This is a genomic window from Microbacterium sp. UBA3394 (assembly GCF_002358725.1).
In the GTDB taxonomy this organism is placed as follows: domain Bacteria; phylum Actinomycetota; class Actinomycetes; order Actinomycetales; family Microbacteriaceae; genus Microbacterium; species Microbacterium luteum.
Genome location: NZ_DEPK01000055.1, coordinates 1 through 50051, shown reverse-complemented (window position 1 = coordinate 50051; position 50051 = coordinate 1). Strand labels below are relative to the sequence as shown.

General features: G+C 67.0%; 45 protein-coding genes and 1 pseudogene. 29 read left to right on the top strand and 17 right to left on the bottom strand.

Annotated features, from left to right (window positions below):
• Nucleotides 1-131 precede the first annotated feature (131 nt).
• A complete protein-coding gene (locus B4E30_RS03020) occupies nucleotides 132-620 on the bottom strand; it encodes a LysR substrate-binding domain-containing protein (protein WP_286793431.1) in 489 nt (162 codons plus the stop codon).
• A 454-nt stretch (nucleotides 621-1074) separates the two neighbouring features.
• Here B4E30_RS03020 and B4E30_RS03015 point away from each other — a divergent pair, with 454 nt between their 5' ends.
• From B4E30_RS03015 to B4E30_RS02995, 5 genes are all read left to right on the top strand, one after another.
• Nucleotides 1075-1242, top strand: coding sequence for a hypothetical protein (locus B4E30_RS03015; protein WP_286793427.1), 168 nt, complete (start codon nucleotides 1075-1077; stop codon nucleotides 1240-1242).
• 46 nt (nucleotides 1243-1288) lie between these two features.
• Complete coding sequence (locus B4E30_RS03010; protein WP_286793430.1) at nucleotides 1289-1483, top strand: ATP-binding protein; 195 nt, start codon at nucleotides 1289-1291, stop codon at nucleotides 1481-1483.
• Nucleotides 1484-1668: 185 nt separating this feature from the next.
• Nucleotides 1669-2127 carry an RpiB/LacA/LacB family sugar-phosphate isomerase gene (locus tag B4E30_RS03005; RefSeq protein WP_286793426.1) on the top strand — a complete coding sequence of 153 codons (459 nt, stop codon included), beginning with the start codon at nucleotides 1669-1671 and terminating at the stop codon, nucleotides 2125-2127.
• Nucleotides 2124-2993: a transketolase gene (locus B4E30_RS03000; RefSeq protein WP_349676942.1), complete on the top strand. Its 870-nt coding sequence runs from the start codon at nucleotides 2124-2126 to the stop codon at nucleotides 2991-2993. The genes B4E30_RS03005 and B4E30_RS03000 overlap by 4 nt, the downstream gene beginning before the upstream one ends.
• Nucleotides 2990-3949, top strand: coding sequence for a transketolase family protein (locus B4E30_RS02995; RefSeq protein WP_286793425.1), 960 nt, complete (start codon nucleotides 2990-2992; stop codon nucleotides 3947-3949). The genes B4E30_RS03000 and B4E30_RS02995 overlap by 4 nt, the downstream gene beginning before the upstream one ends.
• On the opposite strand, the gene B4E30_RS02990 is transcribed toward B4E30_RS02995, so the two are convergent.
• The 6 genes from B4E30_RS02990 to B4E30_RS02965 all read right to left on the bottom strand — a co-directional run bounded on the left by B4E30_RS02990 (nucleotide 3933) and on the right by B4E30_RS02965 (nucleotide 10916).
• On the bottom strand, nucleotides 3933-4823 hold the full coding sequence (locus B4E30_RS02990; RefSeq protein WP_286793428.1) for a zinc-binding dehydrogenase: 891 nt from the start codon (nucleotides 4821-4823) through the stop codon (nucleotides 3933-3935). The genes B4E30_RS02995 and B4E30_RS02990 overlap by 17 nt on opposite strands.
• A gap of 136 nt (nucleotides 4824-4959) precedes the next feature.
• Complete coding sequence (locus B4E30_RS02985; protein WP_286793424.1) at nucleotides 4960-5514, bottom strand: VOC family protein; 555 nt, start codon at nucleotides 5512-5514, stop codon at nucleotides 4960-4962.
• 24 nt (nucleotides 5515-5538) lie between these two features.
• Nucleotides 5539-7272, bottom strand: a complete 1734-nt coding sequence (dhaL, locus tag B4E30_RS02980; RefSeq protein WP_286793423.1) for a dihydroxyacetone kinase subunit DhaL — start codon at nucleotides 7270-7272, stop codon at nucleotides 5539-5541.
• 41 nt (nucleotides 7273-7313) lie between these two features.
• Entirely contained in the window at nucleotides 7314-8120 is an 807-nt protein-coding gene (locus B4E30_RS02975) for an HAD-IA family hydrolase (RefSeq protein WP_286793422.1), read from the bottom strand.
• Between the two features lies 1 nt (nucleotide 8121).
• Nucleotides 8122-8982, bottom strand: a complete 861-nt coding sequence (locus B4E30_RS02970) for a class II fructose-bisphosphate aldolase (RefSeq protein WP_286793421.1) — start codon at nucleotides 8980-8982, stop codon at nucleotides 8122-8124.
• Nucleotides 8983-9080: 98 nt separating this feature from the next.
• A complete protein-coding gene (locus tag B4E30_RS02965; RefSeq protein WP_286793420.1) occupies nucleotides 9081-10916 on the bottom strand; it encodes a hybrid sensor histidine kinase/response regulator in 1836 nt (611 codons plus the stop codon).
• Nucleotides 10917-11082: 166 nt separating this feature from the next.
• Here B4E30_RS02965 and B4E30_RS02960 point away from each other — a divergent pair, with 166 nt between their 5' ends.
• The 10 genes and pseudogenes from B4E30_RS02960 to B4E30_RS02915 all read left to right on the top strand — a co-directional run.
• Complete coding sequence (locus B4E30_RS02960; RefSeq protein ID WP_286793419.1) at nucleotides 11083-12075, top strand: 6-phosphofructokinase; 993 nt, start codon at nucleotides 11083-11085, stop codon at nucleotides 12073-12075.
• A 135-nt stretch (nucleotides 12076-12210) separates the two neighbouring features.
• Nucleotides 12211-14403 carry an alpha-ketoacid dehydrogenase subunit alpha/beta gene (locus B4E30_RS02955; RefSeq protein ID WP_286793418.1) on the top strand — a complete coding sequence of 731 codons (2193 nt, stop codon included), beginning with the start codon at nucleotides 12211-12213 and terminating at the stop codon, nucleotides 14401-14403.
• On the top strand, nucleotides 14403-15767 hold the full coding sequence (locus B4E30_RS02950; RefSeq protein ID WP_286793417.1) for a dihydrolipoamide acetyltransferase family protein: 1365 nt from the start codon (nucleotides 14403-14405) through the stop codon (nucleotides 15765-15767). The genes B4E30_RS02955 and B4E30_RS02950 overlap by 1 nt, the downstream gene beginning before the upstream one ends.
• A 129-nt stretch (nucleotides 15768-15896) precedes the next feature.
• The gene (locus tag B4E30_RS02945; RefSeq protein ID WP_286793416.1) at nucleotides 15897-16955 is read left to right on the top strand and encodes a substrate-binding domain-containing protein; all 1059 of its coding nucleotides are present in this window, start codon (nucleotides 15897-15899) and stop codon (nucleotides 16953-16955) included.
• A 60-nt stretch (nucleotides 16956-17015) separates the two neighbouring features.
• Nucleotides 17016-18590, top strand: a complete 1575-nt coding sequence (locus B4E30_RS02940; protein ID WP_286793415.1) for a sugar ABC transporter ATP-binding protein — start codon at nucleotides 17016-17018, stop codon at nucleotides 18588-18590.
• The gene (locus B4E30_RS02935; RefSeq protein WP_286793414.1) at nucleotides 18590-19618 is read left to right on the top strand and encodes an ABC transporter permease; all 1029 of its coding nucleotides are present in this window, start codon (nucleotides 18590-18592) and stop codon (nucleotides 19616-19618) included. Before B4E30_RS02940 ends, B4E30_RS02935 begins: the two co-directional genes overlap by 1 nt.
• 10 nt (nucleotides 19619-19628) lie before the next feature.
• A complete protein-coding gene (locus B4E30_RS02930; RefSeq protein ID WP_286793413.1) occupies nucleotides 19629-20699 on the top strand; it encodes an ABC transporter permease in 1071 nt (356 codons plus the stop codon).
• Nucleotides 20696-21460 carry a triose-phosphate isomerase family protein gene (locus tag B4E30_RS02925; RefSeq protein WP_286793412.1) on the top strand — a complete coding sequence of 255 codons (765 nt, stop codon included), beginning with the start codon at nucleotides 20696-20698 and terminating at the stop codon, nucleotides 21458-21460. Before B4E30_RS02930 ends, B4E30_RS02925 begins: the two co-directional genes overlap by 4 nt.
• Nucleotides 21445-22308, top strand: coding sequence for an HAD-IIA family hydrolase (locus B4E30_RS02920; RefSeq protein ID WP_286793411.1), 864 nt, complete (start codon nucleotides 21445-21447; stop codon nucleotides 22306-22308). Before B4E30_RS02925 ends, B4E30_RS02920 begins: the two co-directional genes overlap by 16 nt.
• A 93-nt stretch (nucleotides 22309-22401) precedes the next feature.
• Nucleotides 22402-22800: pseudogene (locus B4E30_RS02915) on the top strand (RpiB/LacA/LacB family sugar-phosphate isomerase); the annotation flags it as partial.
• A gap of 40 nt (nucleotides 22801-22840) precedes the next feature.
• On the opposite strand, the gene B4E30_RS02910 reads toward B4E30_RS02915, so the two are convergent.
• From B4E30_RS02910 to B4E30_RS02895, 4 genes are read right to left on the bottom strand one after another with little or no spacing between them, the layout of a single operon-like run.
• Nucleotides 22841-23494 (bottom strand): TetR/AcrR family transcriptional regulator, encoded by a 654-nt coding sequence (locus B4E30_RS02910; protein ID WP_286793410.1) that lies wholly within the window; start codon nucleotides 23492-23494, stop codon nucleotides 22841-22843.
• Between the two features lie 6 nt (nucleotides 23495-23500).
• Entirely contained in the window at nucleotides 23501-24592 is a 1092-nt protein-coding gene (locus tag B4E30_RS02905; protein WP_286793409.1) for a Zn-dependent alcohol dehydrogenase, read from the bottom strand.
• Nucleotide 24593: 1 nt separating this feature from the next.
• Entirely contained in the window at nucleotides 24594-26069 is a 1476-nt protein-coding gene (locus B4E30_RS02900; protein ID WP_286793408.1) for a purine-cytosine permease family protein, read from the bottom strand.
• A complete protein-coding gene (locus B4E30_RS02895; RefSeq protein WP_286793407.1) occupies nucleotides 26066-26305 on the bottom strand; it encodes a hypothetical protein in 240 nt (79 codons plus the stop codon). The genes B4E30_RS02900 and B4E30_RS02895 overlap by 4 nt, the downstream gene beginning before the upstream one ends.
• A 135-nt stretch (nucleotides 26306-26440) precedes the next feature.
• Between B4E30_RS02895 and B4E30_RS02890 the strand changes: the two genes are divergently transcribed.
• The 12 genes from B4E30_RS02890 (at nucleotide 26441) to B4E30_RS02835 (ending at nucleotide 39710) form a co-directional block, all read left to right on the top strand.
• Nucleotides 26441-27295, top strand: a complete 855-nt coding sequence (locus B4E30_RS02890; RefSeq protein ID WP_286793406.1) for a nitrilase-related carbon-nitrogen hydrolase — start codon at nucleotides 26441-26443, stop codon at nucleotides 27293-27295.
• Nucleotides 27296-27308: 13 nt separating this feature from the next.
• The gene (gene speB, locus B4E30_RS02885; protein WP_286793405.1) at nucleotides 27309-28250 is read left to right on the top strand and encodes an agmatinase; all 942 of its coding nucleotides are present in this window, start codon (nucleotides 27309-27311) and stop codon (nucleotides 28248-28250) included.
• 313 nt (nucleotides 28251-28563) lie between these two features.
• Nucleotides 28564-29274 (top strand): GntR family transcriptional regulator, encoded by a 711-nt coding sequence (locus B4E30_RS02880; protein ID WP_286793404.1) that lies wholly within the window; start codon nucleotides 28564-28566, stop codon nucleotides 29272-29274.
• The gene (locus tag B4E30_RS02875) at nucleotides 29271-30161 is read left to right on the top strand and encodes a dihydrodipicolinate synthase family protein (RefSeq protein ID WP_286793403.1); all 891 of its coding nucleotides are present in this window, start codon (nucleotides 29271-29273) and stop codon (nucleotides 30159-30161) included. The genes B4E30_RS02880 and B4E30_RS02875 overlap by 4 nt, the downstream gene beginning before the upstream one ends.
• Before the next feature lie 18 nt (nucleotides 30162-30179).
• On the top strand, nucleotides 30180-31139 hold the full coding sequence (locus B4E30_RS02870) for a carbohydrate ABC transporter permease (RefSeq protein WP_286793402.1): 960 nt from the start codon (nucleotides 30180-30182) through the stop codon (nucleotides 31137-31139).
• Nucleotides 31132-32022 (top strand): carbohydrate ABC transporter permease, encoded by an 891-nt coding sequence (locus B4E30_RS02865; protein ID WP_286793401.1) that lies wholly within the window; start codon nucleotides 31132-31134, stop codon nucleotides 32020-32022. The genes B4E30_RS02870 and B4E30_RS02865 overlap by 8 nt, the downstream gene beginning before the upstream one ends.
• Before the next feature lie 41 nt (nucleotides 32023-32063).
• The gene (locus B4E30_RS02860) at nucleotides 32064-33356 is read left to right on the top strand and encodes an ABC transporter substrate-binding protein (RefSeq protein WP_286793400.1); all 1293 of its coding nucleotides are present in this window, start codon (nucleotides 32064-32066) and stop codon (nucleotides 33354-33356) included.
• A 78-nt stretch (nucleotides 33357-33434) separates the two neighbouring features.
• On the top strand, nucleotides 33435-34946 hold the full coding sequence (locus B4E30_RS02855; protein WP_286793399.1) for an FAD-dependent oxidoreductase: 1512 nt from the start codon (nucleotides 33435-33437) through the stop codon (nucleotides 34944-34946).
• Nucleotides 34947-35587: 641 nt separating this feature from the next.
• Nucleotides 35588-36910: an HNH endonuclease signature motif containing protein gene (locus B4E30_RS02850; RefSeq protein WP_286793398.1), complete on the top strand. Its 1323-nt coding sequence runs from the start codon at nucleotides 35588-35590 to the stop codon at nucleotides 36908-36910.
• Nucleotides 36911-37147: 237 nt separating this feature from the next.
• Nucleotides 37148-39004, top strand: coding sequence for a hypothetical protein (locus B4E30_RS02845; RefSeq protein ID WP_286793397.1), 1857 nt, complete (start codon nucleotides 37148-37150; stop codon nucleotides 39002-39004).
• A 114-nt stretch (nucleotides 39005-39118) separates the two neighbouring features.
• Entirely contained in the window at nucleotides 39119-39400 is a 282-nt protein-coding gene (locus tag B4E30_RS02840) for a type II toxin-antitoxin system RelE/ParE family toxin (protein ID WP_286793396.1), read from the top strand.
• A 13-nt stretch (nucleotides 39401-39413) separates the two neighbouring features.
• Nucleotides 39414-39710, top strand: coding sequence for a HigA family addiction module antitoxin (locus B4E30_RS02835; RefSeq protein ID WP_286793395.1), 297 nt, complete (start codon nucleotides 39414-39416; stop codon nucleotides 39708-39710).
• Nucleotides 39711-39990: 280 nt separating this feature from the next.
• On the opposite strand, the gene B4E30_RS02830 is transcribed toward B4E30_RS02835, so the two are convergent.
• The 5 genes from B4E30_RS02830 to B4E30_RS02810 all read right to left on the bottom strand — a co-directional run bounded on the left by B4E30_RS02830 (nucleotide 39991) and on the right by B4E30_RS02810 (nucleotide 46071).
• Nucleotides 39991-40347, bottom strand: coding sequence for a helix-turn-helix domain-containing protein (locus B4E30_RS02830; RefSeq protein WP_286793394.1), 357 nt, complete (start codon nucleotides 40345-40347; stop codon nucleotides 39991-39993).
• Nucleotides 40348-40397: 50 nt separating this feature from the next.
• A complete protein-coding gene (locus B4E30_RS02825) occupies nucleotides 40398-41300 on the bottom strand; it encodes a S8 family serine peptidase (RefSeq protein WP_286793393.1) in 903 nt (300 codons plus the stop codon).
• A gap of 44 nt (nucleotides 41301-41344) precedes the next feature.
• Entirely contained in the window at nucleotides 41345-45307 is a 3963-nt protein-coding gene (locus tag B4E30_RS02820; RefSeq protein WP_286793392.1) for a hypothetical protein, read from the bottom strand.
• 114 nt (nucleotides 45308-45421) lie between these two features.
• Nucleotides 45422-45820, bottom strand: a complete 399-nt coding sequence (locus B4E30_RS02815; RefSeq protein ID WP_286793391.1) for a type II toxin-antitoxin system VapC family toxin — start codon at nucleotides 45818-45820, stop codon at nucleotides 45422-45424.
• Nucleotides 45817-46071 carry a type II toxin-antitoxin system VapB family antitoxin gene (locus B4E30_RS02810; protein WP_286793390.1) on the bottom strand — a complete coding sequence of 85 codons (255 nt, stop codon included), beginning with the start codon at nucleotides 46069-46071 and terminating at the stop codon, nucleotides 45817-45819. Before B4E30_RS02810 ends, B4E30_RS02815 begins: the two co-directional genes overlap by 4 nt.
• A gap of 133 nt (nucleotides 46072-46204) precedes the next feature.
• On the opposite strand from B4E30_RS02810, the gene B4E30_RS02805 reads away from it, so the two are divergent.
• Nucleotides 46205-47137: an aldo/keto reductase gene (locus B4E30_RS02805; protein ID WP_286793389.1), complete on the top strand. Its 933-nt coding sequence runs from the start codon at nucleotides 46205-46207 to the stop codon at nucleotides 47135-47137.
• A 369-nt stretch (nucleotides 47138-47506) separates the two neighbouring features.
• Nucleotides 47507-48862: an HNH endonuclease signature motif containing protein gene (locus B4E30_RS02800; RefSeq protein ID WP_286793388.1), complete on the top strand. Its 1356-nt coding sequence runs from the start codon at nucleotides 47507-47509 to the stop codon at nucleotides 48860-48862.
• 273 nt (nucleotides 48863-49135) lie between these two features.
• On the opposite strand, the gene B4E30_RS02795 is transcribed toward B4E30_RS02800, so the two are convergent.
• Nucleotides 49136-49900: a hypothetical protein gene (locus tag B4E30_RS02795; RefSeq protein WP_286793387.1), complete on the bottom strand. Its 765-nt coding sequence runs from the start codon at nucleotides 49898-49900 to the stop codon at nucleotides 49136-49138.
• Between the last annotated feature and the right edge of the window lie 151 nt (nucleotides 49901-50051).

Genomic DNA, 50051 nt, shown 5'->3' with positions numbered 1-50051 from the left:
GATGTGGGACCACTCCAGCATCCGCTCGCTCGCCGGAGCCCTCCGGGAGCTCGGCGCGGTCTGACCCGAGCGGCGTGATCCGAGCCGAGTGCGCGGTTCGCGCCGACCGCGCGCGCAACCTGTCTGGTGCGTCAGGCGGTAAGCGATGCGCTCTTGGGTTTGCTGAGCTTCCACGGTGCGCCGTCGAGAGCGCGCGCAACGTCGATGGTGAGCTTCACCGCCGGTATCGTGGCACGCTCAGGGGTCGTAACCACATGAATGGTGCGAAGCTCCTGTGGGTTGGTGGGCGTGATCACACAGCCGCGAGGAATGGCGGCGGTCGCGAGCGGGAGACGCGGCAGGATCGACACGCCGAAGCCCCGCGCGACGAGTCCCAGCACGGCGATGAAGTTGTTCGTCGTCATCGAGACATTCGGCGTGAAGCCCATCTTTCGGCAGACCTCCTCGACATGCCAACCATCGATCCACTCGTCGTCGGTCGAGGTCGAGGATCTCGACCGTCGCCTCGTCCGCCAGTGGATGGTCTCGGGGCAGGGTTGCGTGGGTACCTGGTTGCGCCGGATATCCGGGGCCGGTTCCCCGGATGTCAGCGACCCGCAAGAGATTGCGATTGGGATCATCGGGAAGACTGGGCGTTGGGCGGGAAGACCGACGTCGATAGTGTCGGGGCGTTCTGCAGAAGACACCACACGATGAAACAAGCTGCTGGGTGGACGGTCGTCCAAGGGTCTGGCGGGAGGCTACGGCTCAGGGGCCGACGCGTGACGCGGAACCGGCCGTCGGCGACGGTGACCGTGCGCCCGCTTCAGACGTCGGAGTGTAGTCAATCCTGATCGAAGGCCAGCCGGTGGTCTCGGACAATTATCCGCGCGTCCACTCGCGCTTGCGGCCACTTTGGATGGGTTGAACGGCAGACGGCCGAGGGCAACGATGCGCAGGTCTTCTTGTTGATCCAAGCAACGGATCGGGGGCGACATGGAGCAGCAAGCAGGAGGCGGATGCCTCCCGTACGCGCGAGCTCGTCGCCGAGGCGCGTCGGCTTCGTGAGGTGAGGACGGCGCGCTGCTCGGCACCGTGGTGGTCGTCTACGACGTCACCGAGCTCGCGCACGTGGTGGAGTTCCGCGAGCAGTTCCTGAAGACCGTCGCGCGCGACCTGATGAACCGCGTGCGCGAGATGCTCTCGGCGGCGCAGAGCGCTAGCCGCTGCGTGTCACGACGGTCGACATCATCCGCCTCATGACCGAGGCGATCGATGACGTGAGGGAGGAGATCGGCGACGCGCCCGACTGTTCGACCGGTTCTACCGCACCTCGTCAGCGATGGCGCGCGCCATCCAGGGGTTCGGTCTCGGGTGCACCGTCGTCGCCGACACGGTCGCCGCATACGGCGGAGAGGTGCGTGTCGACAGCGCCCAGGGGCAGACCACGTTCACGCTCGACGTTCCCGCCGGCCGCGGCCCGACGCCGAACCGGCCTGGGTGAAGACGCGCCGGCCCGGGTGCGCCGTGCGTTCCGTCTCGCGCCGCCCAACCACCCAGGCGGGCGGTAGGGGCATTCCCCAGCCCAATGCGGGGAACCCTCAATAGATCGGGCGACATCGCGGGGCTTGACTGGAAGGCACCACCACCAGGCTCGTCGGCGACGACGCAACGAGAAGAGGTAGTCCCATGTCCAGAAAGCTGCGACTCGCATTCGGATCCGACCCCAACGCGACAGACCTCAAGGATGCGCTCATCGCCGTCGCGCGAGAGCTCGGGCATGCCGTCGACGACCTCGGAGCCACTGATCCCGTGTACGCTCACGTCGCCACCGATGTCGCGGCGGCGGTCGCCTCTGGCGATTACGATCGGGGTGTCCTCCTCTGCGGCACGGGCATCGGTGTCTCCATCGCAGCGAACAAGGTCCCGGGAGCCTACTGTGCGCTCCTCAGCGACGCCTACTCGGCCGAACGCGCTCAACTGAGCAACAACGCCAACCTCATCTCGATGGGTGCGCAGACCATCGGAGTCGAAGTCGCCAAAGTGCTCCTTCGCCGCTACCTCGAGTGCGAGTTCGACCCGAACAGCCGGAGCGGTCCAAAGGTCGCGGCGATCACGGAATACGAAGAGCGTCAGGTTAAAGCATGACCGACGTCGAGGCAGTTGCGGTCGATACCGTTGCGCTCGAAATGCTTGCGACTCGTGCCAGGCGCAACGTACTGCGGATGCTGCGTGCAGGAGGCTCGGGGCACCTCGGTGGCGCCTTTTCCTGCCTCGACATCGTCACCACGCTCTACGCGCACGTGCTCACCCATGATCCCGAGCGTCCCGATGAACCCACCCGCGACAGATTCCTCCTCTCCGCAGGTCACAAGGCGCTCGCGCAATACGCCGTACTCGCGCTGTTCGGCTACTTCCCCGAAGATGTTCTCGACACCTACGGGTCCTTCGGCACGACCCTCCCGGGGCATCCCGACATGGCGAAGCTTCCCGGAATCGAAGCCAACACCGGGGCGCTGGGACACGGCACGGCCATCGCGGCCGGCATGGCCATGGCGGCCCGAACCCAGCATGAGAAGTGGCGGACCTATGTCCTCCTCGGTGATGGTGAGCTCGCGGAGGGATCGAACTGGGAGGCCTTCGCCCTCGCTGCTCATCACCGACTGGGCAACCTCGCCGCGATCATCGACGTGAACGGATTCCAGATCAGCGGCCCCGCTGAGGAGATCATGGGCATGGAACCGATCGCCGACAAGATGCGTGCTTTCGGATGGGCGGTGACCGAGATCGACGGCCATGACTACGCACAGATTCTCCGGGCGCTGGAGAGCGGTCGCGGTGACGAGAGCGTACCGACGGCCATCATCGCGCGTACGACGAAGGGTCAGGGCCTCGACGGGCTGGCGGGCACTCTCGGATCGCACTACTGGACTCCCAGCCGCGAAGAACTCGTCGATGCTTTCAACGAGCTCGACTCCCGGATAACGCGACTCAGCCGCGAGCGTGACGCGTGAGCGCCGCCGGCGGAGACCCCCGCAAGACGTTCGGTGCCGCGGTCTTCGACGCAGCGCTCACCAACCCCGACGTGGTCGCCATCTCGGTCGACTCCGGCCTCAGCTCTGGGCTGGGTCCGATGCGGGAGAAGTTCCCCGAACGCTACATCGAGATGGGGATCATGGAGCAAGCCGCCACAGGAGTCGCCGCAGGGCTCGCCGCGGCAGGGAAGATCCCGATCCTGTGCGCCATCGCCCCATTCGTCACTGCACGGAACTTCGAGATGTTCCGCAACGACGTGGGCTACATGCGACAAAACGTGAAGATCGTCGGCCGCAACTCCGGTCTCAGCTACTCGCCGCTGGGTCCAACGCACCATTCTCTCGAGGACTGTGCGCTCGCCCGCCTCATCCCTGGCGTCACCGTGCTCACCCCCGCCGATTGCGGCGAGATCGAAAGTGCGGTCGACGCGATGATCGCTCACGACGGTCCCGTCTACATGCGCATCGGCGCCGGCACGATCCCCGATCTGTTCCCGCGGGGAAGCTTCGCGTGGGGGCAGGGGCGGACCCTCACCGACGGCGATGACGTGACGGTCATCAGCGCAGGTCACATCACCGCCGAGGTGTCCGCGGCCGTCACTGAGCTGCGCGCGTGCGGTGCTTCCGTTGAGCACATCGCCCTATCGACAGTCAGTCCCCTCGACACGGAGCGGATCATCACCTCCGCGGCACGAACAGGCTGCGTGGTCACCGTCGAAGAGCACTACGTGCGCGGCGGCCTTGGTTCCGCCGTCGCCGAGCTGCTCGCAGCGCGATGCCCGGTGCCGCTCGAGATCGTCGGCGCTCCTCATCGCTTCATCTCGTCGGGGCCGTACGCCGACGTCATCCGCGGGTGCGAGCTCGATGCGGAATCGCTCGTGACGCGCATCCTGACATTCGTCGCCGCTCGATCGAAAATCACTCAAGCCGGATGACCGTCTTGCCGACGCCGTGACCACCCTCGATCGTGAGGAGAGCATCGCGGAGAGAGTCGACGGTCAGTTCCGGTACGACAGAGTGCACGGGGGAGCGCAGCTTCCCGTTCGCGGCCAGTTCCGCGACGCGCTCGAGGATCATCGCGTGCGGGGTGCCCGGGCCCGACCAGTCGGGAACCGCCTTGGTGAACATGTAGATCCAGTGCCACGTCGCGCTCAGGGGTTTCAGCGGGGTCACGTCGATCGGCCCGCGGTCGACGCCGACGACGTGCCCAAAGGGCGAAAGGACATCTGCGAACTCTTCGATGCGCCCGCCCGATGCGGTCGACACGATCTTCGTCACGCCGCCGGGGCTCAGAGCACGCACTTGCGGTGCGAGTGGCTCCGTGTGGTCGACGACGTGATGTGCGCCCTGCCGGCGAGCCCAGGCGGCCGAGTCTGAGCGTGACGCGGTGGCGATGATGTCGACGGCGGGCAGCAACGCCCGAGCGAGTTGGATGACCGCCGATCCGACGCCGCCCGCGCCCCCGACCACCAGGATCGTCTCCTCGTGCGACGGTGCGCAGTCGAGTTTGTCGATCAGCGCCTCCCATGCCGTGATCATCGTCAACGGGAGCGCCGCAGCATCGGTGTCCTCCCATCCGGTCGGCGCGCGGGCGCACAGGCGCTCATCGACGAGATGCGTATCCTGGGCGGCCCCATCGCGTTGCAACGTGCCGGCATAGAACACTCGATCGCCGACGTGATGGGCGCACGCGGCCGGGCCGGTGGCCACGACCTCGCCGACGGCGTCGAAACCGGGGATGATCCCGCGCTCAGAGGCGCGGACGCGCTTGACGTCGACAGGATTCACGCTGATCGCTCGCACCCTCACCAACAGGTCGTGCCCGGCCGGAGTCGGCACCGATCGATCCACTCGATCGACAGCCAAACCCCCGCCGGGCACGCAGCGCGCGGTCAGTGCCTGTGAGAGACCGGTCACGCATCACCTGCTGCAGCGGGGCGCTGCATCACTGCTTGGTTTCATCGACTTTCGCCGGGTGAAACAGCCGCGTGGTGCCGTTCGCCTTCGCCTCGTCGTCGACGGCGGTGCCGTTCGGCGCGGATACGACCTCAAGCTGCAGGCCCCACGGTGCGAGGAAGTAGCACCAGGTGAGACCCAGATTCGGGCCTTCGGTGTAGCTCGTCGGCTCGCCCAGCACTTCGACGCCCTGATCTCGCAGGTACGTGATCGCCGCGTCCATATCGTCGACGTAGAACGCCAGGTGGTGTCCTCCGATGTCGCTGTTCTTCGGCGGCTGGGGCGCCTGGTCAGGAGCCTCGTACTCGAAGATCTCCAGATTGCTGCCGTTGCCGAGGCGCAGGTAGCGGAACTCCTTGATGACCGAGCGCGGATGCACCCGAAGGTGCTCAGTCATCCAGTCCGAGTCGTCGTTGCGGAAGTTCGTCGCGGCGACGAACAACTCCTCCGCGCCGAGAACGTTGACGAAGAAGTCGCACGCTTCGTTGATGTCAGGCACGGTGAAGCCGATGTGCTCCATGCCGCGGATGCCGGGAATAGCCATGATTGTCTCCTTCCGAGCCGAGGCTCAGACGATTTCTTCGGTTCGCGCGGTCTGCACGGCGCCCGCCATCGTGCGCGCTGCCAGCGCGAACGACACCGCCCCCGGATCGGCGTGGCCGATCGAGCGTTCGGAGAGCACTCGGGCGCGTCCCAGCCGTGGCTTGAGATCGGCCGTCGCGGCCGCAGCAGCATCCGCCGCGTCGGCTGCCTTCTGCCATGCCACCGGAGTAGTCATCCCCTGCGACACCGCTTGGGCGAACGTTTCGGCGAAGGGCACCATCGCATCGAGCATGGTTTTGTCGCCGAGCTGTGCTCCGCCGAGCCGCTGAATCGCATCGACCAACGCGTTGACGGCGGCGGTCTGCAGGTCGCCGTCGACATAATCGGAGTTGCCGAGCGCGTTGCCGGCGGCAGTGAGTGCGGCACCCCACAGCGCGCCGGAGGCGCCACCGGCGTTCTCAGACCACCGGTCGCCGGCGCCCACCAACACGGTCTGGGCACCGGCGCCCTGCTCGAAAAGCTCACGCGCCGCGCGTGCGGCCGCAGCAGAGCCGCGCGTCATCCCGATGCCGTGATCTCCGTCGCCCGCAATCGCGTCGAGGTCGCCCAAAGCCGTGGCATTTGCTTCAATAGCCTCGCTGATACGGGCGAGTCCTTCGACGATGAGGCGCGCGGCCTGCCGAGAGTCCTCGGTGGCTGGCTCCGTCACCACGAGCTGCTCCGCCTCTGTGTTGAAGACGACATCGTCGGCGAGTGCGGGTGCCATCGGCGTGCGGCGCCTGTACGCGGGAGTGTCGCACTCGGCGAAGTAGTACGGTTCGATGACCTCGTTGAGCCAGATGAGTGTCAGCGATACGCCGCCCATGTCGAGCGAGGTCATGAATTCGCCCACCTCCCCGTCGACGATCTCGACGCCCGCGCGGCGCAGGCGCTCTGCGACGCTGGTGTAGGCCACGAACAGTTCCTCGTACTTTGCCGAGCCGAGTCCGTTCAGCATCGCCACAACGCGCGTCCCGTCCGCCGGACGCTCTTCGAGCAGGCGGTCGACGAGGAGGCCGGCGACATCGTCTGCCGTGCCGAGGTCGGTCTCGTAGATGCCGGCTTCACCGTGCACCCCCAATCCGACGCCGATCTGGCCCTTGGGTACCTCGAACAGGGGATGGTCGGCGCCGGGAAGTGTGCAGCCGGAGAATGCCACGCCAAAGGTCTGCACGCGGCTGTTCGCGTTGTGGAACACGTCGACGACCTCGTCGAGTGGCAAGCCCGCCTCGGCGGCGGCGCTGGTGATCTTCAGCACGGGCAGCCCGCCGGCGATGCCGCGGCGCATGTGCGGGGTCGTCGCGGGCGCTGATGCGACATCGTCGGTGACGACTGCCGTCGCGACCTCGATGTTCTCCGCCCGCAGCCGCTCGGCGGCCTGGCCGAAGTGCAGTACGTCCCCGGCGTAGTTGAGAAACGCGATGAGCACCCCGCCACCCTGGTCGGCGGCGCGAGCGACGCTGACCGCCTGCGAGGCGCTGGGGGACGAGAAGATGTTGCCGGTCACTGCCCCGTCGAGGAGGCCTTGTCCGACCCATCCGGTGAATGCGGGGTAGTGCCCGGTTCCGCCGCCCGAGATGACGGCGACCTTTCCCGGACGGCTCTGCGTCGCGCGCACCACGCCGCCGAACACAGCGCGTACGTATCCGGGGTTGGCCTCCACGAACCCTGCCGCGAGCTGGCGCGGGAAGTCCTTCGGGTCATTCAGCAGTGTCGTCATTATCTGTTCAACTCCTTCGTTGAAATGGGTCTGCGGTTCGCTCAGTGGGTTCTCGAGGCGGACCGGCTCACGGTGGGGAGGGGATGATCGAGCAGTCGGTTGAAGATCTCGAGATCGACACGGTCACCGACGGTCAGGCCGAACGGGTTATCGAGAACCCGTGCGGGTTCGGAATCGGACCCGAGGCAATCCACGACCAGCGATGCACCGCTGAAGTCGTCGTCGGCAGTGAAGCCACTCACAGTGACCACGGTGCGCAAGCCTGCTGCGACGGCCGCACGCACTCCGATTCCGCTGTCCTCGATCACGACGCACTCGCCCGGGGTGGCGCCGAGCTCGCGCACCGCGAGTTCATAGATATCCGGCGCGGGCTTCTTCCGTGCAACGATGTCGCCGGCGAAGAACCGGAACTGCGCTGAGAGCTCCTCGCCGACGGCGTGCCGCAGCACAGCCTCGACCGACGGCAGGGCGGAGGTCGATGCGACCGCCAGCTGCCAGCCCTGCGCTCGCGCTTCATCGGCGAGTCGGGCGATCCCGGGGCGGGCGGGGACGGTGCCGCTGTCGATCAGTCGGGTATACCGTGCCGTTTTCTCGCGGTGCCACTCGACGAGCATGGCGGTCTGGTCCTCGCCGCCGGTCGGAAGGCCGGCTTGGGAGACGAAATCGGGTGTGAGAAGTGAGCGCATGCGCTCCTTGCCGCCGCCGATCTTCACTTTCTCGGCGTATGTCGGCACATCCCATCGCACGGGAACGCCGAAGTGTTCAAACGTCGCGTTGAAAGCGGGGAGGTGTCCGTCGCGCTCGGTGTCGGCGAGGACACCGTCGCAGTCGAAGATGAGCGCCGGCATCTCACGCCGCCTTCCCGGCTGAGCCGAAGTCCTCAGCCAGTCCGGTGACGAGGTCGATGACGTGCTGCCGGGTGAAGGTGAACAGTGACGGGGGATCCCACTTGTTCCGCTCCCGGGCGTTCTCCAGGAACTCGAGCGTGGACTTCATGTACGTCTCCTTCAAAGCCGTCGAGATGTTCACCTTGGCGCAGCCCCGCTCGATGAGTACGTGAAACTGCTCGAGACTGAGTCCGCTCCCGCCGTGCAGCGCGACAGGGATGGACCGGGCAGCGACGATGTCCTCCACCCGCTGGTAGTCGAGCACGGGCGCGGTCTTGTAAGAGCCATGGGCGTTGCCGATGGAGGGTGCGAAGACGTCCACGCCCGACCTGTCGATGAAGTCCAGGCAGACGTCAAGACTCTGGCGTGCCGCCTCTTCGTCGGATCCATGGTCGTCTTCCACGCCGGTTATCGACTCGATCTCACCCTCGACATGCGCCCCGTAATCGCGCGCTTCCTTCACGACCTCGATGGTCTGCCGCAGGTTCTCCTCGACGGGAAGCTCCGAGGCGTCGAACAGCACGGAGTTCCATCCGTTCTGGAGACACTCGGTGACCACCGCGCGATCGGGGCAGTGGTCGAGGTGCAGACACACCGGAACGTCGATGCCCTCCGTCATGGTGCGCCACATGCCCGCCAGTACGGGCGCACCGATGCTGCGCACGGTTTTCACGGATGTCTGCACGATGACCGGTGATCGCGCCGCCACCGCTCCTTGGAGAACACCCTCCAGCGTCAGGTCGTTGAAGATGTTCACCGCCGGCACGCCGTAGCGCTGCGAGAACGCGGTCCCGAGGATGTTCTCGAGAGAAACTACGCCCATGTACTCACTCCCATCAGGTCTCTCTCACGCTATTGCGGGCGCGCAAGGGGTGACCATGAGGGGTGTCCCCCTTGAGGAGTAGGGGAATCACGTAGGGGTTAGAACGTAGGAGCGACCTCTCCCATACCCGCCAGCATCGTGCGGTTGTGCGCCCCGCACTTGCGCAGCAGCGAGCCGACATGCTTCTCGACGGTCTTCACCGAGATGCCGAGCGCTGTCGCGATCTGCTTGTCTGCCAGACCCTTCGCAACCAATCCGCGTACCTCGACCTCGCGCGCGGTGAGCCGTTCTCCGTGGGAGGCTGCGCCGCCAGAGTCGAGAAGGTGCTCATACAACCCGGCGTCGATCATGGCCAATCCCTGTCCGGCTGCCACAATGCTGCGCGCGATCGCATCGGCCGACGATCGCTTGGTGAGATAGCCCCGCACACCGACCTCTCGCGTGAGTCGGATCTGGTCCACGTTCGGCGACTCCATGTACGCCACGATCGACGCGCGGCTGTTCACAGCTTTGAGTCGCTCGGCAATCGCCTCGAGTGATCGTTCGTGGGCGTCGAGGTCGACCACGACGACATCGGGGGCGACCTGTTCGATCGTCGTCAGGAGAACGTCGGACTCCTGACCCTCGGTGGCGATCTGCATCGACGGCTCGTGCAGTTGGAGGAGTCGTACGAGCCCGGCTGTCACGAGCGGCTGGCTGCTCGAAATCAGCACCTTCCAAGGCTGGCCCGGCGTCGACTGGAGAGCGTCGATATCGGGAAGGACCACGCGGACCTTCGTGCCCCAGCCCTCGATGGATTCGATGTCGAACTCCCCGCCGAAGTGTGCGACGCGTGATGAGATGCCATGAAGCCCGAGACCGCCGAGAGGAGGCCGATGGCCGTTGTACCCGAGCGGCGAGGGAGTGAAACCGCGCCCGTCGTCTTCGACGAGGAGCGTGACGGAATGGGAGCTGTAGATCAGGCCGAGACGCACCTGGGCGGCGCGCGCGTGATTGGCCACGTTGGTCAGAGCCTCCTGCGTGATCCGCAGGAGTTGGTGAGACACCTCGGCCGACACTTCTCGTCGGGTTCCCGAGATCGACAGCGTCGTCTTCAGCGGTGCGACCGATGAGACCCAGTCGAGCTCGTCCGAGAGCGCCTGCTCGAGCGTGCTTCCCTCGAGCGCCGTCGGTCCGATTCCGGCTGCCGTGCGCCGCGCTTCGAGCAGCGCCTGTTCGGCACGGGCTCGAGCATCGTCGATATGCGCCCGTGCGGGACTGGAGGAGTCGACGAGGTCAGCTGCCTTATGCAACTCGAGCACCATCGCCCGCAGAGCGTGCCCCACGGTCGACTGCACATCTCGTACCACCTCTTCGCGCTCGTGGGCGACGGCGATTTCGCGATCCCGCTTCGACAGCCGCGAGTGCATCTCGGCGTTAGCGAGGGCGATCGCGGCATGACTGGCGAACAGCTCGCCCAGCTCCGCATCCGTCGTCGTGAAGAGTCGGTCCGGTCCGTCGCCGAAGATCACGCAGCTGCCGATGATGCGCTCGCCCCACCGGATCGGCACGCCCAGCACGGCGCTCTCCCACCGAGGATCATCGACGGCGATGTGGCCGGCGGTGATCGACGAGTACGAATGCAGAACGACGGTGCTCCGAGTGCGGACGATCTCGCCGGTGACGCCTTGGTCCAGGGAGAACGTCTGCCCCTCCAAGCACCCCACGCCCACATCGACACGCTTCGTGTAGGTGCCGGCTGCTTCGTCGACGAGGCTGATCGATCCCGACCGGCAACCGAGAAGGCGGGTTGCGCTGCGAAGAATGCGCTCCAGCAGCGGCTGCAACTCGAATTGTCCGGCCAGCTCGGCCGCGGACTCCGTGATGGCGCGCAGATGGCCGGAGGGGGTCAAGACCTCGGGGCTGGTCTTCACGGCCGGGAACTCAGATGTCATAGTCGGTCCTCCTCGACCGCCGTCGCATCCGACGACTGGTGTGGAGTGTACACGGGGCGGCGGTCGTCGCTCGCGCGCTGCCGACCACCTCAGTGGTGGAATCCCTATACCCGACCGGGGGAATTCCGGCATGGGAGGCGCTCGAGGCCAGAGCTAAGGTCGGGGCGTGGGCACCGCACTGCGCAGGTTCGGCGTACTCGCGGGAGGCGACGACTATCCCGGACTGAACGCCGTGATACGCGCCGCCGTGCTGCGAGGCGCGCAAGATCACGAAGCCGAGTTCGTCGGCTTCGTCGACGGCTGGCGAGGGGTACTCGACGCGCAGACGATCGAACTCGACTGGCGCGCAGTCCGTGGAATCGCAGGCGCAGCGGGCACAGTGCTCGGCGCCGCGCCCCGCTTCGAGGGCGCGGGGCCCGTCGATGTCGACGTCGTCGAGACTGGAGTCCGCGCCTCCAACCTGGACGGACTGCTCATGATCGGAGGTGCCGAGACGATCGGCATGGCTGATCGGCTTCGTGAGGACGGCATCCCGGTGGTGGTCGTGCCCGCGTCGGTGGAGAACTGCCTTCCGTGCGCCGAAAGCGCGCTGGGGTTCGACACCGTCGTCGGCATCGCCGTCGAGGCGATGGCTCGGCTGCGGGCCATCGGCGAAGCGCAGCAGCAGTGCACCATCGCCGAAGTGATCGGCAGGGACGCCGGCTGGATCGCGTTGCACGCTGGGCTCGCCGCCGGGGCGGATGTCGTGCTGGTGCCGGAGTGGCCGCAGACGAGTGAACAGATCCGGAAGCGCATGGTGCTGTCCGGCCGTCGGGGACATCTTCTCGTCGTCGCCGAGAGCTTCGGCCTGGCGGCGGAGGGGGGCGTCGAGCGCGGTGCCGGCCCTCGGCTGCGCCACATCATCGAATCGCACACGGGAGCCGAACCGCTTGTGAGCGGTCTCGCCGCTGTGCAGCGGGGAGCGTCCCCGAGCCCGGCGGACCGAGTTCTCGCCGCCAGACTCGGGTATGGCGCCGCCGACGCTCTCCTGGGGAATTGCCACGGAACCATGGTGACGATGTCCGCAGACGAGCTGCAGGTGATCCCGCTGTCGGAGCACCAGTCGAAGCGCACCGTCTCGCGCGATCACTACAGGCGCTTCGAGGCGCTGCTCGGATGACGAACACGCGGTGGGGTGATCCCCTACCGTGACGGCGGGAAAGCCCGCATACCGCCGAAGGCCGCCGTCTCCCTAGCATCGGGGACGAGGGCGTCATCGCCGCGGATGCCGCCTCAGAGATCGAGGATGACGTAGATGACGACGACGAAGAAGCTGACACCCGCTTCGCCATGGGTGGAGCTTCGCACCACCACCAAGGACTGGGACGCCGCCGATCCGGCGCTGTTGACGACGATGGCTGCGCAGCTGCATCTGATCCGCGCTTTCGAGGAAACCGTGCTGGATCTCGCAGGCCAGAAGCTGGTGAACGGCCCCGCGCACTCGAGCATCGGCCAGGAGGGCGGTGCGGTCGGTTCGATCCTGCCGCTGACTGTCGATGACCAGATCAACGGCTCCCACCGGGGTCATCACCAGTTCCTCGCGAAGGCGTTCACTGCCGTGCAGCCGGACGGCTTCGACGCCAAGAGCGATTTCAGTGAAGCCGTGCGGTCGGTGCTCTCCCGGAGTCTGTCGGAGATCTGCGGACTGAAGGACGGGTACTGCGGGGGACGAGGCGGGTCGATGCACCTGCAGTGGAAAGAGATCGGCGCGATGGGCACCAACGCGATCGTCGGCGGTGCCGTCCCGTTCGCCACCGGCTTCGCGTGGGCGGACACGCACGCGAAGACCGACGCGGTCTCGGTGACATACTTCGGCGACGGTGCCATGAACATCGGATCGGTGCTCGAAAGCCTCAATCTCGCCTCGGCGTGGTCGCTTCCAGTGTGCTTTTTCGTCGAGAACAACCAGTACGCCGTGTCGACCACGGTCGAGGAGGCGACAGGTGAACCGCGACTATCGGCGCGGGCGCTGGGCTTCAACATCCCGAGCTGGCGGGTCGACGGCATGGACCCGCTCGCGGTCCACATCGCGATGAACGAAGCGCTCGAGCACATGCGAGCCGGTAGGGGGCCGACCATGATCGAGGTCGACGTGTACCGGTACTTCCACCAGAACGGGCCGTTCCCTGGCAGCGCGTTCGGCTACCGCGACCGTGACGAGGAAGCCGATTGGCGCGGCCGCGACCCGCTCGAAGCGATCGGACGCCATCTGACACGGCGCGGCATCCTCACGGACGTCGAACTCGCCGATCTGCGCTCGCGCGCGAAGACGATCATGTCTTCGGTGTCTGACGAGATGCTGGAGCCGGATCCCGAGCGCAAGGGTCAGCAGCGTTTCAAGCTCGACCTGTGGCCGGATCCGAGTGCGATCGATCAGGGCATCCGAGGAGACCTCTCGGAGTTCGACGGGTCGCGCTACCTCGAAGCGCACGAGGTCACTGGGGCGAAGGCACAAGTGCGCTTCGTCGATGCCGTCGCGGAGGTGATGTCGCGCCGAATGAGCGAGGACGAGCGCATCGTGGTGCTCGGTGAGGACGTACACAAGCTCAACGGTGGGCCCCGGGGTGCGACGAAAGGCCTCAAAGACGCCTACCCCGACCGCGTGCTCGGCACGCCGATCAGTGAGGCTGCCTTCAGCGGGTTGGCCGGCGGTATGGCACTCGACGGACGTTACCGGCCGGTCATCGAACTCATGTACGCCGATTTCGTCTGGGTGGCGGCCGACCAACTCTTCAACCAGATCGGCAAAGCGCGTCACATGTTCGGCGGTCACCACAGCATGCCCCTGGTGATGAGGATCAAAGTCGGCACACGCACCGGATACGGGTCTCAGCACTCGATGGATCCGGCGGGGATCATGGCCTCGTCGGCCGGCTGGCGCATCGTCGCCCCTTCGACACCGCATGACTACATCGGAGCGATGAACGCCGCGCTGCTCTGCGAGGACCCGGTCGCCGTGCTCGAGCACGACGCGGACCTGTACCGCGCGGAAGGTGAGATCCCCGAAGGAGACATGGACTTCCTGCTGCCCGTCGGCAGCGCCGCGGTGCGACGCGCAGGCGAAGCCGTGACCGTGCTTACCTACCTCTCGATGGTCGCGCCCTGTCTGGAAGCGGCAGAGACGAGCGGTGTAGACGCCGAAGTGATCGATCTGCGCTGGCTCGACCTCGCCAGTATCGACTGGGCCACGATCGAGGAGAGCATCATCAAGACCAACCGGGTGCTGATCGTGGAGCAGGGGTCGCGACAGACGTCGTACGGGTCGCTCCTCGCCGACGAGATCCAACGCCGCTATTTCGATTGGCTTGACGCGCCGGTTGCCCGGATCTCGGGGAGCGAATCGTCACCGAGCATCAGCAAGGTGCTGGAGGAAGCAGCCCTGGCCGGCACCGCCGACGTGGTCGAGGGACTCAAACGCTTGGCATACGACGCGGAGGGGGCGGACTGATGGCCAGTGTGCTGCGTATGCCGGGGGTTTCGGCGGACTCCGAAGAGGCGGCTCTCGTCGAGTGGTCTGTTGGCATCGGAGCCACCCTCGGCGATGGCGACACGGTCGCGATCGTCGAGACCGAGAAGGCGAATGTCGACATCGTCTCGGATACCGCCGGTCACCTGTGGCGAACTTTGGCGGCGCCGGGCGACTCCGTGGTGGTCGGCAACCCGATCGCGGTGATCCTGGGTGACGGCGAGAGTGAGGACGCCGGCCTGGCGCTGCTGCGAAGCCTCGGCCTGGACGGCGAACCCGACAGCGGCGACGACAGTCCCCCCGAGGACGGCGAACAGACACGAACATCGGCTCCCGAGGTGGCCGAAGACCTCGCGCTGGCGGCTCCCCCTGAGACAGAGCCCGCGCAGGCGCGGGCTCCGGAACCGGGGGAGTCTGCCGCGGTCGTATCAGCGCCCAAGCCAGACCCGGATCGCGCCGAGCGAAGCGACCGCGTCTTCGCTTCTCCCCTCGTCAGGCGCCTCGCCGATGAAGCCGGCGTCCCACTCGACAGCATCCGGGGCAGCGGCCCGCATGGGCGGATCGTCAAGCGCGACCTCGAGAAGGTGCTCGCCGCGGCACCCGTCGCCGCCGAAGCCGCCCCGAAGCCGCCGGCGCCCTCATCACCGCCTGCCGACCTACCGGCGCCGCAGGCAGGAGACATCCCTCACACCCGAATGCGGCGTGCCATCGCCACCGCTCTCACGGGGAGTAAGCAGCAGTCGCCCCACTTCTACCTCTCGACGACCGTCCGCATGGACGAGGTGCTCGCGTTGCGTACCACCATCAATACGACATCGTCGACACGGGTCTCGGTCAACGACTTCGTCATCAAGGGCATCGCCGAAGCCTTCGTGGCTGTTCCTGAGGCGAATGTCATGTGGATGCCAGAGGCGGTGCGTCCGCTCCAGGCTGTCGATGTCTCGGTTGCCATCGGCAGCGCGAAGGGGCTCGTTACGCCGGTGATTCGCAATGCCGACCAACTGCGCATCACCGAGGTGTCCCGACGCGTGCGTGACTTCGTCGCGCGCGCCGATGAGGGACGGCTCAAACAGGAGGAGCTGCAGGGCGGCTCGTTCACGGTCTCGAACCTCGGGATGTACGGCGTCGAGGAGTTCTCGGCCATCATCAATCCGCCGCAGGTCGGGATCCTCGCCGTTGGAGCGGTTGTCGCCACGCCCGTCGTCGAGGGCGATCGGATCGTGCCGGCGAACGTCATGACGGTGACGGCGTCGTTCGACCACCGCCCAGTGGACGGCGTCCTCGGAGCGCAGTGGCTCGCCGCCTTCAAGAAGGCTATGGAGAACCCCCTGTCGCTCCTGGCCTGACAGTCCTCCTGGCGGGTGGGGGGTTCCCTACCCGCCAGGAGGGAAAGCCCCAATTTCCGGGCGATCGGCCCGGTGGCAACGTGGTGCAGGACAAGCGATGTCCTGTCGCAAGTTCAAAGGAGAACGCGCATGAAACTTACGCACACACGGCGCACAGCGGCCGCGGGCATCTTCGCCATCGTGGCGCTCGCGGCCAGCGGATGCACCACCGTCGGCTCTCCCGGGGCCGAAGGAGGCGGAGATGCCGGTGGTGATGACGGTAAGTACCGCATCGTCACGGTCTCGAAGGTCGAAGGTATCACCTGGTTCCAGCGCATGTCGGAAGGCGTTGACATGTTCAACGAGGAGCACTCGGACGAGGTGGAGGCCTATCAGACCGGCCCCGACGCCGGCGACCCGGCACAACAGGTCCAGATCGTCGAAGACCTCATCGCGCAGCAGGTCGACGCCATCATCGTCGTACCCAACGACGTGCTCGGCATCGCCCCCGTGCTCGAACGCGCCCGCGAAGCCGGCATCATCGTCGGCGTCACCGAAGCGACGCAGCTGGTGGGAACCGAGGCGATCGACTTCGATGTCGAGGCGTTCTACAACGCCGAGTTCGGAGAGGGCTTCGGCCAGCAGCTGACTGAGGCGATGGGCTGCGAAGGCGAGTACGCCACGAGCGTGGGCCTTCTCACCAGCGAGTCACACATGGAGTGGTTGGAGGCGGCGAACGCGTACATCGCGGAGAACTGTCCTGACATGGTCAATGTGTCGCCCACCCCCTACGAGAACGAGAACGACGACCAGGTGAGCCGGGACCTCGCCGAGGAGATCCTCAACGCCTACCCCGATCTCGGTGGCTATCTCGCCACGACCCCCTCGGGCGGATCAGGCATGGCCAGCGCGCTGCGTGACAAGGGGCGGCAGGATGTCGCGGTCGTGCCGCTCACGCTCCCCTCCGTCGCAGGGCCCGATCTCGAAGACGGCTACATGTTCGCCGGTCAGGGTTGGGATCCGGCCGGGTGGGGCTGGGCTCTCAACGATGTGGCGCTGAAGATGCTGAAAGGCGAGGAAGTCACGACCGGTTCCGACCTCGGGTGGCCCGGATACGAGTCGGTGACCGTCGACGGACAGCTCATCATCGGAAACGACATCCAGCAGTACTACCCCGGCGACTTCGCCGACGGTCAATACCCGTTCTGACGCCCTTGCGGGCGGCGCGCACGCCGCGCCGCCCGCTCGGATTCGCACGAAGGAGTCGCGTTGCCCGAAACGAATTCCGCCGCCTCGCCCCCGCTCTTGTCTGCCCGCGGCCTCGAGATCTCATTCGGCGGCATCCAAGCCCTGCGTGGTGTCGACATGGACATCGCACCCGGGGAGATTCACTGCTTGGCCGGCGAGAACGGCTCAGGAAAGTCCACCTTCACGAAGATCGTCGCGGGTGTGTACATCCCCGACGCCGGGGAAATCACCTTCGCGGGTGAGAAGGTGCAGTGGCATCATCCGAGCGACGCCGTTGCCGCCGGCATCCAGGTGATATACCAGGACCTGTCGCTGTTCCCGCATCTCTCGGTAGCCGAGAACATCGCGGTGAACCACATGATGCAGGACCGGTCGCCCTTCATCAGTCGTCGGCGCGTGCGCGCCATCGCACGCGAGCAACTCGAGCGGATCGGTCTCGACCTGCCGCTGGATGCACCCGTCGGGTCGTTGTCGATGGCCAATCGGCAGCTGGTGGCGATCTGCCGGGCGCTCAGCATGGATGCGCGCCTGCTTTTCATGGACGAACCGACCACGGCATTGACCAATCGAGAAGTCGCGCGCCTTCTCGACATCGTCGTCGAACTCAAGAACCGCGGGCTGTCGATCGTCTTCATCAGCCACAAACTTGACGAGGTCTTCTCGATCGCCGACAGTATCAGCGTTTTCCGCGACGGCCTGAAAGTCGGCGACTTCCGCGCGGCGGAGCTCGACGAGCTGTCGCTCAGTCGGCACATGACCGGGCGTGACGTCAGATACGAGCGCTACCACCGCACGCAGGACGACAACCGCCCCGTGGTCGAGGTGAGTGGTCTCGCGCGCACCGGTCATTACTCCGACGTGAGCTTCGACGTCAGACGCGGCGACATCCTCGGCGTGATCGGACTGCTGGGCTCCGGTCGCACGGAAATGGCCCTCTCGCTGTTCGGTCTCAACAAGCACACCGCGGGCACGATTGCGATCGACGGCCAGCCGGTGAGTATCAAGGCTCCGTGGGATGCGATGAAACACGGCGTCGCGCTCGTGCCTGAGGACCGTCACGAGCAAGGCCTCTTCGCGCGTCAAACCGTCGCGGCAAACGCGTCGGTCACGATGCTCGACCGCATCCTCTCACCGGTGAAGACAATCTCGACGGCGAAAGAGAGGGAACTGGCGCAGCGGATCGTGGACGAGATGAAGGTCAACAACCGTGACATCGGCACGCGGGTGTCGAACCTGTCTGGCGGCAACCAGCAGAAAGTCGTCATCGGCAAGTGGCTCTTCCGCGGGCCGAAGGTCTTCATCCTCGACAGTCCGACGGTGGGAATCGATATCGGGTCCAAATCGGAGATCTATGACCAGATCCATCGGCTGGCCCGGGAAGACATGGCCGTGATCATGATCTCGGACGAGGTCGAGGAGGTCGTCGCCAACTGCAATCGCGTTCTCGTCATGCACGACGGTCGAATTCTGCGGGCCTTCGAGGAGTCGGACGTCCGCGCTGACGGTTTCGCCGATCTCCTCGACGAGATCATCCGGAACCCCGAGGACCATGACCATGACCATGAGCAGGATGCAGAGCGCGAGGGGGTGCGGTGATGACGCGTTCGCCTTTCGCTGCCGTCTTCCACCGGAAGATGACGACGATGGAGAAGATGCTCTCCGTGATCATCGTGGGCTATCTGATCCTCGTCGCGACCCAGAGCGTCACCTTCTTCAGCATCTCCACGCTGTTCGACTTGATCCGCAGCGGTGCAGCCCTGACGATTTTCGCGTTCGGCGTGCTCATTGTCTTCATATCCGGCGGTATTGACGTCTCATTCGCCGCGATCGGCATCGTGTCGGGGTACACGGCCGTGCTCATCTCCAAGGCGTTCGCCATCGACAATCTGCTCTTCCTCATCGTCGTGGCCGTGGTGATCGGGTGCGGCCTCGGATCGATCAACGCGCTGCTGATACATCTGCACAATCTGCCGACGCTGATCGTCACCCTCGGCACCGCGAGCGTGTTCCACGGTGCCATGGCGCTGCTGCTGGGGATGGAGACTTTCACGCGCGCCGGGGTGCCGCAGGCGATCCTCGACTTCGGGGGGGCGCGACTCTTCACCGTCGAGGGCGGATCCGGGCAGGCCGGTCTGTCGGTCTTCCTTCCGCTGGTGATCGGCGTCGGAATCCTCACGTGGTTCCTGCTCTACCGCACTCGCATCGGACGCTCCGTTTACGCGCTCGGAAGCAATGCCGAGTCGGCCTCGCGAGTGGGCATCAGCATCCTGAAGACACAGCTCTTCATCTATATGTATGTCGGAGCGCTTTCTGGACTGGCTGGAATCGTCTACTTCAGCGGGCTCGCGTACATCAACCCCGCCGCCCTGATCGGTACAGAGCTGGCGGTTATCGCCGCCGTCGTGATTGGGGGAGCGAAGCTGACGGGCGGCGAGGGCACCATCCTCGGCACCATTCTCGGCGTGATCATCTGGCAGCTGCTGCAGAACACACTCATCCACCTCGGGCTCGACTCGTCGTTTCAGGATCTCTTCTTCGGCGCCGTGCTCGTGGTGATCCTCGGCTTCATCTATCTCCGCCAACGCCAAGCCAACCGGCGCGCCCTGGTCTTCTCGGCGAGCTGAAGGGACAGCCATGAACAAGTTCACCTCGTTCCTCGCACGCGACAAGGACTTCACGGTCCTCGCCATCACGACCATCGTGGTGACGTTCGTCCTCTACATGCTGCTCGGCCAGCGCGTCTTCTCGTTGGCCGGTGTGCAGTCGATGTCGATTCAGGTCAGCGAGTTCGGGTTGCTTGCCATCGCGATGGGACTTGCGATGCTCACGGGCGGCATCGACCTCTCCATCGTCGCGGCGGCAGGCCTGGCGGGAGTGATGGCCTCACTCGTGATGAGCGGCCAGATCATCCCGGTCACCGAGGCCAACGTCGGCATGCTTTTCGTGCTGGGAATCGTCGTCGCGCTGGTTACGGGCGTCCTGACCGGTCTGCTCAACGGGCTGATCATCGCCAAACTGTCGGTTCCGCCGATTCTGGCGACCCTCGGCACGATGATCCTCTTCACCGGTATCGGTATGGCCATCACGACCGGGAACAGCGTGGGGATCATCGTGCCGGCGTTCTCCAACATCGCCGCCGTCGCGATAGGGCCGGCGCCGTTGGTCTTCGTGGTGCTCGTCGTGATGTTGGTCGGGGTCGGATTGGCGCTCACCAAGACGAAGTTCGGGCGGCGTATCCATCTGTTCGGTGAGAACAATGTCGCCCTGCGGTTCGCCGGTGCACGTACGGAGAGGACCATCATCCTCACCTACATGCTGATCGGCTTCACTGTTGGCCTCGCGGCGATCGTGATCATCGCTCGCGCCAATTCGATGCGTGTCGGTTTCGGCGAGTCGTACTTGCTGCAGACGATCCTCGCCGTCGTGCTCGCCGGGTTCAACCCGCTCGGAGGGAAAGGGCGCATGGTGAGCCTGGCGTTCGCGCTCGTGCTGCTGCAGACGCTGTCGACATCGATGACCGCCTTCGGGTTCTCGCCGTATGCGAAGAACCTCGTCTGGGGCTTCATGCTCTTGGTGGTCATGGTGGTCACCTTCTATGTCAACCGGGGGCGGGTGAGGACTCGGCGGCCGAAGGACATGACGGGCGGAGTGATTCCGCCGACAGGAACAGTTCGAACGGTGCGGAGCAAGGTCGCTACCCGATGACTGCTTCCCTTTCGCGCCGCGTCATCGGCATCGGCTTGAAGATGTACCTCGATCACGCCCAAACCCATGACTGGCTACAGAGACTCACCGCGTCCGTTGCAGACCATCCCGCCTTGCGCGAGGGTGCGATAACGCTCTTCGTGCTCCCCACCTTCCCCTCGCTCATCACCGCACAGTCCGTCCTCGTCGGAACAGGCATTCAGTTCGGCGCACAGAATCTCGCGTGGGAAGACGCCGGGCCTTTCACCGGCGAGGTGAGCGGCGTGGAACTCGCCCAGATCGGATGCGGATTCGTCGAGATCGGCCACGCCGAGCGGCGCTCGATCTTCGGCGAGGACGACGCGATGCTGGCGAAGAAGTTCGAAGCGGCGGTACGCAGCGGACTGACCCCCGTCGTCTGCGTCGGCGAGAGCGCCCGCATGGATGCAGAACCGGCGGCTTCCGAGTGCACGCGTCAGCTTGACGCGATCGCCGGAGCCGCGGGTACAGATAGTTCCGTGATTGTTGCATACGAACCGGTGTGGGCCATCGGCGCCGCCGAACCCGCCTCGGCGGCGCATATCCGTTTTGTCGGCGAGCACCTCAGGCGGTATCTGCGCGAAGGGAGCCATGGCGCTCAGTTCCGTGTGCTGTACGGCGGAAGCGCACGGGCTGGCCTGATGCCCGACCTACGCGATGCCGTCGACGGTCTGTTCCTCGGCCGGGCAGCCCACGATGTCGACGTCGTGCGCCGCGTGCTCGACGAATGCGCCGCAATGTGAGGCACCTGCACAGACCCGAAGCGTGGGGCGCTTCGGACGCGTGCCCCTTGGATGGCGCAGACGCGCTCTTCGCCGACCTCGACGGTGTCGTGTATCGCGGATCCCGCTCGATACCGCACGCCGTGGAATCGCTCGCACGCGTGAGAGTACAGATGCCCATGGCATTCCTGACGAATAACGCGTCACGAACGCCGGCGGAGGTAGCTTCTCATCTTCGCAGGCTGGGCGTTCATGCCGGTGAAGCCGACATCATCAGCAGCCCTCAGGTCGTTGTCGAACTGCTGCGCACCCGAGTGCCGCCGGGAGCGCCCGTGCTCGTAGTCGGCGGGTTGGGTCTCGCCATGGCGGTGAGTGTTGCCGGATACAGCGTTGTGCGGACCGCAGCCGATTCGCCAGATGCGGTAGTGCAGGGCTTCGATCCGACGGTTTCTTGGCGAGATCTCGCCGAGGCGTGCTACGTGCTCGGAGCCGCCGATCACGGCCGCGTCCCGTGGATCGCCGCGAACTCCGATCTCGCGCTGCCGCTCGAGCAGGGAAAAGCGCCCGGCAACGGCGCATTGGTCCAGGCAGTGCAGGCCGCGGTCGGGGGTGAGCCAATATACGCGGGCAAACCGGGTCGAGCCATGTTCGACACAGCTCTCGCTCTGACTGGAGCCCGGTCGCCGCTGTTCGTCGGCGACCGGCTCGACACCGACATCGCGGGAGCCCGGGCAGTCGGCATCCGCACAGCGCTCGTGCTGACAGGCGTCACGACCGAGGACGACCTGCGCGGCGCGCCACCCCAGTGGCGACCCGACGTCGTGCTGCAGGACCTTCGCGGACTCTTCGAGCCATCTGTGCCGGCGTGATGGGCGATGTGTGCGCTCAGGGAAGGCGGATCGGTTGCGTGAGGCGTCGAAGCGGGTGCAGGAGATGCCGTTGCGGTCTATTGCGGCGGAAGAGTCCTCGAACACCTTTCCGCCCGCGGACATGACGTGGATGATTTCGAAACCTGGGACGAATCGTCCGTCGATTTACCCGACATCACCGCAGCGACGTGCGGACGCGTTGTCGACAGGGCCGCAGACCGCGCCATCCTCGTCTGCGGTACTGGCGCCGGAGCGACCATGGCAGCGCACCGCATCCCCGGGATCCGGTGCGCGCTCGCGAATGAGACGTACTCGGCTCGCCAGGCCGTCGAGCATGACGACGCGAACGCCATCGCCGTCGGTGCGTGGCTCGTCGGCAAGGCCTTCGTTCCGCTCATCACTGACGAGTTCCTCGCCGCGCAGTTCGACGACGATGACGCGACGCGTCGACGCGTCGAGAAGCTGGACGCGATGAATCCCCCGCGGGAGTAGCGGATCGGCGGCCGACCGACCGCGCGATCGAGCGGGTCTCTCAGCGATCCGCCGCGCGGCCCGCGGAAGCGACGGCTGCCACGACCGTCTCGATGGCAAGATCGAGACCCTTCTGTACCCGCGACGGGTCATCGCCGTGCGCGGCGACGCTCACGAGTTCAGTCAGGGGAGGTGCCGGGCGGGCACCGGTCGACTCGGGTACGGGAGTCGGTCGCCACAGCGGGGCCGGCGAGCCTGCGTCGATCGCGGAGCCGAGCACCACGGCGTCGATCATCGCGGCGAAGGCCACCCGGTCATCCGCCGGAACGCCGGCATCGCGGAGGATGACGAAGAGGGTTTCGTAGATCTCCAGAGTGCGCGAATCCTGCACCGGCGAGGCGACGAGGACCGTGACGACCGAGGGCGCATTCGCGAGCGCTGCGCGCACCTCACGCATCCAGGTTCGAAGGCGGTCAAGAGGAGAAACGCCCGCATCGACCAGGGGGGCGAGGTCGATGCGGGCGTAGAGCTCCTCGCGCATGCGATGCACGATCTCGGAGCGACCACCGGGAAGGTGGTGGTAAAGCGACGACGGGTTGACCTTGAGGGCAGCCGCGACGCCAGGGATGGTGAAGTCGCCCTTCGTCTCGACGAGCTTCAACGCCGCGCGGGCGATCGTGCTGGTCGAGAGGATGTTCTTCGAAGGGCGAGGCATCGATGGCTACATTACGAGGACACTGCGGCCCTTGGCTCCCGCGCGCATGAGGTCGAACGCCTCATTCACGTCATCGAGAGCGAAGCGGTTCGTGATGAGCTTGTCCACCGGCAGCCTGCCATCGAGGTAGAGCCGGGCGAGCATGGGGAAGTCACGCGCCGGCACGGTTCCGCCATAGTTCGACCCGAGCAGTGCCTTGCCCTCCTCCGCCAGCGCGAGTGCGTCGATCGGAGCCGGACGATCCTGCGGGGGAAGCCCGACGATCACCGCGGTGCCGCCGCGCTGCACCGTCGAGGGCATGAGAGCAATCGTCTCGGGCCGGCCGATCGCCTCGAACGCGAAGTCCGCACCATCGGGCACGATCTCGCGCACCCGGTCGGCGAGGTCCCCTCCGGAACGCACCGTGTGCGTCGCCCCGAACTGCTTCGCCAGATCGAGGGCCTCGTCGGTGACATCTGCGGCGATGATCGGACTCGCACCTGCCAGGGCCAGGCCCATGATGATGCTGAGCCCCACACCGCCCGCGCCGATCACCAGAGCCGAGCGCCCCGGCTGCACGCGGGCGTCGTTGACGACGGCGCCGACACCGGTCGCGATCGAGCAGCCGATGAGGGCCGCGACATCGAACGGCACCTCCTTCGGCACGCGCACCGCCGCCTGCTCGGCCACGATGACCCGTTCGCTCATCGACCCGACCGCGAGATACGGAAACACCGTGTCGTCATCGATCGAGGTGGGGGTGGAGCCATCCGGCAGCAGACACTCCTCCGAGCGCGAACCCGTGCACACCCACGTGCGCCCCTGCCGGCAGCTCGAGCACGTGCCGCACGGATAGAACCACGTCATGATCACGTGGTCGCCGACCTCGAGCGAGGTCACGCCGTCACCGACGGCCTCGACGACACCCGCTCCCTCGTGACCCATGATCGTGGGGGTCGGCATCTCCCAGTCGCCATCGAGCACGTGCCGATCGGATCCGCACACACCCGAGGCGCCGATCCGCACCCGCACTTCGCCGCGGCCGGGCTCGCGAAGCTCGACCTCGCGGATGTCGAGACGCTCGGAGCCGGAATACACCGCAGCCTTGACCGTCGTCATCTCAACGCACCTCCGTCGGACGCTTGCGGTTCAGCAGCGCCGAGAGCCCGAGGTAGATCACGGCGGAGACGACCGCGGCCGGCAGCGACGCGGTGATGATCAGGAAGAGCGGCTGCGTCTCGAGGGTGATCGGGTTGTAGAGCCAGAGGTAGAACGCCGCTCCCGCCAGAAGTGACACCAGTCCCGCCCAGTTGACGCCGCCCGGGTAGGCGTACAGCGTGCCATGCTGCCCGAGATGCAGTTGGCGCAGGTCGAACCGCTGCTTGCGGAGCACGAAGTAGTCCGCCAGGGCGATGCCGCACACCGATGCGAGGAAAGCGCCCGACAGGGCGACGAACACGATGAACTGCTCGTACATGAACTGCGGGAAGAAGGTCATGATCGCCGGCAGCACGAAGAAGGCCGCGGTCAGCAGCTTCCACGGCACCCGCGCCAGCAGGTTCCCCGATGACTGGCGAATGGCCAGGATCGTGGAGTACACGATGGATGACATCGACGTGATGTTCGCGAAAGCGATGAAGATCAGCACCGCCACGCCCAGCACCGCGCCGCCGAAGGGAACCATCCACACCGTCGGGTCGGAGTCGCCGAGGGTCAGCGCTGCCGCCATCCCCACGATCTGCGCGACGAGCGTCGCGATGAGGAGGCCACCGTAGGCCGGCCACACCGCGGCCTTGCGGGTGCGGGTCATCCGTGCCAGCGATCCCATCACCGGGTACCACGAAACACCCACGCCGACGTTGAACTCGACGGCGACCATGAAGTTGAGGGTCTCGTTCTCGAACGGGGCGATCGGCGAGGCGGTCATCATGTCGTCCCACGAGGTGTTGACGACTAGGAAGACCATCATGATGACGGTGATGACTGCCAGGCCCGGAGCGATCACCGAGTTGAAGCGACCGATCGTGACGGGGCCGCGAGACAGGATGAACCAGGCCAGCACGATCGCGACCAGACCGCCGACCGTCACCAGCGGACCGTACTGGTCGAACTCGGCGCCCGCGAATGTCGAGGCGACCTGACTGGTGGCGCGCCCGGCCATGATCGCCAGCAGCGACGACCACCCCATCTCGGTGACGAGGATCACCGTGAAGACGAGGATCCCCACGCCCACGACGCCGAAGGCCCCGCGCAGCAGCGTGTACTGCTCGGATCCCCAGCGCTGCGATGCGACGACCGAGGCGAGCACCATGACGCACAGGCCGATCGCGTTGCCGATGAGCATCGCCGCGATGCCGTCGGCGAAGCCGACGAGCAGGGCGGTCGAGCCGCCCACGAGAAAGGCCCACGTCGCGATCGCGAGCGCGGTGTTGACCCACGTGAAATCGAGCGCACTCCACGTGCGCTCGTTCTTCAGGAGTGGGAACGTTCCGAAGACGTGTTCGCTCTGCAGCATCGGATCGGCGAGGTTGGTGCCCCGCGCAGCCGCACGCGACGCCGTGCGGCGACCTTCGGTGCCGTGGTTCTGCGCGTTCACAGTGCCACCACCACCGCTCCGACGATGACCGCGAGCACGGTCACGCCGACGTAGGCGGCGATCTCGCGGCCCGACAGGGGGAGGCGGGACGGATCGTTCATCTCGTCGCGTTCGATGATCTCGATGCGGCGCTCGAGCTCGGACGCGACGATCGGGACGGTGCCGGTCTGAACCATCGAGTCTTCGAAGCGCGCGGCGACGGCGCCGGGATCGGCGCCGGGTCGTGAGGCGTGCATGGGGGCTCCTTCGAGGTGGGGGCGACGTCGCTGTCGCTCTAAACCAAAACTGTTTTGGTTTGTGACATCATGGTGGCCACACTTCGACCGTGTCAATGTCGACACGGAACATTCCTGCGGGAAAGGGACGATGCCGTGGCCGGGACGCCTGTGCACTCCATCGCGGTGGTCCAGGGGGCCGCCGTGATCGATGACGTGGATCAGAATCTGTCGACTCTCGCGACGCTCGTCGGCGAGGCCGCCGAGCGCGGCGCCGACGTCGTCGTCACCCCCGAGCTGTTCGCGACCGGCTATGCGGCCGAGCGGGCGTGGCGTCACGACGGCGCAGCCATCCGCGCCGCGCTGGCAGACATCGCCCGCAAGGCGGCGGTCTCCGTCGTCGCCTCGAGCGTCGATGCGGCACCGTCGGGGCCGGGGGAAGCGAGCGCCCACCGCATCGCGGCATCGGTCTTCTCCGCCACCGGCGCAGAGGCCCTCCGCATCCACAAACGCCACCTGTTCGGTGAGGTCGAGAAGGAATGGATGACGCCGGGCGACGCCTACGCGCAGCCCTTCGAGTGGCGGAACACGAAGTGGGGTGTCGGCGTGTGCTACGACGTCGAGTTCCCCGAGTTCGCCCGCGCGCAGGCGCTCGCCGGAGCCGACGTGCTGCTCGTTCCCACTGCGGTTCCCGTCGTCGAAGAAGGTGTCGACGGCCTCGGTGAGGCTTGGCACTATTCGTCGTCGCTGATCGCCCGCCTGCAGGTGCCGGCCCGGGCGCTCGAGAACGGGGTCGTCATCGCGTACGCCAACCACTGCGGACCCGGCTTCACCGGTGGCAGCTGCATCGCCACCCCCTTCGGTCGTCTGGCGGCACGGTTGGGCGCAGACCCGGGCGTCGCCGTCGTCGACGTGCCGGTCGCAGCCATCCGTGCCGCGCGGCGTGTGAACACCTACCTGCCCGACCTCTCCGTGGCCCTCGGCGACGAGCCGACCCCCGCGGGCTCATGAAGGAGAAGCCCTGATGACCGATCCCGTCGGCCCCCTGGACGCCAGTCGCATCCCCCGCTACGCCGGCATCGCGACGTTCGCTCGGCTGCCGCGCCGAGAAGACGTTGAGCGCGCCGATGTCGCCGTGGTCGGGATCCCGTTCGATTCCGGTGTCAGCTATCGTCCCGGCGCCCGGTTCGGGCCGAGTCATGTGCGCGAGATCTCGCGGCTGCTGCGCCCGTACAACCCCGCGCAAGACGTGCACCCCTTCGCCGCGCAGCAGGTGGTCGACGCGGGGGACATGGCGGTCAACCCGTTCTCGCTCGATGAGGCGGTCGCCGACATCGAACGACAGTCCGATGCGCTGAGGTCGGAGGGGACACGCCTGGTCGTGATCGGCGGTGACCACACCGTGGCGCTGCCGCTCTTGCGCAGCGTCGCCAAAGACCACGGCCCTGTCGCGGTGGTGCACTTCGATGCGCACCTGGACACGTGGGACACCTACTTCGGTGCGCCGGTCACGCACGGCACACCCTTCCGTCGTGCGAGCGAGGAGGGCCTGATCGATCTGACGGCCAGTTGCCACGTCGGCATCCGCGGCCCCCTCTACAGCGCGGAAGACCTTCGCGACGACGAGCGCCTCGGCTTCAGCGTGATCTCGGCGGTCGAGATCGAGGAGGAGGGCGTTGCCCGAGCGATCGAACGGCTGCTCGCGCGGGTCGGCGACCGACCCGTCTACGTTTCGATCGACATCGACGTGCTCGACCCCGCTCACGCCCCGGGCACCGGAACCCCCGAGGCGGGCGGCATGACCAGCCGCGAGCTGCTGCGGATGCTGCGAGCGATGGCGACGCTGAACCTCGTCGGCGCGGACGTCGTCGAGGTCGCGCCGGCGTACGACCATGCGCAGATCACCGGGGTGGCGGCGTCGCACTGCGCGTACGAACTGATCTCCGCCATGGCACCGCGTCGCTGACTCAGCTCATCGGGCCGTGGTACCCCAGTGCGGAGCCGAGTTGGCATGTGAGTGCGACGACGATGAAGAGGTTGTCTGTCGTGAGCCAGGAGGCGGCGACGGCCGAGCCGCGATGGAGGGAGCGGCGATCCTCAGTCGCGTCGGTACGTGGGGAGTAAGTGCGACCGCGGCGGAGGCCGCGAGAGTCGCGAGCCCGGCCAGGAGATGAACGCGAATGCCGGCGGGGGTCTTGACGTGTGGAGGGGGCGGTGTCATTCTGTAGACGGTTAACCGTCAGCGGATGACGGTCATCAGCACAGATGAAGGAGTCGATGTGGCTGATTTCGAAGCCCTTGCGGGAAGCGTGCTCGCACCGCGGCAGCAGATCCTCGGGGCGCAGGTGCTCGATCAGCTGCGAACCCTCATCATCACGGGGAAGCTCCCGACGGAGACGCACCTGGTCGAGGCTCAGCTCTCGAACACGTTCGGCGTCAGCCGGGGTCCGATCCGCGACGCGCTCACACAGCTCGAGGCAGAGGGTCTCGTCGAGAGCCGCAAGCGCGGCGTGTTCGTTCGCGGCCTCACCACCAAGGACATCGACGAGCTCTACTCCGTTCGTGAGGCGATCGAGGTGATGGCGCTCAGGATCGCGTCGACCGCGGCGCCGGAAGCGTGGGAGCGCGCGCTCACCCCGCTCGCCGACATGGAGCGCGCCGCACATGCGGGGGACCACCTTGCTTTCGCCCACGCCGACATGGCCTTCCACGCCAGCTTCTACGCGATCGCCGACCACCGCCGGCTCCAGAAGATCTGGGCGCAGTACGAACCCACCTTCGCCGTGCTCCTCGAACTGACGACAGCAGAAGACGTCGACCTGGGGCCGTCGTATGAGTCGCACGTGGAGATCTATCAGCAGATGATCTCGGGCGAGATCGAGACCGCGGCGACCAGCCTTCAGGAGCATCTCCTGGGGTCGCGATCGCGATTGGTCAGCGCCTACGCCCGGATGACCTTGGGCGACGACATCGAAGGAGCACAGAAATGACCCGCCCCGCAGTGCTGAGCGCCGTGTCGACGGCATTCACGGAAACCGGCGAGCTCGACCTGACGTCGACGACGCGGCTCTTCGAGCACGCCCTCGAGGGTGGTGTCGACGCGCTCTTCGTCAATGGGACGACCGGCGAGTTCCCCTCTCTCACGGCTTCGGAGCGGCAGTCGACGTTGCGCGCGGCCGTCGATGTGGCCGGCGCGGATCGCGTCGTCGCCCATGTGGGGACGGCATCGCCCTATCGAGCGCAGTCGCTCGCTCGCAACGCCTTCGATCTCGGCATCACGACGCTGTCGATTCTCACGCCGTACTACATGCCGAGCACCCTCGACGGTGTGCGGGAGCAGGTGGCCTCCGTGCTCCGCGTGGCGCCGGGGGCGCGCGTCTACCTCTACCTCTTCCCCGACCGCACCGGGGTGCGGATCTCTCCCGAAGAGGCCGCGACGGTCATCGAGGAGTTCGACCTGTACGGCGCAAAGGTCTCGATCGGCGGAACGGACTATGTCCGCGACCTGGTGTCGTCACTGACCGGCGACCGTGCCGTGCTGTCGGGCAACGACGGACTGCTGCGGGAGGTGCTCGAAGCCGGAGGCCGAGGGATCGTCTCCGGCGTCTCGTCGGCGGTTCCGGAGCCCTTCGTCTCGCTCGCGACCGCGATCGAGCGAAACGATCCCGACGCTCAGACGCGCGCCGCCGAAGACGTCGCGGCCGTGGTGCCGGTGCTCGGGCCGAGCATCGCCATGCTCAAGCACGCGCAGGCGATGCTCGGTCTGATCAAGAGCCCGTACTGCCGGATGGCGATCGACGCCCCCACCCGTGAGCAGCTCGCTCACCTCGAACACGTCATGCAACGTCGGCGCACGGGCGTGAGCACCGTCGCCTGAGACCACCAAGGAGAAAAGATGGCCATCGCAGTCCATCCCGGCACCGAGGAGCAAGGCGCTCCGCCCGCCGGCCCGCCCACACCACCGCCGCCCCCTCGTGGGAAGGGTCGAGGTGTCGGTGACAAGTCGCCGCTCGGCCTCTCGTGGGGCCTCGTGCTGCCCTCGATCATCGTCGTCGCGGTCGTGTCGATCTTCCCGATCGTCTACGCGGTCAATCTCAGCCTGCATGAGACCAGCTACATGCAGATCGGCGAGTTCATCGGCCTGCAGCACTTCATCTGGATCTTCACCAGCGCCGAAGGGCAGGCGCAGATCGCCCGCTCGCTCATCTACGTCGTCGGGTCCCTCGTCATCGCCGTTCCGCTGAGCCTCGCCCTGGCGAACCTGCTCAACCAGAACGTGCGATTCCGGAGGGTGTTCCGGGTGCTGATCCTCATGCCGTGGGTCATCTCGCAGACCGTCGCGGCGCTGCTGTGGAAGTGGCTCGTCAACCCCGACTACGGACCGCTCGGGCTCGGAGAGACGCCGTTCGGCAGGATCGACTTCCTCGCCGACCCGGTTCTCGCGATGACGCTGCTCATCGTGGTGAACGTCTGGATCAGCTATCCGCTGGCGACCATCCTGTGCCTCGCGTCGCTCCAGACGATCCCCGAGGAACTGCGAGAAGCGGCGGAGGTCGACGGCGCCGGGCCGTTCCGACGGTTCATGCAGGTCACCCTTCCGCTCATGAAGCCGACGCTGTTCGTCGTGGCCATTCAGCTCACGCTCCTGTACTTCAACATGGTCACCCTCGTGTACACGCTGACCGGCGGCGGGCCGCTCGACGGCACGAACCTGCTGTCTCTCGCCGCGTTCAAGCAGAGCTTCGAGTTCTTCAACCTGGGTCTCGGTGCCGCATACAGCGTGGTGCTGTTCGCCTTCAACGTGCTGTTCGGAGCCGCCTACATCCGTCTGCTGAGGAGTGAGCGAAATGGCTGACGTTCGAACCGCCCCCGTCGACACCATCTCGATCGTCGTGCCCAAGGGGCGCCGGCGGCGTCGCGGACGGCGCACCAACCCGCTGATCTACGTGGCGCTCGTCGCGGCATCCGTCTTCGCCATCCTGCCGATCCTCTGGGGGCTGAGCACGTCGTTCAAGTCCGAGAGTGCGACGCTGAGCGACTCCGGATGGATCCCCGCGCAGTTCACGCTGGAGAACTACCGGTTGGTGCTCTTCGAATCGAAGATCCCGCTGTATCTCGGAAACACCCTGATGGTCGCCGGTCTCACCGTCGTCACGACGATCCTGATCGGCATCTTCGGGGCCTATGCGGCGGCGCGCTTCCGCTTCAAGGGGAAGACCACGAGCCTTCTACTCATCCTGATGACGAGCATGATCCCGGGCATCGCGATCCTCGTTCCGCTGTATTTCCTCGCCGTGCAGCTCGGGCTCTACGACACCTACGCGGTGATGATCATCATCTACACGGCGTGGCAGATCCCCACGGTCGTGTGGATGCTGAAGGGCTTCTTCGAGTCGATCCCCGACTCCATCGAAGAAGCCGGACGGGTCGATGGCGCGTCGCACTTCCGCGTCATGGTCCAGCTGATCTTCCCGCTGGCGATCCCGGGGATCGCGGCGTCGGCGGTGATCTCGTTCGTCTACGTCTGGAACGACTTCCTGATCGCCGCGACGATGATCTCCACCGACGACAAGCGGCTCGTCGCGGTCGGCCTGTACAACTACCTCTCCCAGTACGGGATCGTGTGGGGCCAGCTCACGGCAGCCGTCGTGATCTCGATCATCCCCATCGTCATCGTCTTCGTGCTCATGGAGCGTCGAATCGTCGCCGGTCTGTCCGCCGGCGCGACCAAGGGCTGACACCCGTGCGGCCCATCATCAATCACCCAGAAAGGTCCACCATGAGAAGTGGCAAGATTCGCAACGCCGCGGCTGCCGTCCTCGCGACAACTCTCGCTGTGAGCGTCGTCGGCTGCGCCTCCGGATCGGGAGAGTCGTCCGCCTCCGGCGAAGAGCTGGAGATGTGGACGTTCCTCGACCCCAACAGCCCCGACGATCCGCGCGGCGCCGCGCTGAACTCCATCGTCGAGTCCTACAACGAGCAGACCGACGGGCCCACCGTCACCGTGCGATCCATCAACTACGCCAAGCTCGACGCCGAAGTCATCAAGGCGACGGCGAGCGGTCAGGGCCCCGACATCCTCAACGTCTACTCCAACCAGCTGCCGATGCATGTCGCGGCCCAGACGGTGCAGCCGATGACGGAGTATGCCGAGCCCGTCCTGAGCGAGATGGGCGACGACTTCCTGTTCCCCGTCGACGGGGTCACCTTCGACGGTGAGATCATGGCGATGCCGTGGGAGATCCGCGCCTGGCTGCTCTGGTACCGCGAAGACATGCTGGAGGAAGCGGGCGTGGAGGTCCCCCAGACCCTCGATGAGCTCGGCGATGCGGCCGCAGCGCTGTCGGAGACCGGGGTCACCGGGCTCGGGGTCGGGTTCTCCAACGCCGGGCTCGGCGCCGACTTCATGGAGAAGTTCATCCCCTTCACGTGGGGCAACGGCGGAGACATCCTGGTCGATGGCGAAGCCGTGTTCGACGACGAGGCGGGTGTCGAGACGATGAACACGTTCATCGAATGGCACGATCAGGGCGCGTTCGGCGACGAAGTGCTGAGCATGGGTGCCGATGAGGTCATCAACGGCGTCAAGGCCGGCACGATCGCGATGGCGATCGAAGGATCCTTCCGCGTCGCGGCGGCACGAGCCGGCGACGGCGTGGGCGACAACCTGCAGACGGCCCCGATGCCCTCGAGCGATGCCGCTCAGCCGCTGCAGACGCCGATCGCCGGGCAGACGCTCACCATCGGCGCGAACGCGACCGACACCGACGCCGCCTGGGACTTCATCGAGTACTACACCTCCGCGCAGTCGCAGGAGGAGTTCGCCGCGGCCGGTGTGCTGCCGGTGCTGTCGACCGTGTACGAGTCCGAGGCGGTCACGTCGCTGCCCAACGCCGACGAGCTGAACTCGTGGCTGGACTACATCCGCGACTACGGCCGGCCGAACCCCGTCTCCGAGAACTTCTCGGAGCTGTCCGACAGCCTCGTCACCGGCGCCCAGCAGGTCGTCTTCCAGGGGCAGGACCCGGCCGCGACGCTCGAACGCGTCGCCGAGGAGTACAACGCGCAGTAGGCGCCATCCCTCCCGCCCGGGGCGGCGCGACTGCCGCCCCGGGCACATCCGAAGCACAATGCGAAACAAGGAGATGCAGTGAGCAACAACACCACCGACTACGACGTCATCGTCTGCGGCGGCGGGCCGTCGGGCAACATGGCCGCGATTTCAGCCGGCCGCGCGGGCGCCAAGACGCTGGTGATCGAGAAGTACGGGTTCATCGGGGGCATGGCGACCTCGGGGTGGCTCGGCCCCATCTCCCCGATGCACTTCGGTGATGAGCGTGTCATCGACGGTATCCCTGCCGAGTTCGTCGACCGCATGCGTCTCGCGGGCGGATCGACCGGCCATCTCCGGTGCACGAACCCGCACGGCAGTGGGGCATACCTCGGGTTCTACGACCGGGAGCACTACAAGTGGACGGCGATCCAGATGCTGCAGGAAGCCGGCGTCGACATCCTCTTCCACTCGTTCGTCTCCGACGTGCAGCTCGAGGGTGACACCATCACCGGCGTCGAGGTCACCAACAAGTCCGGCAAGCGCGTCTACACCAGCAAGGTGGTGGTGGATGCGACCGGCGACGGCGATGTGGCCGCGCTCGCCGGTGCCGAGCACACCGTCGGCAACGACGAGGGTGTCTCGCAGCCGGGAACGCTCATGTTCGACATGGCCAACGTCGACACCGAGAAGCTCAAGGCCTACATGGACTCCCACCTCGACAACTTCGAGTGGGCATCCGAGATGGTCGCCGTGCAGCCGTTCTCCGACCGGCTGCAGCAGAAGCACTTCGTCGGCCAGGGCTTCCTCGACGTCGTCGGAGACGCGCTGCGCACCGGCGACCTCTACCTCGGGCGTGACTCCATCCTCTTCCTCACGACCACCCACCCGGGTCTCGTGCACTTCAACTCGACCCGCGTCGCCGGCGTCGACGGACGCAGCGCCGAGTCGCTGACGGCCGGCGAGATCGACGCCCGCAAGCAGGTGATGAGCGTGTCGGAGTTCATCATCAAGAACATCCCCGGCTTCGAAGACGCGTACCTCGCCGGCACCGGAACGCAGATCGGCATCCGCGAGTCGCGCCACATCCTCGGCGAGTACGTCATCACCGGCGAGGATGTGCTGTACGGCCGCAAGTTCGACGATGTCATCGCGCGCGGCTACTTTCCGATCGACATCCACAACCTCAAGGGCAAGGAAGGGTACGCCGGGGGCGGGGTGTGGACAGACCCGGAGGACTCGTACGACATCCCGATGCGCACCCTCATTCCGCGCCGCATCAACGGTCTGGTGATGGCCGGTCGCGCGATCTCCGCCACCCACGAGGCGCACGGATCGCTGCGCACCCAGGGTGGTGCCATGGGCATCGGCCACGCCGCCGGTGCGCTGGCGAGCCAGTCCGCGCTGCGCGGCGAGCAGCCTCGCGAGGTGCCGTACGCCGCCGTCGAGAAGGTGCTGCTGGGCCAGAACGCGTCGCTGCGCCGCGACCCGGAGAAGGTCGAGCGCGAGAAGGAAGCCGCCGCGGCGGCCAACGAAGCCGCGCTCGCGGATGGCCTGATCACCGGGCTCTACTTCCCGGGTGCCCTGGCCGGAACCGCACCCCGCCTGTGAGCGACACGGGATCATCCGTCGCCGAGCCAATCGCCGACACGTGACGGATGATCCCGGCGCGCACACGTGCACTTACACCCTGTCCGGTGTCAGGACCGATGGTAGCCCCGCCGGGCGGCGGGCGTTTCGTCGCGCTGTCGCTCGCTCGACGACCGGGCGGGGAGCGGTCGGCTCAGGTCGTTGAGCGAGGAGCGAAGTGACGAGACGAAACGTGGACGGCCCCCTCTGGTCGTTGAGCGAGGAGCGAAGCCCCCGGGTGGGGCGCAGCCCCTCGGGTCGTTGAGCGAGGAGCGAAGCGACGAGACGAAACGTGGGCGGATCGCTTCAGTGGCGCCTCGTCGCACCTTCGTTTCGCTCAACGACAGGCGGGCGGCGGGGTCCATCGTCCACCGCGGTGCGGATCGCGAGCGCTGCGCCACGAGCCCACTCGCCGTCATCGAACGGCTGCACGTCAAGGTCGCCCCGAGGCCGGTTCTCTTGTCCACAGATTGAGAGCATGTCCCACTAACTGTCGTATGTATGTTCTAACCTCGAAGTAGTCAGAAATCGACGCGGGGGCTGCGATGACGAACGAGGATCGGCGGGAGACGGACGCCGCTCGTACGCGTGAACTCGTCGCTGAAGCACGTCGGCTCCGTGGGGTGATCGCGGCCGCGGAGGCGGAGTTGGCGCGGACCCATGCGGATGCGTTCGCGTTGGCGCAGGAGCAGACGTCGCGGTTGCGTGATGCGTCGACGCGGGAGCGGGAGATGCCGCTACGGTCGATGGCCGCGGAGTTGGCCGTGGATGCGCGGGTGAGTGACCGGACGTTGCAGACGCAGTTGTTCGAGGCGCATCGCACGGTGACGCAGTTCGGGGCGTCGTGGGAGGCGTGGCGTGAGGGTCGGGTTTCTCGTGCGCATGTGCGGGTGATCGTCGACGCCGGCGCCGACCTTTCCGACGATGAAGTGCGTGGGGCGTATGAGGCCGAGGTGCTCGCCTACGCGGAGAAGACCTCTGCTGGACGGGTCCGGGCGTTCGCGGAGCAGGTGGTGGAGAAACACAACCCGAAGACCATGCAGGAGCGCCACGATGAGGCGGTGCTGGACCGGCTGGTGTGGGTCGAGGATCTCCGCGACGGGATGTCGATGCTCGGGGTGATCGGACCGTCAGTCGAAGTGCACGGAGTGCATGACAGGTTGACGCGGCAGGGGAAGGCTATCAAAACCGTTGACCGTGCCGCCCGCCGGGAAGCGGCGGAGCGAGACGCTGCCGAACGCGATGCCGGGGAGCCGACTGCGGCCGACGATGGCGACGCGGCCGAGTCCTCTGTCTGGTTTGACGAGCGGACGTTGGATCAGATCCGCACCGACCTGCTCCTGGACATGATGCTCACCTCCTCACCCTCGGTCGACCCGACCAGCGGTGCCGTGGAGGGCGGGCTCGGGGCGATCCGCGCTCACGTCCAGGTGACGGTGCCGGCGACGACGCTCGCGGGGACCACGACCGGTGGTGCTGAGCTGGATGGGAAGTGCGCGGTGGATCCGGAGACGGCGAAGATCCTCGCCGGGAATGTTCCGAGTTTCGATCGGGTGTTCCTCGATCCGATTACTGGCGCGGTGCTCGCCGTTGACCGGCGGTTCGTGACGGCGGAGCAGAAGCGCTACCTGGTCGCCAGGGATATCCGCTGCCGGTTCCCCGGATGCCGACGCCCCGCGCGGGATTGCGACTGGGATCACCGGGAGGACTGGGCGCTCGGGGGCAAGACGGATGTCGACAATGTCGGGGCGTTCTGCAGACGGCACCACGCGATGAAACAAGCCGCTGGGTGGACGGTCGTGCAGGAACCGGGTGGGAGGTTGCGGTTCACCGCGCCGTCGGGGTTGGAATACACCGACGATCCACCACCGCGAGTGGTGTTCATGCCTGACCCACCACCAGAACGGGGCACCGAGCCGACCGATCAGGTCAGCGCACCGTTCTGAATCGGGACGTTTCGTCTCGCTCCTCTCGCTCAAGGATCGGGGGAGGCGCTCCAGTGGGACGTCCCACAGCATCGCTGCTTCACGACGCCGGTCAGGCTGAGGACGGCGCCGGTGACCCGGGCGGTGAGAGGCGTGAGCGTCCACGCCCCGTGAGCCACGCCGAGGGTGGGCCCACGGGCCCGACATCCACTGACGGTTGCCATCGTCCGTCGGTCGAGGGCGCGATACCGTCGATGCGTGAGTAGCCGTCGACCGAAGAACCGTCGTCCGCAGAAGCCGCGCAGCCCGCGCCCCCCAGCGGCCGCGGGGGCATCGTTCGGGTTGGGTCGCCCTCCGGAGCCGCCCGAGCCTGAGGTCGACGGTGAGCTGCTCACGCTCGAGACCGAGATCGCCGAAGCGTTGGCCTCGCCGGATCCTATCGACCTGATCACCTACGCGAGCACGCTGCTCGCGGGCATCCAGTCCGCAGCCGAGCCTGCGATGCTCGGAGACCGCGACGACGACGTCGACCTGCCGAGCGTGGACGAGCTGATCGCGATGTTCCGAGAAGCTGCGCGCATGCCGACCGACGCGCTCCTGCTCGTGCTCACGCGACTCTCCGGCGACGAGATGAGGCAGCGCCGCATCGCGCGCGAGGTCGCCGGGCGCCGGCATCCGTTCCCCGCCTGGCTGGCGCGATTGGACGAGATCCGTCCGGTTCGCGCCGTGCAGATGGGACACCTGCTGGGTGACGGCGAGAACATCGCACTCGGTGTGGATCTGCCGGCGGGGGAGATGACCGTGCTCGTCTACGTCGACCACAACATGGGCACGGTGGTCAAAGACGCGTTCGTCATCGACCGGCCGATCGCCGAGGTCGTGGGCCAGCTCGACAGCCTGAGCGCGGAGTCCGCGGGCGAGACCTTCACGCGCGAGCTGACGCTCGCCGACGCGCGGGCGAAGATCGACGAGGCGGTGCAGTTCGGGCGCATCACGTACCCGCCCTTCGAAACCGAGACGTGGCCAGCGGTGCGTCCTCTCGTCGAATGGCTGCTCAGTCTCATGCCCGCCGGCGGCGAGGGATACGAGGCCGATGAGGTCGACAGCGACCAGATCGAGGCGCTCACCGGTCGAGTCATGGCGTCCCCGCACGCGCGTGGTCTGCGCCGAGGAAGAGACTCCGACGATGCCGACATCGTCGAGACGCTGCTGTGGCTGGCGGCTCAGCAGCTGGGCGGTGACCCGCTGCGATGGTCGCCCGTGACGGTCGAGATCGTCCTCCTCGACCTGATACCGCGCAAGATCGTCGCCGATGCTGCCTACCTGCGGCGGGTACCGGCCGTGATGCGGCACGTCGTCGCGTTCGCGCACGCCGAGCGCGGCATCCCGAAGCACCTGACCGCAGACACGATGGCGGCCGTCGAGGAGTTCGAGTCGCAGTACCTCGAGGAGATCTCCACGCCGCGCCGGCAGGGGCCCGAGGCGCTCCTGGAGCGGATGGGGGTGCTGCCGCCTCTCGACGGCGACACGGCGGGCGATGAGGAGTCGCCGTCGCTCGCCGACGCGGACTACTCGTTCTTCCTCGAACTCATGGAGAACGTCGTCGGGGGGCGCGCAGCCATGACCTCGCTGGACGACACACCGCTGCCCGATGAGCCGCTCGATCTCTCCGACGTTCCCGGTGACGTGCACGACCGAGTGCGCGGCGTGGGCGCACGTGTGGACGAGGCTGTGGCGGCCCTCTTCTCGGAGCACGCGGTCTCTCCCGAGTTGCGCACGGCCGCGCGCCGGATCCTCGCGCGGATCGCGGCGGCCGATTCGGCGATCTTCCGCCGCAAGGCCAGCGACACGGGCGCGGCAGCAGCGGTGCTGTGGATCGCGGGATCGGTGAACGACGTCTTCAGTGCCTCCCGAAGCGGGGTGACCGTGGGAGCGATGATGGCCGCGTTCGGCCTGAAGGGGTCACCGTCGCAGCGGGCACAGCCGATGCTCCGCGCCCTCGGCGTACCGGTGCCGCAGGAATGGGACCGGACGCTCGGCGACCGGGGGCTGCTCGTCTCGGCGGAGCGTCGCGAGCTGCGCGAGCGATGGGAGTCACTGCGAGAGATGGGCTGACGACGCGACACACCACCTCGTGGTGGGCGCGGGACGAACCGGCGCGGGTGTCGGGTCACGGCGGTTCACTTGCTCATGCTTGTCGATACTATCGTTGGGCGTTAGTATAGCGTGGTGATCCAGTCTTTCGCGGATGAGTCGACGCGCAAGATCTGGGCGCGCGAGCATGTCCGGAAAATCGGGCCCGAAATCCAGCGCGCTGCGCAGAAGAAGCTTCGCCTGCTCAACGCGGCCGAGACGATCAACGACCTGCGAATCCCGCCGGGCAACCGGCTCGAGAAGCTGGCCGGCGACCGCGATGGACAGCACTCGATCCGGATCAACGACCAGTACCGAATCTGTTTCGTCTGGACACCCGCCGGCCCGACCGACGTCCAGATCGTCGACTACCACTGAGGGGGAACGACCAATGAAGAAAGAACACGGCCCGATCACCCCGGGCGAGATTCTCCAGACCGAGTTCCTGGAGCCGCTGGAGATCACCGCATACCGCCTCGCTCAGGCGACCGGCCTCCCGCAGACGCGGCTCAGCGAGATCATCCGCGGCAAGCGTCGCATCACCACTGATACCGCTCTACGGTTGTCCCGCGCGTTCGGCCTTTCGGAGCGCTTCTGGCTCAACATTCAGAACGACTACGACATCGAAATCGAACACGACGAACACGACGCTGACCTCGCCCGAGTCGAGCGGCTCGTCCCCGCCTGACTCTCGGATTCACCCGTCTCTCCCACGGAGGACCCCTGCTGCGCGCAGTCGGTTCAGACCGCCGCTGGGCTCCTGACCCACCGGGCGCAGGGCGCCTATCGGCGGTGCGGGGTGCAGGGACGCCTGCGTCACGCGCGGGATTCCGACGCGGGCCCGGCGGGGCGGTCGCGCCGTTCTGAGGCGGGACGTTTCGTCTCGCTCCGCTCGCTCAACGACCGGTTGGTCCGCGCGTCGCCGACGAGGTGCCCGATCACCTCGTCGTACAGCTCGACGGCGAGTCTCATTCGTCTTCGAGGGGCAGCTCGGCGGACAGTTCGACACCGGTCGCCCGGAGGAGGTCGAACACCTTGCGCATGTAGATCGTCGGCCTGCCCGACTCGATCTCGCTGACGGATCGTTGCGAGAGCCCGAGCTGCTCAGCAAGAGCGGTCTGCGACAGGCCGCGCGCGAGGCGCGCCTGCTGAATGACCAAGCCGATGTCGCTCGGGGAGTGGATACGCGTACGTGCCGTCGCCATGGCGCCGTCCTTGTTCGGATGTTGGTGGTTGCAGCTCTGACTAATGCGGATTTGCGGATAGCCGAGGGCTATTACATTTTCCGGATATCGCGTGGGTATGTCGATATCCGGATAGAGCATGCGACGCACCGCCGTGCGGCGACTGTCGTTTCGTCTCGCCTGCGGCTCGCTCAACGACCGGGATCGAGACCGGGATCGGGTGGGGTGGGCGAGGGGCAGCCGAGGGCGGCGGCGAGATCGAGGGTGCCGCCGGTGGCGACGCGCCCTTCGAGGGAATCGCGGGGTGACGTCGACGCCAGGAGGGCGGTCGTGGGATCGTCCGCGCCGCTCGAGACAAGCGCGGCCACCGCGCCAGCGGTCAGGGCCGCAGCGGGGGACGAGCCGCCGATCTGCGCAGGAGAACCGTCGATCGGGGTGACCGGGATCGCGACGCCGGGAGCGGCAGCATCGACCGTCTCGGCGCCCCAGTTGGTGCCGGCGCCGAGGTCGCCGTGTTCGTCGACGGCGGCCACGACGATCGACCCGGGCACATCGAACGCGGCGGGGTACCGGGGGAACCTGTCGAGATCGAGCTGCTGATTGCCGGCCGCGATGACGAGTGTGGCGCCGCCCTCGGCAGCCGCGTGCAGTGCGTTGCGCAGCGCCGGTTCGTCGCCGCCGGTCTCCAGGCTCAACGAGATGACATCCGCGCCCGCGGCTGTCGCCGCGTCGACCGCGTCTGCGACCCATTCCGTGCGCGCGCCACCCGTGCGATCCGCCGCCTTCAGCGCGAGGATCTCGGCGTCGGGCGCGACCGTGTGCACGAGCTCGGCCATGTTCGTGCCGTGCCCGTCATCGGCCTCGAGCGCCTCACTCGGCACGAACGACGCGCTCGCCGTCGACACCGCATCATCGGGAACGATTCCCGGTGCCAGACCGGAATCGACCACCGCGACCGTCACCCCGGCTCCCGTTGCCGCGAGTCCGTGCGCCCGCAGGGACCCGAGCGGCCAGTCCGCCGCGGCGGGGTCGACGTTTCCGCAGACGGGTGATGCCTCGTCCGCTGCGCATCCGGTTAGGACCGTGACTGTCATCAACGCCGAAACGAGGGACCACGTCACCGCGGTGCGGACGGGAGTCATCCGGTACCGCTGGCGACGAGGGTGTCGTCGGCGATGTCGATCACCGTCGCACCGGCACCGGCCGGCACGGCGATCGTGACCACGAGCAGGCCCGCGTCGGTGATGTCGACCGCGAGGTCGGTGCCACCCTCGGGGATTCCTGTCGTGGGGGCGGGTGCCAGGGACGGTTTCGACGTGGTCTCGACGGTGAGCGGTTCGGCGAGGAGCGGGTAGGGGAACGCGTCCGCGTCGGGCGAGGTCGCGAGGTACTCCGGCGCGAACCACGTCAAGCCGAGGTCGTAGATCGGGTCGGACGTATCGGGCGCGTCGGGCCCGAACGCGTCGGTGGTGATGCCGACGGTGTTCCACCCCGCCGAGGCGGTGAGCGCCGGCGCGGCATTGACGTTGTCGACATCGGGCGTCGCCGTGCCGCTCCACGACGTGTAGGGGAGAGTGCCGACGTTGTTCAGATTCCACGTGTACTGCGTCACGCACTCCTGCGTCTCGGACTGCGCCGCGCTGAATTGGATGCCGCCGGCCGTGATCGCCGCGCCGGTCACGGGCTGGATCGCCCCCGTCGCCGTCGTGCCGAAGCCGGCGAATGCGTCGCAGGTGGCGACGATGTCCGGAGACGCCAGGTCTGCCAGCGACCCGGCCGGCGGGAGCGGAGAGGTCGTCGTCGCCGACTCGTAGGAGGCCGGATCGGTCTGGGGCGGGCAGTCCGCGCTGCAGATCCCCGTCGTCGGGGCGGAGGTGTTCTGCAGGGCGTAGAAGAAGTTGCCGGTGTCGATCGAGAACGACGCGTAGATCACCGCGGGCATCGAGTCATCCGGTTGCCAGATCTGCAGCTGGTAGGTCGTCGGATCGAAGCCCTTGTAGTGCGATGCGGACGACGACGGGTTCTGGCAGGAGTCGCCGTAGATCTCGCCGGTGTGCGCCGGATAGCCGAACTGCGCCGGGAAGCCGCCATCCGATGCGTCGAAGGCGCCGACGTCGGTCACGGTGAAGACGCCGAGCATGTCGCCGTCGATCGGGTTCGCGATGCCGAAGCATCCGCCGCCGTACAGCACGCCGTCGGCGAGGGCGAGACCGGCGACCTGCGCGGAGTCGTCGCCGGGTCCCTTCAGGAAGCCCACGCGACCGCTGTCGGTGTCGAGCTGCCACAACGACCCGTCGGAGCCGCCGAGGTAGAGGGCGTTGCCGACCACGACCATCGCCTGCGTCGCGAATTCGGCGTCGAACGACGTGTCGGCGATCGCGAACATCAGATCCATCGTCGGCGCGCAGTCCGTCAGGGCGCATCGCACAACCGAGCCGTTGCTGAATCCCAGGTAGAGATCCTGCTGGTCCGTTGCAGACGAGACGATGTCGGCATCGGCGAGTCCGCTGTCGACGTCACTCCACGCGCCTCCCTCCCACACGAGGGTGCGCAGGGTTTCGAGGGTGCCGGGAGGTGTGTCGTTCACGAGCCACAGGTTGTCGTCGGCATCGATCGCCGAGAAGGCGCCGTCACCGGTGTCGACCATCTCGGTGATGGGACTCTGCGCGGGGACCGCGTACGCGAACGTGCTCGATGGTGGAGAGGACGCATCCGTCGTCGCATCGATCGCGTTCAGGCCGTCCTCATCATCCGATACCCAGACGGAGTTGCCGAAGAGGCCCATCGCGCGGACGGTGCCCGCTGTCGTGAGCACCTCGAGCAGTGCGCCGGTCGGCGTTCGGCGGAAGACCGTGTTCCCGATGCCGACGTAGGCGTTGCCGGCCTGATCGAGGGTCATCGCCGTGATCGCCTCGCCCGGGTTCCACTCCTGCAGCACCGCATAGGCGGCGCCCTCGGTGCCCGCGAGGTCCGCCGTCGTCGAGGGCACCTGCGATGCCGCCGAGATCGGCGCCGCGACGACCGGGCAGAGCTCGTTCTCGAATCCGCACAGGTCCGTGCCGGGAACGGACACCTGCGGGCTCGCCACGCTCTCTGGCGTGGGCAGACAGTCCTGCGGAACCGTCTGCGGGCACGGGCTGTTGATTGACCACTGCAGGTCGATCACGTTGTTCGTGGGGCAGTCCTTATCGCCGCACGCGTCGCGCGGAACCTGCGAGAGGTAGGGATGCGTCGCGAACGGCACGCCGTCGCGCTCGCCCGTGATGAATCCGGTCGACTGCGACAGCTGCACGCTGCCGTTGACCGGGCTGCCGTCGTTGGTGGCCGAGTGGTAGACGGAGAAGAATCCGTCGGTCTGATCCGCCCAGCTCACGCTACTCTGCGCGCCGCTCGGTTCGACGGCGGTGATGTTGACGACGTTGGCGAAGTCGGCGCACGAGTCGGTGCGGGCCTCGTGGATGTATCGGGACAGTTCGGTGATCGCCTCGATCGGAACGGCCAGGGCGAGCGTGGCCGCCGAGCTGACCGCTTCGAGTCCCTCGGACAGCATGTAGGCGTACTGCACACCCGACTTGATGCCGGGCGTCGTGAGATCCAGTGCGGAGGCGGTGATCTGCACCGTGGCGTCGGCGGTGTCTTCGGCCAGGTTCTCGGCCTCGCTCGGATTGAGGGAGTCGGATGCGACGACCGTCTGCGTCACCTGCGCGCCGGCGGGGACCGTGCCGGGCGCGAGGCCGTACTGGATGTCCCATCCGTTCATCAGGGAGAACCCCTGTGGATTCGAGCCGTTGCCCTGGGCGATGCACTGCACCGACTGGCCGGCGAGCGAGATGGGCGCGGCGAAGGCGTCGGTCTGCTCGACCAGCTCGGTGTCGACGCTGACGATGCGAGAGGACTTATCGACGTCGATCAGCTGATTCGAGAAGTCTTCGCCCACATACTCTTCGCCCTCGGTGTACAGAGCCGACACCAGGGATCCATCGACCGTGCCGTCGTAGAGGACGGCTCCCACGCCATCGGTGACGGAGACGACGCCGTCGTCCTGATCGATCCGGACCTCCGCCGCCTCCAGATCGGCCGTGCTCACGCTCGTGACGTCGGTGTCGTACACGCCGTCGTCGGTGGTGTTGCTCACAGTGACGGTGGAGGAGTGGTCGACGCTCGTGCGCACCTCGAGATCGGCGCCGGTCCACGCGCGACCCTGCTGCCAGTCCCACTCGCCGTCGACGAGCGTGAAGTCGCGCATGTGCTGCACATCGATGTCGACGTGCCGCAGCGCATCCCGCACCTGGTCGGCGTCATCCGAGGCGAAGCCTTTCTCGTCGAGGAACGAGACGACATCCGCCGGCAGGTCTACCGCGTAGTCGCGCTCGACGCGCGGGGCGTCCAACTGCGACTCGATGAGGATCTGCGAGAACAGCGGTGTGGGGGTGCGCAGCGGCCCGCCGCCGGCGCCGAGCTTCTCGTGCACCATCACGTGCAGGATGCCGACGTCTGCGCGCACCTGCGCGAGAGACGCCGTGTTGGACACGTCGAACCCGATGCCGAAGGTCACCGTGGCGGTGCCGTCGTCGTTGCGGGTCACCTCGGGCGCGCGGACCAGCTCGGGCATCGGCATACCGAGGTTGCCATCGGCATCGAAGATGTCACGCGCGGACCCCGCGGGCAGCGTGGTGGGGGGAGGTGCGGTCGTGGGGGTGGGTGTGGGCTTCGGTGCCGGCGTGGGGTCGTTGGGGGACTCGGGCTGCGTGGGGGTCGACGGGCGGACGAGGTCTTCCGCGGCCGGGGGATTCTGCAGGTTCCAGGTGCGCGGCGCATCCGGTGTGGTGTCCTCGCGTGACACGCCCTCGTCGGGGTCGGGCTCCAGTGTGGGTGCGGGCGTGGGCGCGGGTGTGGGCGCGGGGCTCGTCGAGGAGGACGGGGATGGGGACGGCGGGGGAGGGGGCGAGGTGGTCGGGGAAGCTGCGGGCGACGGTGGTGCTTGCTGCGTTTCGTCAGAGGTGGGAGCGATGATCGCGAGGACGATCATTGCGACCACGATGGCGATGGCCACGCCGCCGGCGATCGATCCCAGCCACGCGATCATCGCTCGATTGGCCATGCGTCTTCCTCATCCCGGAGGCCCCCGGCGCAGCGGCCCTACGTGATCTTCCTACAGGGAGTCCCGGCGTTGACGCAACGACGCCGGGGAGGGCCGTGAGGCTGCGGCAACGAGTCAGAGGGCCGATGCGATATCGGTCTGCCCGAAGTCGTCGCCCTTGAACAGCAGCGGGGCGCCCAGGTTCCGGGCGAGCGCGTATGAGTAGCAGTCGCCCAGGTTCAGCGCGGCCGGGTGACGTCCTTTGCCGAAGCGGCGCCATGCCGACGACGCAAGTGACGCCTGCGACGCGTCGAGCGGAACGACGCTGACACGCGCCTCTCGAAGCACAGTCGCGAGGTCTTGCGCGGCAGCAGTGCCCTGGCGTCCTTCAGCGACGATCGTCGCCTCAACGAGTGTGGCAGCGCTGATGCACGCGTCGCCGCTGTTCGCGGCGAGTGCCCGGGCGAAGGGCAGGGCGTCGTGTTCGCCGAGCACGATCGCCATGAGCGCCGAGGTGTCGACCGCGATGGTCACGAAGGCAGTCCGTCGTCGTCGTAGCCCAGGATCTCATCCGTCGTTCGGTCGTCGAGGGTCTCGCGTTCCCGTGCTCGCGCGATGACGCCCTCGAGCTCGGCAAGTACCTCGGGGGCGGCGTCGCGCGCCTGCACCCGTGCGAGACGCTCGGCGAACGCCGCGCGCGCGGCAACGGTGATGCTCTCGCCGGTCGCGGCGGCCAGCGCCCTGGCGAGGCGGTCTGCCTCGGGGTCTTTGATATTGAGCACCATACCTTCATGGTACCGAGAGAGGAAGAAAGGCGGATAGAGAGGAAGAAATACATCCGAACGCGCGTAGAGTGAGGCGGTTCGAACGGCATCCGGCGTCTCACCGCCGAAACCTGCCACGACGAGAGAGAGAACGATGAAGACTTTCGCCCTGCCCGCCACCGGCCTCGTCGTGCCGAACGTCGTGCTCGGACTGATGCGCATCCAGGACAAGAGCGATGACGAGGTGCGCACCCTTGTCAACACGGCGCGCGACGCGGGAGTCACCTTTCTCGACCACGCGGATGTGTACGGCAGCCCGAAGCACGGGTGCGAGCGGCGGTTCGCCGAGGCGATGCAGCTGTCCTCATCTGAGCGCGAGCAGTTCATCATCCAGTCCAAGGCCGGCATCGTCGGTGACGGGCCGTACTTCGATTTCTCGTACGAGCACCTGATCGAGTCTGTGAACGGTTCGCTCGAAGCGCTCGGTACGGACTACCTCGACATCCTGCTGCTGCATCGGCCCGACGCCCTCGTCGAGCCGGAGGAGGTCGCCCGAGCCTTCGACGAGCTGTCCGCGGCGGGCAAGGTGCGGGCGTTCGGTGTCTCGAACCACACGCCGCGCCAGATCGACCTGCTGCGCCGGTACGTCACCCAGCCGATCGTGGCCAACCAGCTGCAGCTGTCGATCACGCACGCGCCGATCATCGCGCAGGGCGTCGCTGCCAACATGCAGGGCCTGGACCAGTCGGTCTCGCGCGATGAGGGCATCCTCGACTACTGCCGTCTGAACGACATCACCATTCAGGCGTGGTCGCCGTTCCAGGCGGGATTCTTCGACGGGCCGTTCCTCGGCTCCGACCGCTACCCGGAGCTCAACGCCGTGGTCGATCGGCTGGCGGCCGCCTACGACGTTCCCGCGGAAGCGATCGCGGTCGCGTGGATCACCCGGCACCCGGCGCAGATGCAGGTGGTGCTCGGCACGACGACCCCTGCCCGCGTCGAGGCGGCCGCCCAGGGGTCGGACCTGCCCCTCACCCGCGCGGAGTGGTACGAGCTGTTCCGCGCCGCCGGGTACCGCGTGCCCTGATCCAGGGACTCCGGCCTTCGGGCTGGAGTGTCGGTATCGCAGGACAGCTCGGCTCGTGCTGCGCCACTTGGGCTATCACGTTCCGCGAAACTTTAGGAGCCATGCCGGATAGAGGGCGCATTGACGGTGCGTTACGGGGCCCGTTCGAGGTGGAGAAAGGGCTGGTTCGGCACGAATGGGCTGACTCGAGATGAAGTTGTCGATTTCTCGTGTAGTCGGCGCTTTTTCGGGGGTGGATGTCGGTGGCCCTCCGTAGTCTCGAGGTAGATCGAAGCAACGGATCGGGGCGAGATGGGCGACGTGGAGCAGCGGGAGGCGGATGCTTTTCGCACGCGTGAACTTGTCGCTGAAGCGCGTCGGCTTCGTGGGGTGATTGCGGCCGCGGAGGCGGAGTTGGCGCGGACCCATGCGGATGCGTTCGCGTTGGCGCAGGAGCAGACGTCGCGGTTGCGTGATGCGTCGACGCGGGAGCGGGAGATGCCGTTGCGGTCGATGGCCGCGGAGTTGGCCGTGGATGCGCGGGTGAGTGACCGGACGTTGCAGTCGCAGTTGTTTGAGGCGCATCGCACGGTGACGCAGTTCGGGGCGTCGTGGGAGGCGTGGCGTGAGGGGCGGTTGTCTCGTGCGCACGTGCGGGTGATCGTCGATGCCGGGGCGGACTTGTCCGACGATTCGGTGCGTGGGGCGTACGAGGCCGAGGTGTTGGCGTACGCGGAGACGACCTCGGCGGGGCGGGTGCGGCCGTTTGCGGAGCAGGTCGCGGAGAAGCACAATCCGAAGTCGATGCAGGAACGCCATGACGAGGCGGTGCTGGACCGGCACGTGTGGGTCGAGGATCTCCGCGACGGGATGTCGATGCTCGGAGTGATCGGCCCGTCGGTTGAGGTGCACGGGGTGCATGACCGGCTCACCCGGCAGGGGAAGGCGATCAAGGCCGTTGACCGGGCCGCGCGGCGGGAAGCGGCCGAGCGCGCCGCGGCCGGGGCGACGCCGACGGACGCTGGTGCGAGTTTCGGATTGGACGAGCCGGGCGAGTCGTGCGGGACCAATGGTGGTGACAAGACCGAGTCCGCCGTCTGGTTCGATGAGCGGACGCTGGATCAGATCCGCACCGACCTGCTGCTGGACATGTTGCTCACTTCCTCACCCGCGGTCGATCCGACCGGCGGTGCTGTCGAGGGTGGGTTGGGTGCGATTCGGGCTCACGTGCAGGTCACGGTGCCGGCGACGACCCTCGCGGGAACCACCACCGGCGGCGCGGAGCTCGATGGGAAGTGCGCGGTGGACCCGGAGACGGCGAAGATCCTCGCCGGGAACGTCCCGAGCTTCGACAGGGTGTTCCTCGACCCGATCACCGGGGCGGTGCTCGCCGTGGACCGGCGGTTCGTGACGGCGGAGCAGAAGCGGTATCTGGTGGCGCGGGACATCCGGTGCCGGTTCCCCGGATGCCGGCGCCCTGCGCGGGATTGCGACATGGATCACCGGGAGGACTGGGCTCTCGGTGGGAAGACGGATGTCGACAATGTCGGCGCGTTCTGCAGACGACATCACGCGATGAAACAAGCAGCAGGGTGGACGGTCGTGCAAGAACCCGGCGGGAGGTTGCGGTTCACCGCGCCCTCCGGGCTGGAGTACACCGACGATCCACCACCGCGGGTCGTGTTCCTGCCCAATCCACCACCACCGGGCGCCGAGCCGGCCGATGAGGTCGTCGCGCCGTTCTGAGCCAGGACGTTTCGTCTCGCTCCGCTCGCTCAACGACCGGGTGGGGGCGAGGAGGTGTATGCGGCGCGGCGGCGCGTTTCGTCGCGCTTTGCTCGCTCAACGACCGGGTGGGGTGGGCAGGTGCGTGGCGGGCGTTTCGTCTCGCTTCGCTCGCTCAACGACCGGGTGGGGGCGAAGGTTCGCACAACGACCGCGGGAGGCTGGGTGGGGCGTGACGCCGCGTAACGCGCAAGAGGCCCGGCGGTCGCCGGGCCTCTTGGATTCGCGGGTGCGTCAGCGGGCGGACACCAGACGGGCGCCGGCGACCAGCAGCGGGGCGTAGCAAAGCAGCGCCAGCACCACGCCGACCGGGCCGAGACCGACAGCGGGCACGATCCAGGGCAGGAAGCCGAGCGGCGCGATCCACCACGAGATCGCCTTAGCGCGGGCCAGTGCGAGCGAGATCAGGCCGATCCCGAGCAGGCCGCCGACCATGCCCGTGTACTGCCAGATGGCGACCGACCATTCCTTGGCGGCAGCATCCATCATCACGGCATCGTCGATCGAGAGCACGTTGCCGGCGCTCACGAGGAACCAGTCCGACAGCAGCAGACCAGACATCTGCACCGCGCCGAACGCGAGCACCACGGCAGCGATCGGCAGGAAGACGCGGCCACGACGCCCGCGCAGCAGACCGAGCGTCGCGATCGCGCCGAAGACGAGCGCGACCCAGCCGTAGTGCAGGAAGTTCGCCGACACGAGGCTCAGCGCGGGATCGGCGGCAAGGGACTGGATGTATCCGGCCTCACCGGGAGCGGTCTGCTCCGGCGAGGTGAGCATCCCCCCGGTGAACAGCAGGGGAGCGGCGATCAGCGCGGCGCCACCGAGCCGCTGCAGCCGATTCGGGCGGATGGCGCCGAGCTCGGCCTTCAGCTGAGCCGTGCGTGCGGCCCGCGACGGACGCGGGGTGCGTGACGGCCGAGCGGCGGAGCCCGTGGTGGCCGACGGGTCGGTGGTACCCGGTGTGGAGGTGGACGGGGTGGAGACGAAGAGGTCCATGATTGCCTTTCGGGCGGTTTCTGGTTGGTGATGCCAGAATCCCGGCCGGGTGCCCCGGGCTGACAGGGAGCGGCGTCCCGCCCGCGCCCGGCGATGTCCCGATTCGGGCGCGGGACATCGCGGGACTACTGAAGCGCCCCGGGTGTGATGG

What these genes read in the sequence shown, in the direction of transcription:
- B4E30_RS03000 (WP_349676942.1), top strand. Translation starts at nt 2,124, where the DNA reads ATGACCGACGTCGAGGCAGTTGCGGTCGATACCGTTGCGCTCGAAATG.
- B4E30_RS02935 (WP_286793414.1), top strand. Translation starts at nt 18,590, where the DNA reads ATGACGCGTTCGCCTTTCGCTGCCGTCTTCCACCGGAAGATGACGACG.
- B4E30_RS02835 (WP_286793395.1), top strand. Translation starts at nt 39,414, where the DNA reads ATGAAGAAAGAACACGGCCCGATCACCCCGGGCGAGATTCTCCAGACC.
- B4E30_RS02865 (WP_286793401.1), top strand. Translation starts at nt 31,132, where the DNA reads ATGGCTGACGTTCGAACCGCCCCCGTCGACACCATCTCGATCGTCGTG.
- B4E30_RS03005 (WP_286793426.1), top strand. Translation starts at nt 1,669, where the DNA reads ATGTCCAGAAAGCTGCGACTCGCATTCGGATCCGACCCCAACGCGACA.
- B4E30_RS02825 (WP_286793393.1), bottom strand. Translation starts at nt 41,300, where the DNA reads ATGACAGTCACGGTCCTAACCGGATGCGCAGCGGACGAGGCATCACCC.
- B4E30_RS02985 (WP_286793424.1), bottom strand. Translation starts at nt 5,514, where the DNA reads ATGGCTATTCCCGGCATCCGCGGCATGGAGCACATCGGCTTCACCGTG.
- dhaL (WP_286793423.1), bottom strand. Translation starts at nt 7,272, where the DNA reads ATGACGACACTGCTGAATGACCCGAAGGACTTCCCGCGCCAGCTCGCG.
- B4E30_RS02820 (WP_286793392.1), bottom strand. Translation starts at nt 45,307, where the DNA reads ATGGCCAATCGAGCGATGATCGCGTGGCTGGGATCGATCGCCGGCGGC.
- B4E30_RS02965 (WP_286793420.1), bottom strand. Translation starts at nt 10,916, where the DNA reads ATGACATCTGAGTTCCCGGCCGTGAAGACCAGCCCCGAGGTCTTGACC.
- B4E30_RS02930 (WP_286793413.1), top strand. Translation starts at nt 19,629, where the DNA reads ATGAACAAGTTCACCTCGTTCCTCGCACGCGACAAGGACTTCACGGTC.
- B4E30_RS02920 (WP_286793411.1), top strand. Translation starts at nt 21,445, where the DNA reads ATGCGCCGCAATGTGAGGCACCTGCACAGACCCGAAGCGTGGGGCGCT.
- speB (WP_286793405.1), top strand. Translation starts at nt 27,309, where the DNA reads ATGACCGATCCCGTCGGCCCCCTGGACGCCAGTCGCATCCCCCGCTAC.
- B4E30_RS02970 (WP_286793421.1), bottom strand. Translation starts at nt 8,982, where the DNA reads ATGGGCGTAGTTTCTCTCGAGAACATCCTCGGGACCGCGTTCTCGCAG.
- B4E30_RS02950 (WP_286793417.1), top strand. Translation starts at nt 14,403, where the DNA reads ATGGCCAGTGTGCTGCGTATGCCGGGGGTTTCGGCGGACTCCGAAGAG.
- B4E30_RS02905 (WP_286793409.1), bottom strand. Translation starts at nt 24,592, where the DNA reads ATGACGACGGTCAAGGCTGCGGTGTATTCCGGCTCCGAGCGTCTCGAC.
- B4E30_RS02925 (WP_286793412.1), top strand. Translation starts at nt 20,696, where the DNA reads ATGACTGCTTCCCTTTCGCGCCGCGTCATCGGCATCGGCTTGAAGATG.
- B4E30_RS02830 (WP_286793394.1), bottom strand. Translation starts at nt 40,347, where the DNA reads ATGCTCTATCCGGATATCGACATACCCACGCGATATCCGGAAAATGTA.
- B4E30_RS02805 (WP_286793389.1), top strand. Translation starts at nt 46,205, where the DNA reads ATGAAGACTTTCGCCCTGCCCGCCACCGGCCTCGTCGTGCCGAACGTC.
- B4E30_RS02810 (WP_286793390.1), bottom strand. Translation starts at nt 46,071, where the DNA reads ATGGTGCTCAATATCAAAGACCCCGAGGCAGACCGCCTCGCCAGGGCG.
- B4E30_RS02875 (WP_286793403.1), top strand. Translation starts at nt 29,271, where the DNA reads ATGACCCGCCCCGCAGTGCTGAGCGCCGTGTCGACGGCATTCACGGAA.
- B4E30_RS02895 (WP_286793407.1), bottom strand. Translation starts at nt 26,305, where the DNA reads ATGCACGCCTCACGACCCGGCGCCGATCCCGGCGCCGTCGCCGCGCGC.
- B4E30_RS02870 (WP_286793402.1), top strand. Translation starts at nt 30,180, where the DNA reads ATGGCCATCGCAGTCCATCCCGGCACCGAGGAGCAAGGCGCTCCGCCC.
- B4E30_RS02945 (WP_286793416.1), top strand. Translation starts at nt 15,897, where the DNA reads ATGAAACTTACGCACACACGGCGCACAGCGGCCGCGGGCATCTTCGCC.
- B4E30_RS02955 (WP_286793418.1), top strand. Translation starts at nt 12,211, where the DNA reads ATGACGACGACGAAGAAGCTGACACCCGCTTCGCCATGGGTGGAGCTT.
- B4E30_RS03020 (WP_286793431.1), bottom strand. Translation starts at nt 620, where the DNA reads ATGATCCCAATCGCAATCTCTTGCGGGTCGCTGACATCCGGGGAACCG.
- B4E30_RS02860 (WP_286793400.1), top strand. Translation starts at nt 32,064, where the DNA reads ATGAGAAGTGGCAAGATTCGCAACGCCGCGGCTGCCGTCCTCGCGACA.
- B4E30_RS02975 (WP_286793422.1), bottom strand. Translation starts at nt 8,120, where the DNA reads ATGCCGGCGCTCATCTTCGACTGCGACGGTGTCCTCGCCGACACCGAG.
- B4E30_RS02910 (WP_286793410.1), bottom strand. Translation starts at nt 23,494, where the DNA reads ATGCCTCGCCCTTCGAAGAACATCCTCTCGACCAGCACGATCGCCCGC.
- B4E30_RS02795 (WP_286793387.1), bottom strand. Translation starts at nt 49,900, where the DNA reads ATGGACCTCTTCGTCTCCACCCCGTCCACCTCCACACCGGGTACCACC.